General features: G+C 65.2%; 45 protein-coding genes and 3 pseudogenes (2 of these 48 running past the window's edge). 19 read left to right on the top strand and 29 right to left on the bottom strand.

Annotated features, from left to right (window positions below; all coding sequences use genetic code 11):
* The 3 genes in view from Y958_RS27895 to Y958_RS27905 are tightly spaced (at most 33 nt apart) and all read right to left on the bottom strand, a layout consistent with a single transcriptional unit that may run on beyond the window.
* A protein-coding gene (locus tag Y958_RS27895) for an alanine racemase (RefSeq protein WP_088875085.1) crosses the window boundary here: on the bottom strand, window positions 1–785 show its 5' portion. Its footprint begins 517 nt before the window's first position; only the first 785 of its 1,302 coding nucleotides appear in the window; the start codon lies at window positions 783–785; its stop codon lies off the left edge, out of view.
* Window positions 778–2,178 (bottom strand): D-arabinono-1,4-lactone oxidase, encoded by a 1,401-nt coding sequence (locus Y958_RS27900; protein WP_088875086.1) that lies wholly within the window; start codon window positions 2,176–2,178, stop codon window positions 778–780. The genes Y958_RS27895 and Y958_RS27900 overlap by 8 nt, the downstream gene beginning before the upstream one ends.
* Before the next feature lie 33 nt (window positions 2,179–2,211).
* Window positions 2,212–2,577 carry a c-type cytochrome gene (locus Y958_RS27905; RefSeq protein ID WP_088875087.1) on the bottom strand — a complete coding sequence of 122 codons (366 nt, stop codon included), beginning with the start codon at window positions 2,575–2,577 and terminating at the stop codon, window positions 2,212–2,214.
* Window positions 2,578–2,964: 387 nt separating this feature from the next.
* On the opposite strand from Y958_RS27905, the gene Y958_RS27910 reads away from it, so the two are divergent.
* On the top strand, window positions 2,965–4,518 hold the full coding sequence (locus Y958_RS27910; RefSeq protein WP_145727719.1) for a sensor histidine kinase: 1,554 nt from the start codon (window positions 2,965–2,967) through the stop codon (window positions 4,516–4,518).
* 81 nt (window positions 4,519–4,599) lie between these two features.
* On the opposite strand, the gene Y958_RS27915 is transcribed toward Y958_RS27910, so the two are convergent.
* Both Y958_RS27915 and Y958_RS27920 read right to left on the bottom strand, forming a co-directional pair.
* On the bottom strand, window positions 4,600–5,163 hold the full coding sequence (locus tag Y958_RS27915) for a 3'-5' exonuclease (RefSeq protein ID WP_186291541.1): 564 nt from the start codon (window positions 5,161–5,163) through the stop codon (window positions 4,600–4,602).
* Between the two features lie 154 nt (window positions 5,164–5,317).
* The gene (locus Y958_RS27920; RefSeq protein ID WP_244909635.1) at window positions 5,318–6,229 is read right to left on the bottom strand and encodes a LysR family transcriptional regulator; all 912 of its coding nucleotides are present in this window, start codon (window positions 6,227–6,229) and stop codon (window positions 5,318–5,320) included.
* Between the two features lie 105 nt (window positions 6,230–6,334).
* Between Y958_RS27920 and Y958_RS27925 the strand changes: the two genes are divergently transcribed.
* On the top strand, window positions 6,335–7,189 hold the full coding sequence (locus Y958_RS27925) for an SDR family oxidoreductase (RefSeq protein WP_088875091.1): 855 nt from the start codon (window positions 6,335–6,337) through the stop codon (window positions 7,187–7,189).
* Window positions 7,190–7,223: 34 nt separating this feature from the next.
* Here Y958_RS27925 and Y958_RS27930 read toward each other — a convergent pair whose 3' ends face one another.
* Window positions 7,224–7,868 carry a TetR/AcrR family transcriptional regulator gene (locus Y958_RS27930; protein ID WP_145727717.1) on the bottom strand — a complete coding sequence of 215 codons (645 nt, stop codon included), beginning with the start codon at window positions 7,866–7,868 and terminating at the stop codon, window positions 7,224–7,226.
* Window positions 7,869–8,081: 213 nt separating this feature from the next.
* Between Y958_RS27930 and Y958_RS27935 the strand changes: the two genes are divergently transcribed.
* Window positions 8,082–8,354, top strand: a complete 273-nt coding sequence (locus Y958_RS27935; RefSeq protein ID WP_088875093.1) for a hypothetical protein — start codon at window positions 8,082–8,084, stop codon at window positions 8,352–8,354.
* Between the two features lie 20 nt (window positions 8,355–8,374).
* On the opposite strand, the gene Y958_RS27940 is transcribed toward Y958_RS27935, so the two are convergent.
* Entirely contained in the window at window positions 8,375–9,079 is a 705-nt protein-coding gene (locus Y958_RS27940; RefSeq protein WP_088875094.1) for a TetR/AcrR family transcriptional regulator, read from the bottom strand.
* A 233-nt stretch (window positions 9,080–9,312) separates the two neighbouring features.
* On the opposite strand from Y958_RS27940, the gene Y958_RS27945 reads away from it, so the two are divergent.
* The 3 genes from Y958_RS27945 to Y958_RS27955 are packed head-to-tail and all read left to right on the top strand — an operon-like array spanning window position 9,313 to window position 15,170.
* Window positions 9,313–10,494: an efflux RND transporter periplasmic adaptor subunit gene (locus tag Y958_RS27945; RefSeq protein ID WP_145727716.1), complete on the top strand. Its 1,182-nt coding sequence runs from the start codon at window positions 9,313–9,315 to the stop codon at window positions 10,492–10,494.
* 15 nt (window positions 10,495–10,509) lie between these two features.
* Window positions 10,510–13,686, top strand: a complete 3,177-nt coding sequence (locus tag Y958_RS27950) for an efflux RND transporter permease subunit (protein WP_088875096.1) — start codon at window positions 10,510–10,512, stop codon at window positions 13,684–13,686.
* Window positions 13,686–15,170, top strand: a complete 1,485-nt coding sequence (locus tag Y958_RS27955) for an efflux transporter outer membrane subunit (RefSeq protein WP_145727715.1) — start codon at window positions 13,686–13,688, stop codon at window positions 15,168–15,170. Before Y958_RS27950 ends, Y958_RS27955 begins: the two co-directional genes overlap by 1 nt.
* A gap of 63 nt (window positions 15,171–15,233) precedes the next feature.
* On the opposite strand, the gene Y958_RS27960 is transcribed toward Y958_RS27955, so the two are convergent.
* Window positions 15,234–17,063 carry a DUF885 domain-containing protein gene (locus Y958_RS27960; protein ID WP_088875098.1) on the bottom strand — a complete coding sequence of 610 codons (1,830 nt, stop codon included), beginning with the start codon at window positions 17,061–17,063 and terminating at the stop codon, window positions 15,234–15,236.
* 303 nt (window positions 17,064–17,366) lie between these two features.
* Between Y958_RS27960 and Y958_RS27965 the strand changes: the two genes are divergently transcribed.
* The 4 genes and pseudogenes from Y958_RS27965 to Y958_RS33160 all read left to right on the top strand — a co-directional run.
* On the top strand, window positions 17,367–18,482 hold the full coding sequence (locus Y958_RS27965) for a phosphatidylinositol-specific phospholipase C1-like protein (RefSeq protein ID WP_088875099.1): 1,116 nt from the start codon (window positions 17,367–17,369) through the stop codon (window positions 18,480–18,482).
* A 77-nt stretch (window positions 18,483–18,559) separates the two neighbouring features.
* Entirely contained in the window at window positions 18,560–20,011 is a 1,452-nt protein-coding gene (locus tag Y958_RS27970; RefSeq protein ID WP_088875100.1) for a M20/M25/M40 family metallo-hydrolase, read from the top strand.
* A gap of 301 nt (window positions 20,012–20,312) precedes the next feature.
* On the top strand, window positions 20,313–21,794 hold the full coding sequence (locus tag Y958_RS27975; RefSeq protein ID WP_088875290.1) for a mannose-1-phosphate guanylyltransferase/mannose-6-phosphate isomerase: 1,482 nt from the start codon (window positions 20,313–20,315) through the stop codon (window positions 21,792–21,794).
* Window positions 21,795–21,831: 37 nt separating this feature from the next.
* Window positions 21,832–21,936, top strand: a pseudogene (locus Y958_RS33160) (transposase); the annotation flags it as partial.
* 54 nt (window positions 21,937–21,990) lie between these two features.
* On the opposite strand, the gene Y958_RS27980 reads toward Y958_RS33160, so the two are convergent.
* The 4 genes and pseudogenes from Y958_RS27980 to tnpA all read right to left on the bottom strand — a co-directional run bounded on the left by Y958_RS27980 (window position 21,991) and on the right by tnpA (window position 25,054).
* A complete protein-coding gene (locus Y958_RS27980; protein WP_186291542.1) occupies window positions 21,991–22,677 on the bottom strand; it encodes a UPF0149 family protein in 687 nt (228 codons plus the stop codon).
* A pseudogene (gene tnpC / locus Y958_RS27985) lies at window positions 22,674–24,256 on the bottom strand (IS66 family transposase). Before tnpC ends, Y958_RS27980 begins: the two are co-directional and overlap by 4 nt.
* Before the next feature lie 61 nt (window positions 24,257–24,317).
* Complete coding sequence (gene tnpB / locus Y958_RS27990) at window positions 24,318–24,671, bottom strand: IS66 family insertion sequence element accessory protein TnpB (RefSeq protein WP_088875101.1); 354 nt, start codon at window positions 24,669–24,671, stop codon at window positions 24,318–24,320.
* Window positions 24,668–25,054: an IS66-like element accessory protein TnpA gene (tnpA, locus tag Y958_RS33125; protein ID WP_186291543.1), complete on the bottom strand. Its 387-nt coding sequence runs from the start codon at window positions 25,052–25,054 to the stop codon at window positions 24,668–24,670. Before tnpA ends, tnpB begins: the two co-directional genes overlap by 4 nt.
* A gap of 75 nt (window positions 25,055–25,129) precedes the next feature.
* Here tnpA and Y958_RS33130 point away from each other — a divergent pair.
* Window positions 25,130–25,234: pseudogene (locus Y958_RS33130) on the top strand (IS110 family transposase); the annotation flags it as partial.
* Window positions 25,235–25,505: 271 nt separating this feature from the next.
* On the opposite strand, the gene Y958_RS28000 reads toward Y958_RS33130, so the two are convergent.
* From Y958_RS28000 to Y958_RS28015, 4 genes are all read right to left on the bottom strand, one after another.
* Entirely contained in the window at window positions 25,506–25,961 is a 456-nt protein-coding gene (locus tag Y958_RS28000; protein ID WP_088875292.1) for a GtrA family protein, read from the bottom strand.
* Window positions 25,962–26,286: 325 nt separating this feature from the next.
* Window positions 26,287–27,645, bottom strand: coding sequence for an ABC transporter ATP-binding protein (locus tag Y958_RS28005; protein ID WP_088875103.1), 1,359 nt, complete (start codon window positions 27,643–27,645; stop codon window positions 26,287–26,289).
* On the bottom strand, window positions 27,635–28,450 hold the full coding sequence (locus tag Y958_RS28010; protein ID WP_088875104.1) for an ABC transporter permease: 816 nt from the start codon (window positions 28,448–28,450) through the stop codon (window positions 27,635–27,637). Before Y958_RS28010 ends, Y958_RS28005 begins: the two co-directional genes overlap by 11 nt.
* Before the next feature lie 253 nt (window positions 28,451–28,703).
* Window positions 28,704–29,816: an ISAs1 family transposase gene (locus Y958_RS28015; protein WP_088870575.1), complete on the bottom strand. Its 1,113-nt coding sequence runs from the start codon at window positions 29,814–29,816 to the stop codon at window positions 28,704–28,706.
* Between Y958_RS28015 and Y958_RS28020 the strand changes: the two genes are divergently transcribed.
* The 6 genes from Y958_RS28020 (at window position 29,793) to Y958_RS28050 (ending at window position 38,115) form a co-directional block, all read left to right on the top strand.
* Window positions 29,793–30,962, top strand: coding sequence for an SDR family NAD(P)-dependent oxidoreductase (locus tag Y958_RS28020; protein ID WP_211098744.1), 1,170 nt, complete (start codon window positions 29,793–29,795; stop codon window positions 30,960–30,962). The two genes, Y958_RS28015 and Y958_RS28020, sit on opposite strands and share 24 nt — an antisense overlap.
* Window positions 30,959–32,857: an HAD-IIIA family hydrolase gene (locus Y958_RS28025; protein ID WP_145727556.1), complete on the top strand. Its 1,899-nt coding sequence runs from the start codon at window positions 30,959–30,961 to the stop codon at window positions 32,855–32,857. Before Y958_RS28020 ends, Y958_RS28025 begins: the two co-directional genes overlap by 4 nt.
* Window positions 32,854–33,837: a GHMP family kinase ATP-binding protein gene (locus Y958_RS28030; RefSeq protein ID WP_088875107.1), complete on the top strand. Its 984-nt coding sequence runs from the start codon at window positions 32,854–32,856 to the stop codon at window positions 33,835–33,837. Before Y958_RS28025 ends, Y958_RS28030 begins: the two co-directional genes overlap by 4 nt.
* Before the next feature lie 97 nt (window positions 33,838–33,934).
* Window positions 33,935–35,173, top strand: a complete 1,239-nt coding sequence (locus Y958_RS28035; protein ID WP_088875108.1) for a glycosyltransferase family 2 protein — start codon at window positions 33,935–33,937, stop codon at window positions 35,171–35,173.
* Between the two features lie 481 nt (window positions 35,174–35,654).
* Window positions 35,655–37,391 carry a hypothetical protein gene (locus Y958_RS28045; protein WP_145727555.1) on the top strand — a complete coding sequence of 579 codons (1,737 nt, stop codon included), beginning with the start codon at window positions 35,655–35,657 and terminating at the stop codon, window positions 37,389–37,391.
* Window positions 37,392–37,488: 97 nt separating this feature from the next.
* The gene (locus Y958_RS28050; protein WP_088875111.1) at window positions 37,489–38,115 is read left to right on the top strand and encodes a D-sedoheptulose-7-phosphate isomerase; all 627 of its coding nucleotides are present in this window, start codon (window positions 37,489–37,491) and stop codon (window positions 38,113–38,115) included.
* 241 nt (window positions 38,116–38,356) lie between these two features.
* Here the strand turns inward: Y958_RS28050 and Y958_RS28055 are convergent, their stop codons facing one another.
* The 4 genes from Y958_RS28055 to Y958_RS28070 form a co-directional block, all read right to left on the bottom strand.
* Window positions 38,357–39,331, bottom strand: a complete 975-nt coding sequence (locus Y958_RS28055) for an NAD-dependent epimerase/dehydratase family protein (protein ID WP_088875112.1) — start codon at window positions 39,329–39,331, stop codon at window positions 38,357–38,359.
* Entirely contained in the window at window positions 39,328–40,599 is a 1,272-nt protein-coding gene (locus tag Y958_RS28060; RefSeq protein WP_088875113.1) for a glycosyltransferase family 4 protein, read from the bottom strand. The genes Y958_RS28055 and Y958_RS28060 overlap by 4 nt, the downstream gene beginning before the upstream one ends.
* A complete protein-coding gene (locus tag Y958_RS28065; RefSeq protein WP_186291544.1) occupies window positions 40,596–41,519 on the bottom strand; it encodes a glycosyltransferase family 2 protein in 924 nt (307 codons plus the stop codon). The genes Y958_RS28060 and Y958_RS28065 overlap by 4 nt, the downstream gene beginning before the upstream one ends.
* Before the next feature lie 91 nt (window positions 41,520–41,610).
* Window positions 41,611–45,534: a methyltransferase domain-containing protein gene (locus tag Y958_RS28070; RefSeq protein WP_088875115.1), complete on the bottom strand. Its 3,924-nt coding sequence runs from the start codon at window positions 45,532–45,534 to the stop codon at window positions 41,611–41,613.
* Window positions 45,535–45,833: 299 nt separating this feature from the next.
* Here Y958_RS28070 and Y958_RS31670 point away from each other — a divergent pair, with 299 nt between their 5' ends.
* A complete protein-coding gene (locus Y958_RS31670; protein ID WP_145727552.1) occupies window positions 45,834–46,610 on the top strand; it encodes a sulfotransferase family protein in 777 nt (258 codons plus the stop codon).
* Window positions 46,611–46,680: 70 nt separating this feature from the next.
* Here the strand turns inward: Y958_RS31670 and mmsB are convergent, their stop codons facing one another.
* From mmsB to Y958_RS28095, 4 genes are all read right to left on the bottom strand, one after another.
* The gene (gene mmsB, locus Y958_RS28080) at window positions 46,681–47,568 is read right to left on the bottom strand and encodes a 3-hydroxyisobutyrate dehydrogenase (protein WP_088875117.1); all 888 of its coding nucleotides are present in this window, start codon (window positions 47,566–47,568) and stop codon (window positions 46,681–46,683) included.
* 26 nt (window positions 47,569–47,594) lie between these two features.
* Complete coding sequence (locus Y958_RS28085; RefSeq protein ID WP_088875118.1) at window positions 47,595–48,737, bottom strand: isobutyryl-CoA dehydrogenase; 1,143 nt, start codon at window positions 48,735–48,737, stop codon at window positions 47,595–47,597.
* Between the two features lie 42 nt (window positions 48,738–48,779).
* Window positions 48,780–50,285, bottom strand: coding sequence for an aldehyde dehydrogenase family protein (locus Y958_RS28090; RefSeq protein ID WP_088875119.1), 1,506 nt, complete (start codon window positions 50,283–50,285; stop codon window positions 48,780–48,782).
* A gap of 199 nt (window positions 50,286–50,484) precedes the next feature.
* Complete coding sequence (locus tag Y958_RS28095) at window positions 50,485–51,027, bottom strand: hypothetical protein (RefSeq protein WP_088875120.1); 543 nt, start codon at window positions 51,025–51,027, stop codon at window positions 50,485–50,487.
* Between the two features lie 569 nt (window positions 51,028–51,596).
* Between Y958_RS28095 and Y958_RS28100 the strand changes: the two genes are divergently transcribed.
* Window positions 51,597–52,538 (top strand): alpha/beta hydrolase family protein, encoded by a 942-nt coding sequence (locus Y958_RS28100; RefSeq protein ID WP_211098745.1) that lies wholly within the window; start codon window positions 51,597–51,599, stop codon window positions 52,536–52,538.
* 13 nt (window positions 52,539–52,551) lie between these two features.
* Here Y958_RS28100 and rfaD read toward each other — a convergent pair whose 3' ends face one another.
* The 5 genes from rfaD to Y958_RS28125 all read right to left on the bottom strand — a co-directional run.
* Complete coding sequence (rfaD, locus tag Y958_RS28105) at window positions 52,552–53,538, bottom strand: ADP-glyceromanno-heptose 6-epimerase (RefSeq protein WP_088875121.1); 987 nt, start codon at window positions 53,536–53,538, stop codon at window positions 52,552–52,554.
* 120 nt (window positions 53,539–53,658) lie between these two features.
* Window positions 53,659–55,128, bottom strand: a complete 1,470-nt coding sequence (gene rfaE1 / locus Y958_RS28110) for a D-glycero-beta-D-manno-heptose-7-phosphate kinase (protein WP_088875122.1) — start codon at window positions 55,126–55,128, stop codon at window positions 53,659–53,661.
* A 90-nt stretch (window positions 55,129–55,218) separates the two neighbouring features.
* Window positions 55,219–56,130, bottom strand: a complete 912-nt coding sequence (locus tag Y958_RS28115; protein ID WP_211098746.1) for a DMT family transporter — start codon at window positions 56,128–56,130, stop codon at window positions 55,219–55,221.
* A complete protein-coding gene (locus Y958_RS28120; RefSeq protein ID WP_088875123.1) occupies window positions 56,127–57,020 on the bottom strand; it encodes a homocysteine S-methyltransferase family protein in 894 nt (297 codons plus the stop codon). Before Y958_RS28120 ends, Y958_RS28115 begins: the two co-directional genes overlap by 4 nt.
* A 30-nt stretch (window positions 57,021–57,050) precedes the next feature.
* Window positions 57,051–57,671: the 3' portion of a DUF2891 domain-containing protein gene (locus tag Y958_RS28125; RefSeq protein ID WP_088875124.1), read on the bottom strand. Its footprint extends 408 nt past the window's final position; only the last 621 of its 1,029 coding nucleotides appear in the window; its start codon lies beyond the right edge, outside the window; its stop codon occupies window positions 57,051–57,053.

Raw genomic sequence — 57,671 nt, forward strand, 5'->3', positions numbered from 1 at the left:
AGCGGCGCCTTCTCTTTCAACACCCCGGCCATGCGGGCGTAGATGTCCTTGGCCCGGGCCAGCGCCTTGCCACGCATGTCGAACACGCCGGGCATCTTGGCGACATGGGGGTCGTAGCCCATGAGGCCGCGGGCGGTGACGGCCGGGTCCAGGCCCGCCAGCATGGCGGCCAGCGCCGCGGGATCCGTCAGGCCACCCCGGTGCAGGCCCACGTCGATCTCGAAATTCACCGACAGCGCCACGCCGCGCGCCTTGGCCATGCCTGTGTACTGGGCCAAACGCTCCGGCGTGTCGATCAGCCATTGCGGGCCGGGGGCCTGCGCCCCCAGCGCGTCGTAATAGGCGGCAGCGGCGGCCACCGGCAGGGGCTTGCCCATCAGCAGGTCGGCATCGGGAACGTGGGTGCCCATCTCCACCAGCATGGGCTGGTTGAAGACCATGTAGCGCTTGGTCTTCAGGCCCGCCGCCACCCGGTCCATCAGCTCGTGGCAGGGCAGCGACTTGACGACGATGCGCAGGCCCTTGGCCTGGCTGCCCGCCTTCCCAAGCGTATCACCCACCGCCTTGATGTTGGCATCCAGCCGCGTGGTGTCGACCACCAGCACCGGCTGGGCCACGCCCGCCTTGGTCAGGGCGGCCGACAGCCCGGTGAAATAGGCGTCGTGCCCGCCGCCGTGGTCGCCCTCCGGCCAGGCCAGGGCGGCGGCCCCTACGACGGCGGCGCCGGCGATGCCGCCCGCCAGCACGCCGCGACGGCTGGGCCGCCTTCCATAGTCATCACGCATCGGTGAACACCCCCCGCATATAGTCGTTGAGGAAGCGCCCCTCCGGGTCGACCTGGCGGCGCATGTCCATGGCGTCGCGGAAGCGGGGATAGAGGGCGATGAAATCGGCGGTCTTCAGCGTGTTCAGCTTGCCCCAGTGCGGCCGGCCGCCATGGCGCCGCAGGATGGGTTCCACCACGTCGAACAGGAACTGGTAGTCGTCCTTGTAATAGGCGTGCACGGCGATGGAGCCGGACGGCCGATCGTGGAAGGGCGACAGCCAAGCGTCGTCGGGCGCGATCACCCGCGCCTCGATGGGGAAGAAGACATCGTGCCGCCGGGTCTCGATGGCCTCGATCACGTCCTTCAGCGCCTGTACCTGCGCCTCGCGCGGCAGGTGGAATTCCATCTCGTTGAAGCGGATGGGGCGCTCGTTGGACAGCAGCTGCCAGCTTTCCGCCACCACCCGTTCCGGTTCCAGGCCGGACAGCACATGCTTGGCCACGCGGCGGCGGATGGCTGGGGACCAGCCCAGCCAGTCGCGCAGCGCCTTCAGGCTCATGACCGCGTCATTGTCCTGGGTGGGCGGCCGGGGCGTCGCCGGCGCGTCCGTCTCGTCATGGGTAATGACGGCGGTCATGCCGGTGAAAGGCAGGTAGTAGAACTCCACATTGCGGTGGGCCGCCTGCAGGGTGGGCCATTCCGCCAGGGTCTGCTCCACGGGCTGCAGCCACACCCGCCGTTCCACCCGTTGCGCCGGGCTGTTCTTCAGCGTCACCCGGGTGAGGATGCCGAAGGCGCCCAGCCCCACCCGGGCGGCGGCGAACAGGTCGGCGTTCTGGCTAGGGCTGCAATCCAGCACCTGGCCGTCGGCGGTGACCAGACGGAAGGCTTGGACGTTGCCGTGCAGGGCCATGAGGTTGACGCCGGTACCGTGGGTGGCGGTGGACAGGGCGCCGGCCAGCGATTGCTTGTTGATGTCCGGCAGGTTGGGCATCTCTTGGCCCACGGCGGACAGGGCCGGGCCCAGGTCGGCCAGCCGGGTGCCAGCCCGGACATGGGCAGTCAGCGCCTCCGCGTCGTGACCATCCAGCCCGGCGATGCGGTCCAGCGTCACCAGCGTGCCGGACGTGGGCACCAGGGGCATGAAGGAATGGCCGGCGCCCACGGCGCGGATGGGGCCGGGGCTCTTGCGCACCAGGTCGGCCAGTTCGCCCTCATCCGCCGGGGCCGCGCGGCTGGCGGGGTAGGAGTGCTGGATGCCGGACCAGTTGCGCCATAGCAGATGGCCGCCGGCGTCGGCGCTGGGCGGGGCCGGCGGTTCCGGCTGCACGCCCACGCGGGAAGCCGCCACGCCACCGGCGGCCAGCGCCGTGCCGCCCATCAACAGAAACAGGGTGCGCCGTGTCAGCATGGTTCGGTCCGTTCCCCCATCAAGGCTTGTCGTTCAGTTGGCTTTTGCGGCCGGCGCCTGCCCGGCCATGAAGCGGATCAGCGCCTGGTAATCGTCGGCGGTGCAGGAGAAGCATTGGCCACCCGCGGGCATGCCGTTGAAGCCTTCCAGCGTGTGTTTCAGCAAGGTGTCCGACCCCTTGGCCCAGCGCGGCTTCCACGCGGTGGCGTAGCCTGCCAAGGGGGCGCCGGAGTCCGGATTGGCGTGGCAGGCCTTGCAGCTGGCCTCATACAGGCCGGCCAGGCGGTCCCCTGCCGGGCGCCGCGCGGCCAGCGCCTCGGCCGTGGGCGGCGCCTCGGGCGCCGGGTCGCAGGCCGACAGGCCCGCCGCCAGCGCAGCCAGCAGGATCAGTGCGGGCATGCGTGCCCGTTTCGGAAAATACCCGATGCCCAAGCCCATGAAACTCCCCGTCGCCGCCCGTCTATCGCGGGCACGGCGTTAGTCATCGCTAACTAGTGTTAGTGATAACTAAAGATGGCAGGGCTGGCAAGGGGGTTTGTCGCGGTTGTCACGGCACCCATAGTTTGGCCAATTGGGGACTCCCCCGATATCGCGTGACACAGCCATCTGCTTGCCCAATACAATCACCCCCATACCATTACTGGTGTGCCGATGGGCTGGCGCTGCTGAATGGGCCGCCAGGTCACCTCGAAGGCCGAAGCGATTTATGAGGCCAGGATGCTGGACCCGCTGAACCAATAATCCTCCGCACCCGAAACCCCGATGGGACGCCGCGTGATCGCTCGCATGAAATACCGCCCCACTTCCCTTCTCTGCGCCGTGGCGATCCTATTGTCGGTGATGCCGCTGGCCGTCGTCAGCCTGATCGGCGCCATGGGCGGCTGGGACGGGCGGGGACAGGTGGCGCGAACCGTCCTGTTTTCCCTGGCCGTGGAACCGGGGCATGCGCCGCCCGGCCGTCTCCCTTTGAGCGAATTTTTTCAGCGTGACCTGCCTGCGGCCTTGGATGTCGTTTTCCTGGGATCAGGGTTCTATGCCCTGCGCGTGTGGTTCCAACGGCGGCGATCATTCGGCTATATGCTGTTTTTCAGCTTGGCGGTCATCTCCTTCACCGCGCACCTCCACTTTTACTTGAGCCCCGGCCTCGTCACCGGCTGGTTTACCTGGCTGACGATCTGCACCTTGTTCTGGCTCATCGGGATCATTCATTTTTTTCTGCTGCGTCCGGCGTTGCGTCCCCCGTTCACGATTCTGACCGGGGCCGCGACCACGGTGGCGGGCGCCGTCACCCTGCTGACAGTGCCGGCGGCGGGGCCGATACCGGTGCTATCCTGCGCACCCTTCCTCATTCCCGCACTCTACGGCATGGCGCTGGCGATGGCGGCCAGTGTCAGCATTGTGGACATGACGCAGGCCGGGCCCGGGTTCAGCGCGACGCGCATGGTGGTCAGCTGTGTCGGCGTTTGTGTCATGCTGGGCGTAGCCGACCAATGGATGCATTCCAGCGGCCTGGGCCTCGATGGCTGGTTCCTGGGGGCCTACATCAACGTCGTCGCCCTGGTGCTTGTCGGCATCCTCCTGTACCGGCGCTACAGCGCCGCCATAGCCAGGATGCAACGGGCCAACGCCGACTTGGCCGAACGCCTGCGGGTCCGCGAAGCCGAGTTGGAGGTCAGCCACCAGCGCCTGCGCGAGGTGGAACGGCGCCAGACCATCAGTGAGGAGCGCCAGCGCCTGATGCAGGACATGCACGACGGCGTGGGTGCCTCGCTGATCAGCGCCATCCGCTCCGTCGAGCGGGGCGCCGTGAACGACGCCGAGGTCTCGCAAATCCTGAAGGGCTGCCTAGACGATTTGAAGCTGGCCATCGATTCCATGGAACCGGTGGACGCCGATCTGCTGCTGCTGCTGGCCTCGCTGCGCTATCGGCTGGAACCGCGCCTGGAAGGATCGGGCATCGCCCTGGTGTGGGATGTGCAGGATCTGCCGACCCTTGTCTGGCTGGATCCCGGCAGCGCGTTGCATATCCTGCGCATCCTGCAGGAGGGCATCGCGAACGCCCTGCACCATGCCGATGCCCGACGCATCCGGCTGGGCACCGCGCCCAACGCCCAAGGAGATGTGGCCGGCGTGCGCGTCACGATCGAGGACGATGGGCGGGGCTTCGATACGGAAAAGGCCCTGGAGACATCCGCCGGCCGGGGCCTACGGAACCAGCAGCGCCGGGCCCAGGCCGTGGGCGGCACCATCACCTGGCATTCCGGTCCCATGGGCACGCGCCTTAGCCTGTGGCTGCCGCTGCACCGCGCGCCGAGCGCTGCCGCAGCTCAAGGTCGCTGATCAGATAACTCCGGCTGACATCGGGGAGACGCGGCGCGATACCGCACCGCTCGGCGGCCCAGCTGCATGCCGATTAGCCCGTCAGGCCAGCGCCCCGCCAGCGCCGCCCAGCGCCAGCCAGATGTCCGCCGTCATCTCGGCATCGGCCCGGGACTTGTGTTGGTAATCGCCGGTGACGCTGACGCTGCCGTCCTGCTGCCGCCGCCTTTTGTGACGCGTCCGGGCCGTGCCGCCCACACGCTCCGCCACCAGGGGCAGGCGGGAGCGTTCGGCCGGCCAGCGGCGGCGGGCCAATTTTTCGGTACACACCACGGGATTGGCCAGAGGCGGAAGACCGGCCACCGCCAGTTCCTGGTTCAACAGGGCGACATCACCGGCGGCACCATGGAACACCAGCGGGTCGGAACCGATGAAGGCCAGGATATCGCCCGCCACGTCCGCGAAGTCGGGACAGTCGGCGAGTTCCTCCGCCCGAACGCCGTGCACACCGATGGCGATGGGGTTGAGCGGGCAGCGCGGATTGATGCGCCAGCTGCACGCCTCCCGCACATACCCGCCAGCGCCCGACGGCGAAACCGCGACGGCCGACACCTCGATGATGCTGCGCCCCTCCACCGGCCGGAAACCGGTCATCTCGATGTCCATGGCCACCCAGCGCCCGGCTGCCGGGCCAACTGACCCGGCTGGCAAGCGAACTGAAATAATCTGCGCTTTACCCATGACCTGTTCCACATCCAAGGGGCGCCTCCGGGATAGGCGCCGACACCGGCTATATAGGCCGGTAACCGTTTAAAAAGAATCACGCATACCCCCGGCCCGCCGAACGCCAGGCCTTGGCATGGTCGATGAAGGCCTTGAGCCCGGCCGACGGCAGGCGCTGGCGGGGATAGTACAGCGCAAGGCCTGGCGAGGGCGGCGTCCAGTCGGCCAGCGCGCGGGCCAGGCGGCCCTCGGCCAGGTCGGCCGCCACGTCGCGCAGGCTGACATAGGCGATGCCGGCGCCGGCGCGGGCGGCGTTCAGACACAAGGTATGGCTGCCAAGGGTCAGGCGGCCGGGCACGTCGATGCGGATCTCTTCACCACCGCGCGGGGCGAATTCCCAGCGGTAGATGGTGCCGCTGGGCAGGCGGGCGCGGATGCAGTCGTGGCGCAGCAGGTCGGCCGGCACGCGGGGCAGCCCGTGCGTCTGGAAATAGGCGGGCGTGGCCACGACGGCCCAGCCCTCCTCCTCCCCCAACGGGATGGCCACCATATCCTCCGGCACCGTATCGGCGGCGCGGAAGCCGGCGTCGAAGCCGGAGGCGACGATGTCGATCATGCGCCCCTCGGCCACCAGATCGACCCGCATGTCCGGATAGCGGGTCATGAAATCCAGGATCAGGGGCAGCATGCGCGCGGCGGCCTCCTCCGAGGTATTGAGGCGCAGCAGGCCGGCGGGGGTGTCGCGGAAACGGTTCACCGTTTCCACCGCGTCGGCGATCTCGCGCGTGGCCGGCATCACCCGCGCCAGGAAATGCTCCCCCGCCTCGGTCAGGGCCACGCTGCGGGTGGTGCGATTGAACAGGCGCACGCCCAGTTGCCGCTCCATGGCCGCGACCCGATGGCTGAGCGACGAGGGGGAGGCGCCGATGGCCGCCGCCGCCGCGCGGAAGCTGCGGTGTTCCGCCACCGCCGCCAGGGCCGCCAACTCCCGCAGCGTCAGATCCGTCACTGTACAATGTCCTTCATCGGCACATGCAAGATTGCGCCGATTATTGCACCAATGGCGGCGCATTACATCAGCGGTCTCAACCCTGCTTCACGGAGAAAAGAGACCATGAGCCCCTCCAACCCCAGCACCCCGGCCAAGACCGTCCTGATCACCGGCTGTTCCTCCGGCTTCGGGGAGACCGCCGCCCGTCTGTTCGCCGCGCGCGGCTGGAACGTCATCGCCACCATGCGCGACCCGGCGCGCGATCCCGGCCTGGTCGCCCTGGACACCGTGCAGGTCGTCCGCCTGGACGTGCAGGACCGCGACAGCATCGCCGCCGCCGTCGAGGCTGGGCTGCGCCGCTTCGGCCGCATCGACACGCTGGTGAACAATGCCGGCTTCGGCCTGTTCGGCGTGTTCGAGGCCACGCCCGTGGCCAAGATAACCGAACAGTTCGAGGTCAACGTCTTCGGCGTGATGGACGTGACCCGGGCCATCCTGCCCCATTTCCGCGCGAACGGCGCCGGCACCATCATCAACATCAGTTCCGGCGCGGGCGCCTTTGGCCTGCCCCTGATGTCGCTGTACTGCGCCAGCAAGTTCGCGCTGGAGGGCTACTCCGAGGCCCTGTCCTTCGAGCTGGCCAGCGTGGGCGTGACGGTGAAGCTGGTTGAGCCGGGCGGCGTCACCAGCACCAACTTCGGCCCGCGTAGCGGCACGGAGGCGGGGGGCCAGGCCGATCTCGCCGACTACCGCCCCTTCGTCGCCAAGCTGGACGCCTTTTTCGAGGGCTGGCGCAATTCGCTGGCCGGCACCACGCCGGACGGCGTGGCGGAGGTGATCTACACCGCCGCCACCGACGGCACCAACCAGCTGCGTTACGTGGCGACCGACGACATCAAGCCGCTGATCGCCGCCCGCCGCGAGACGTCGGAAGAAGCCTATATGAACCTGATGCGTGAGCGCTTCATGCCGAAATAAAGGGCCGAAATAAAAGATTGAGTGCCGGGCGGCCTCACACTCCGTGGCGCAGGCCGCCCAACCACATCTGGGTCAGGGCGCGGCAAACGCTTTCGGGTGACATGCTGGGGTCGTCCAGCGCCATCTCCACGGCGGCGTAGCCCGCGTCCACGGCGATGCGGGTGCGCAGGCGCAATTCGGCCGGGTCCATGTCGGGCAACAGCGGGCCCATGGCGCGGCAGATGCGGTCGGTGACCATCTCGTGCGAGGCCAGGCGGACGGCGGTCAGCGAGGGCACGGCGCGCAGTGCCCGCATGATCCACACCGCCCCCGGCATCTCGGCCGTGGCCTGGATGGTGGACAGCAGGAACTGGTAGTGGGCCCCCATCAGCTCTTCAAAACCGGCGGGCGCGCTGCGCTCCAGCCACTCATAGAGGATGTCGTTCTGGGCCTCCATCAGGGTGCTGCCCAGGGCCGCCAGCAGGTCGTACTTGTCCTTGAAATGGCGGTAGAAAACGGGCGGCGTCACCCCGGCGCGGCTGGCCACCTGGTTGGTGGAGATGCGCTCGATCCCCACCTCGCCCAACAGTTCGGCCCCCGCCTGCATCAGCCGCATGCGCATGGCCGCCGCCCGGCCGGTCAGGGCGGGACCCGAGGTCGGACCGGGGGCGAGAGGGACGTCGGAAGCTGTGTCAGACACGGGTCACGAGGGATCGGCAAGGGGGTTGAAGAACGGCGCGGAGCCTACTGCGCCCCATGACTACCGCGTCCGGTACCGGAACGCCAAGGCCGATCGCGCCCCACCCTTCCCCGGATACCTACATCCATACGCAGGTATAGCCCGGCAGCCCCTGGATTCTACGCAGGGGAGTGATAAACTTCATAGACGGGAGACAAAACGACTGGATGCGATATGAGCAGCGCCAGTGACAGTCCGACCGACGACGGGGAAATCGTCAGCGTCGACACCAGCGACCCCACGGTGGCTTGCCTGTCCATCGTAAGCTGGTCCATGGCCATCGCGGCCCTGGGCGCCATCGTGCTCCTGGCCCTGGTCCTGATGCTGCTGAACGTCTCGCAGTACGTCTTCCTGATGGTGTGGATCATCGGCGCGCCCTTCGCCGCCGCCGTCGCCGCCCTGGGGGTCCTGTTCATCCAGCTGAACCAGCGCAGCCAGCACGGCTGACGCCCGCCACCGACGGAACGTCAGCGCGGGCACAGGCCGTGCAGGAACAGGTGCACCACCTGCTGGACGTAGGTGTGGCGATAGGCGGCGTCGCCCAGGCGGGCCGGATTGATCTGGCCCTCGAACGAATACCCGGCCGTGACCATGCCGAAGAAGATGCGGGCGGCGGTGATGGGGTCATCCACCACGATCAGTCCCTGGTCCGCCGCCCGGCGCAGGTAGTTGGCCACCTTCTCGCGCGACTGGTCGGGGCCGGTGCGGAAGAAGCCCTCCAACTGGTCGGGGAACAGCCGCCCCTCCGCCACCAGGATGCGGTTCATGGCCATGACGTCCGGCTGCACCAATGCCTCCAGCAGCGAGGTGCCGAACTGAAGCAGCACCTCTTCCGGCGGTCCGCAGCTTTCGGCGATGTCGTTCATCAGCTGGCTGATGTGCCCGGTCACCACCTCCAGCACCGCCAGGAACAGCCCCTCCTTGCCGCCGAACAGCTCATAGAGGGTGGCGCGGGATCCGCCAGACAGGGCCACGATGTCACCCAGGGTCGCACGCTCGAACCCCTTTTCCATGAAGACCTTCAGCGCGGCGTCCATCATGGCGATGCGCCGCGCCTCCGCCCGGCGGCCCAGCTTGGGGGCGGGCGCCGCATCAGCGGCCGGGGACGCCTGGGTCGGCGCATCGGACATATCGGTCAAGGTGGGCAAGGAGGCGCGGGCGGGGGTGGTCATCGTTTTTTCATAGCTTAATCAAAGGCCCCGGTGACGCCCGTCACAGGACTGTACTGTATGATACAGTACGTAATTGTCATCAGGCAAGGGCGGGGCTTCCGTTCCTTGCACTCTTGCCTATCTTTTTCCCCGTTCCCTTACCACCCCCAGGTTGTCCCGGCTGAAACGCGTTTTGGCCGCCATCTGGACGGGTTGACGGGACCGGGGCTGGCTTTCGGTGGAAGAGGCATTTGATGACGCTCACTATTCCTAGGGTGGCCTTGGTGGCGACGCTGTCGGTGGCGGCGGTGGCGCTGGCCGGTTGCGGCGAGAAAAAGCAGGCTCCACCCCCGCAGGGGCCCGTCTCGGTGGGCGTCGTCACCGTGACGCCACAGCCCGTGACCCTGTCGACCGAGCTGACCGGCCGCACCTCGGCCTTCCGCGTGGCGGAGGTGCGCCCGCAGGTCAGCGGCGTCATCCTGAAGCGGCTGTTCACCGAGGGCGGCGAGGTCAAGGCCGGCCAGCAGCTGTATCAGATCGACCCCACCCCCTATGAGGCAGCGCTGGCCAGCGCCAAGGCCAGCCTGGCCCAGGCGGAGGCCACCGTGAAGTCGGTCAAGGCCAAGGCGGAGCGCTACAGCGACCTGGTGACGGTCAACGCCGTGTCCAAGCAGGACTACGACGACATCACGGCCAACCTGGCCACCGACCAGGCGGCGGTGGACGCCGCCCGGGCCCAGGTCAAGACGGCCCAGATCAACCTGGACTACACCCGCGTCTACTCCCCCATCAGCGGCCGCGTCGGCCGCTCCACCGTGACGGAGGGCGCCCTGGTCACCGCCGACCAGACCACCGCGCTGGCCACCGTGCAGCAGCTGGACCCGATGTATGTCGACGTCACCCAGTCCAGCGTCGACCTGATGCGCTTGCGGCAGGAGATCGCCGCCGGCCATGTGAAGGGCGCCACGGCGGGCGACGCGCCCATCAGCCTGCTGATCGACGGCCTGGGCGACAAGCCTTATGGCGAGCCCGGCCGCCTGCAGTTCGCCGACGTGACCGTGGACCAGACCACCGGCATGGTCACCCTGCGCGCCACCGTGCCCAACCCCAAGGCGGAACTGCTGCCGGGCCTGTTCGTGCGGGCGCGGGTGGAGGAGGGCGTGCGCGACCAGGCCATGCTGGTGCCCCAGCAGGCCGTGGTGCGCGGCGGCGACGGCAGCACCACCGTCTGGGTGGTGGGCCAGGACAACAAGGCCGCCATCCGTCCCGTCACCACCACCCAGGCCCAGGGCGACAAGTGGGTGGTGACCGGCGGGCTGAACGCCGGCGACCGCGTGGTGGTGGAAGGCCTGCAGCGCCTGCGCCCCGGCGCGGACGTCAAGGCGGACGAGGCCCAGCCCAAGGCGGCCGCCCCCGCCACCCCGCAGCCGCTGTAAGGCAGGGCCATCCCCATGTCCAAGTTCTTCATCGACAGGCCCGTGTTCGCCTGGGTCATCGCCATCGTCATCATGATGGCGGGCGCGCTGGCCATCAACACACTGCCCATCGAGCAGTTCCCCCGCATCGCCCCGCCGTCGGTGGCGATCACCACCACCTATCCGGGCGCCTCGGCCAAGACGCTGGAAGACACGGTCACCCAGGTGATCGAGCAGAAGATGAACGGCATCGATCATCTGCGCTACATGTCCTCCACCAGCGACAGCTCGGGCAACGTCACCATCACCCTGACCTTCAACCCCGAGGCCGATCCCGACATCGCCCAGGTGCAGGTGCAGAACAAGCTGCAGTTGGCCACACCGCTGCTGCCCACCGAGGTGCAGCAGCAGGGCGTGCAGGTCAGCAAGGCCACCAAGAACTTCCTGATGGTGCTGGCCTTCTATTCCCCCAGCGGCCAGCTGGGCGAAACGGAAATCGGCGACTTCGTCGCGTCCAACCTGCAGGACCCCATCAGCCGCGTCGACGGCGTGGGCGACATCACCCTGTTCGGGCCGCAGCACGCCATGCGTATCTGGCTGGACCCGAACAAGCTGGCCGCCGTGCAGATGACGGCGGCGGACGTGACCAGCGCCATCGGCGTGCAGAACAAGGCCATTTCCGCCGGCCAGGTGGGCGGCCTGCCCGCTGTGAAGGGCCAGCAGCTGAACGCCACCATCATCGCCCAGACCCGCCTGGAGACGCCGGAGGAGTTTTCCAACATAATCCTGCGCGTGAACCAGGACGGATCGCAGGTGCGCCTGCGCGACGTGGCGCGGGTGGAGCTGGGCAGCAACAATTATGAGGTCGCGGCCCGCTTCAACGGCCACCCGGCCGCCGGCCTGGCCATCAAGCTGACCACGGGGGCCAACGCCCTGCAGGTGGAAAAGGCCATCATCGCCAAGCTGGACGAGATGAAGCCCTTCTTCCCCGAGGGCCTGGAGGTCTCCTACCCCTACGACACGACGCCGTTCGTGCGCCTGTCCATCCATGATGTGGTCGAGACGCTGGCCGAGGCCGTCGTTCTGGTCTTCATCGTCATGTTCGTCTTCCTGCAAAGCTGGCGGGCCACGCTGATCCCCACCATCGCCGTCCCGGTGGTGTTGCTGGGCACCTTCGGCGTGCTGTCGGCCTGCGGCTTCAGCATCAATACCCTGACCATGTTCGCCATGGTGCTGGCCATCGGCCTGCTGGTCGACGACGCCATCGTGGTGGTGGAGAACGTGGAGCGCGTGATGGCGGAAGAGGGGCTGTCCCCCCGCGAGGCCACGCGCAAGTCCATGGGCCAGATCACCGGCGCCCTGGTGGGCATCGCCATGGTGCTGTCGGCCGTGTTCGTGCCCATGGCGTTCTTCTCCGGCTCCACCGGCGCCATCTACCGCCAGTTCTCGCTGACCATCGTGTCGGCCATGGGCCTGTCGGTGCTGGTGGCCCTGATCCTGACCCCGGCCCTGTGTGCCACCCTGCTGAAGCCCGCCGCCCATCATGGCGGCGGCGGCGTGGAGAGCGGCCCCTTCGGCTGGTTCAACCGTGGCTTCAACCGCACCAGCGAGGCCTACGGCCGCGCCGTGGGCCATGTCAGCCGGCGCACGCTGCGCTATCTGCTGGTCTATGGCGTCATCGTCGTCGGGCTGGTCCTGCTGTTCGTGCGCCTCCCCACCGCCTTCCTGCCGGACGAGGACCAGGGCTTCCTGTTCGTCCAGGCATCCACCCCGCCCGGCGCCACCGCCGAGCGCACCCTGGCCGCCGCCAAGGCCATGGAGAAGCACTTCCTGGAGGACGAAAAGGATAACGTGAAGGGCCTGTTCACTGTGGTGGGCTTCAGCTTCGCCGGCCGCGGCCAGAACTCCGCCTTCGCCTTCGTGAACCTGCGCGACTGGTCGGAGCGGTCCAAGCCGGAGCAGCGGGCCAGCGCCATCGCCCAGCGCGCCATGATGAAGCTGGCGGCCTACCGCGACGCCTCGATCTACACCCTGACGCCGCCCGCCGTGCTGGAACTGGGCAACGCCACCGGCTTCGATTTCGAACTGGTGGACCGGGCCAGCCTGGGCCATGAGAAGCTGATGGCCGCGCGCAACCAGCTGCTGGGCATGGCGGCGCAAAACCCCATCCTGGCGCAAGTCCGTCCCAACGGGCTGGAGGACGTGCCGCAGTTGCGCGTCAAGGTCGACCAGACCAAGGCGGAGGCGCTGGGCCTGTCCATCAGCGACATCAACACCACGCTCAGCACCGCCTGGGGCTCGGCCTACGTCAACGACTTCATCGACAAGGGTCGCGTCAAAAAGGTCTACGCCCAGGCGGACGCGCCCTTCCGCATGCTGCCCGGCGACATCAACCGCTGGTACGTACGCGGGTCGGCCAACCAGATGGTGCCCTTCTCCACCTTCACCAACGCCTATTGGGAATACGGCTCGCCCCAGCTGGAGCGCTACAACGGCGTGTCGTCGCGCGACATCCAGGGCGTGCCCGCCCCCGGTCACACCACCGGCCAGGCCATGGCGGAGATGGAAAAGCTGGCGGCCAAGCTGCCGACGGGCTTCGGCTTCGAATGGACGGGCCTGTCGTACGAGGAACGGCTGGCCGGCTCGCAGGCCCCCGCCCTCTACGGCATCTCCCTGGCCATCGTCTTCCTCTGCCTGGCGGCCCTGTATGAAAGCTGGTCCATCCCCTTCGCCGTCATGCTGGTGGTGCCCCTGGGCGTCATCGGCGCGGTGTTGGCGGCCACGCTGCGGGGTCTCAGCAACGACGTCTACTTCCAGGTGGGCCTGCTGACGACCATCGGCCTGGCCGCCAAGAACGCCATCCTGATCGTGGAGTTCGCCAAGGAACAGTATGAGGCCGGGCACGAGTTGATCGACGCGGTGACCATCGCCGCCAAGCAGCGCCTGCGCCCAATCCTGATGACGTCCTTCGCCTTCATTCTAGGCGTGCTGCCGCTGGCCGTGGCCAACGGCGCCGGCTCGGGCGGGCAGAACGCCATCGGTGTGGGCGTGATGGGCGGCATGCTGTCGGCCACCTTCCTCGCCATCTTCTTCGTTCCCGTCTTCTTCGTCTCGGTCCTCCGGCGCTTCGGCAAGCGGCCCGCCCCCGGCACTCCCGCCTCGGGCACGCCCGCTCCCGCCACCCCGGGGCACGACACCGCAGGACATCCGTGATGACCGTGTTTTCGACCCCCAAGCGCATCGCGGCCATCACCGCCCTGCTGCTCACCACAGCCTGCTCCCTGGCGCCGGACTATAGCCGGCCGCAAAGCCCGGTTCCCAACGCCTGGCCCACCGGCCAGGCCTATGAACCCGCGGACGCGCCCGGCAAGCCCTCGCCCCTTCAGGGACCCGATAGCTGGAAGGCCGTGTTCCGCGGCCCCCGGCTGCAGGCCCTGATCGCCAAGTCGCTGGACAACAACCGCGACCTGCGCGTGGCCCTGCTGAACATCGAGGTGGCGCGGGCGACATACCGCGTCCAGGACGCAGCCACCCTGCCCCAACTGAACGTGAGCGGCAGCACCACCCGCGCCCGCACGCCCATCTCGGCCCTGGGGGCGCAAGGGGCATCCGCCGGCGCGTCCGGGTCCAGCACCAAGGGCGTCACCTACAATTCCAGCCAGGTCCAGGTGGGCGTCACCTCATACGAGCTGGATCTGTTCGGCCGGGTGCACAGCCTGTCGCAGCAGGCGCTGGAACAGTATCTGGCGACGACGGAAGCCACAGCGGGCACCCGCCTGGCCCTGATTGCGGAGGTGGCCAACGCCTATCTGACCTTGGTGTCGGATCGCCAGCTGCTGACCCTGACGCAGGACACGCTGAAGGCCCAGCAGGCGACGTACGACCGCAACAAGCGCATGTTCGACCGGGGCAGCAGCTCGGCCCTGGACCTGGCGCAGTCGCAGACGGCCGTGGACACCGCCCGCGCCAATCTGGAGCAGTACACCCGCCTGGTGGCCCAGGACCGCAACGCCCTGGAACTGCTGGTGGGCGCGCCGCTGAGCGAGGCGGAGATCGAGGGCGCCAGCCTGGACGACCAGGACGTGCTGAGTGACCTGCCCGCGGGCTTGCCGGCCGACCTGATGCTGCGCCGCCCGGACATCCGCCAGGCGGAACACACGCTGAAGGCGGCCAACGCCAACATCGGCGCCGCCCGCGCCGCCTTCTTCCCCCAGATCACGCTGACCGGCAGCTACGGCACCGCCAGCGCCGGCCTGACCGACCTGTTCGCGCCGGGCAGCAGCGCCTGGAGCTTCGGCCCCAGCATCAGCCTGCCCATCTTCGACAACGGGAAGAACCAGGCCAACCTGGATATCGCCAAGGCCAATCGCGACATCGACGTGGCCAGCTACGAGAAGGCGGTGCAGACCGCCTTCCGCGAGGTGTCGGACGCCCTGGCGGCGCGCGGCACCCTGGACCGCCAGCTGGCGGCCCAGACCTCGCTGGTGAAATCCAGCCAGCTGACCTACGACCTGTCGACCAAGCGCTACGACCGCGGCATCGACAGCTTCCTGACCGTGCTGGACGCGCAGCGCAGCCTGTACAACGCCCAGCAGACCCGCATCGCCGTGCAGCTGTCGCTGCTGGAAAACCGGGTCAGCCTGTTCAAGGTGCTGGGCGGATCGGAGACGGTGCCGGCTGAGACGTCCGCCGACTGAACCAGCCGGAAGGGCCGCCCGGCGCAAGCCGGGCGCCCTTCCTTGGCTCACGCCGCCTGGGGCTCACGCCGCCTGGCGCGCCTTGATGTAGTCCTGGATGACCAGGGACAGCACGTCCAGCGGCATGCTGCCGGAGGACAGACCGGCATGATGGAACTCGCGGATGTCGAACTTCGGCCCCAGTTCCTTTTTAGCCTGGTCGCGCAGGCGCACCCACATGGTATGACCGATCTTGTAGCTGCAGGCCTGGCCCGGCCAGGCGCAGTAGCGGTCCGTCTCCCGCGTCATGGCGCTTTCGGTATCGCCCGTGAGCTCGACCATGTATTTGACCGCCTGCTCCCGCGTCCACCGCTTGTGGTGCATGCCGGTGTCGATGACGCAGCGGCCGGCGCGGAACAGCAGGAACTTCAGGTGGCCGATGCGGCCCATGGGTTCCTTCTCATACATGCCCATCTCATCAGCCAGCTGCTCGGCATACAGGGCCCAGCCCTCGCCGTAGCCGGAGAAGAACATGTTGGAGCGGTAGCGGGGAATGCCCGCCGTCTCCTGCGCCAGGGCCACCTGCAGGTGATGGCCGGGGATGCCCTCATGGTAAAGGGTGGAGGGCAGCGCCCATTTGGGCCATTCGCCGGTGTCGTGCAGATTGAAGTAGATAGTGGCCGGCCGCTTGCCGTCCAGCGAGGGCGACTGGTAATAGGCCAGCGGCGCGCCGGCGTCGATCTGTGCCGGCACCGGCTTCACCTCCGCCTTGGCCTTGGGCAGGGTGGAGAAGTATTGGGGCAGGTGGCTGACCACGTCGGCCAAGCGCACGCCCAGGTCGGCGATCAGCTGGGCCTTGCCTTCCTCCGTCTTCGGGTAGAAGGAGGCGGGGTCCTGGTACAGCGCCTTGATGCGCTGGCCCACCGTACCCTTTGTCAGGCCCTGCGCCTTCAGCACGGCGTCCAGGCGGGCGGTGATCTCCCGGCCCTGGTCCAGGCCGATCTTGTGCACCTCGTCCGGCGACAGGGTGGTGGTGGTGTTGGCGCGCAGGCCGTCGACATACCAGGCGTCGCCGTCCTTGACGTGCCAGACGCCGGCGTCGTGCGTCGCCTGCCTGCGCGCAGCCTCTACCGCCGCGATCTGACGGTCCAGGGCGGGCAGCACCTTGGATGTGTAGATGCCGGCGGCACGGGCGGCCCAGTCGCCCTCGATGCCCTTGGCCTTGGCGCGCTTGGCAACGGATGATACCAGGTCCGACTTGTCCGCATCGACGCGCAGGGCGCGCATCTGCGTCAGGGTCGTGTCCAGCAGGAAATCCGGCGCCACCACGCCGACGCCCCGGTCATGGTCCAGACGCTCCGTATCCTGGTCCAGCGCGGTGGCGAAGGCCTCCAGCCGCGAAAGATAGGCCTCGGCATCGTCCTGGGTGGCAATGGGGTGCTTGGTGTCCAGGAAGGTGGGGGTGGACTGGTAGCAGCCGGTCAGCTGGCTGATGGCATAGGGGGAGCGTTCGCCCGGCCGGCCGAAGTCGAAGCGCTTGTAGGTTTCCAGCCGATTGGACAGGACGTAAGCGACGCAATCGTAATTCACGGCGTCGATGCCGCTCAGGCTGCGGCGGTCGATGCCCGCCAGGCGGCGCATCTGGCTGGCGGCGGCCTCACGCTCGGCCGCCAGGCCGGCGGCCGAGCGGTCGCCCAGACGGCTGCGCAGTCCCGCGAGATCTCCGGTGTCCAGGCCCAGGTTGGTCGCCGCCTCGGGCCGGCGCCGCAAATCCTCCTGGAAGAAGGTTTCCAGCAGGGCCGTCAGCGAGGCGCCGGCGCCGGACGGGTCGGAGTTCTGCGCCCATGCGGGCAACGCGGCGGACAAGGCGACGGCGGCGGAACTGCCGGCCAGGAACTGGCGACGATTGACCATGGAACTCTCCCAACTCGTATGCCCCTGTTTTGGGGAGAGTATGCGTAAATTTTTGATGGATGAAAGCCGGGCCCCGCCATCAAACAGGCTGCCCGTCCGTTCCGCGGCGATCCGGCCGGCTGCATCTATTGTAAATTGTTTGCCCGCCGGCCCACCACCACCGCTGGCGTCAGCCGCCGTCCGGCATGGTGTCGAATCGGCCCGGCGGCCGCCCCTCCAAGGCCCGCGCCGGGCGTCAGCCGTCATAGCCTTGAAACCATTCGCGGTTAAGCCTGGGCCCGAACTTTCAAGGACGCCATTCCCATGCCTTTGCCCCGTCTGCTGCCCCTGACCATCGCCGTCCTGGGCCTCACTGCCTGCGCCACCAAGGCGCCGGAGAGCGCCGTCGCCATGAACCAGATCCAGGTCATTGGCACCCACAACAGCTATCACGCCGGGATCGCGCCCAACGAGGCGGTGTTGTGGAAGGAAACCCATCCTGAGCAGTACGCCGCCCTGGATTACCGCCACCAGCCCCTGGCGGCGCAGCTGTCGGCCGGGGTGCGCCAGGTGGAACTGGACATCTTCGCCGACAGCAAGGGCGGGCTTTACGCCCACCCCGCCGGGCCCGGCCTGGTGGCGAAGGCCGGCCTGCCGGCCGATCCGCCGTTCGCCCCCCACCACGTCATGGACAAGCCGGGCTTCAAGGTCCTGCACATGGAGGACGTGGACTACCGCAGCACCTGCCAGCCCTTCACCGCGTGCCTGGCCGACATCCGCGCCTGGTCGCAGGCCCATCCCGGCCATGTTCCCATCTTCATCCTGATCGAGACCAAGGAGGAGGCGCTGACCCTGCCCTTCCCCACCGTGACGCCGGAAGCGCTGACGCCGGGCAGCCTGGACGCCCTGGACCGGGAGATCCTATCGGTGTTCAAGGCGGATGAGATCGTCACCCCCGACGCGGTGCGGGGCGATGCCGTGACCCTGAACGCCGCCATCCGGATGCGCGGCTGGCCCAGCCTGGAGGTGGCGCGGGGCAAGGTCGTCTTCCTGCTGGACCAGAAGAGGGTCACCGCCCGCTACCTGGAGGGTCACCCCGGCCTGAAGGGCCGCGTCGCCTTCACCAACGCCCAGCCCGGTGACGCCGACGCCGCCTTCATCGAGATGAACGATGGCCCGGGCGACGCCATCACCGCCCTGGTGCGCCAGGGATACTTGGTCCGCACCCGGTCCGATGCCGACACCAAGGAGGCGCGGGCCAACGATACCCGCCGCCGCGACATGGCTCTGGGCAGCGGGGCGCAGATCATCAGCACGGACTATCCGGCCTCGGAACCGGCCGGCAGCGGTTTCGCCGTCAGCCTGCCGGGTGGGGTCGCCGCACGCTGCAACCCGGTGACGGCGGGTGATGGCTGCGGGATGGGGCCGCTGGACCGGTAGGGGCTGGAGGCCGCTTGCCAGGGGCTGAAACCCTTCTCTATTCTTCCACGCACAATAAACGTTGGAAGCGGCAGGCGATGAAGAAGACGAGCAGATGGGCGGCGTTGGCATTGGGCACGGCGCTGAGCCTTCCCCTGGGAGGTGCGGCCGGCGCGGCGGAGGCCGCGAAGTCGGACGGTGTTCAGGTTGACCTGACCCGGCCCGACTGGGTGGCCTTCCGCAACCTGTACCAGCAGCTGGTGCAGACCAACACCACGCTGTCGGCCGGCAGCTGCACGGCGGCGGCGCAGAACATCGCGAACCGGCTGATCGCCATCGGCTTGAAGAAAAGTGATGTGCGCGTGCTGGTGCCGGATGGCCGGCCCAAGGACGGCGCGCTGGCGGCGGTGCTTCCCGGCACAGACAAGGCGGCCAAGCCGCTTTTGCTGCTGGCCCATATCGACGTGGTGGAGGCCAAGCGCGAGGATTGGCAGCGCGACCCCTTCACCCTGGTGGAGGAAAACGGCTATTTCTATGGGCGCGGCAGCAGCGACGACAAGGCCATGGCCGCCGTCTTCGCCGACCTGCTGATCCGCCTGCGCCAGGAAGGCTTCCGACCCAAGCGCGACATCAAGCTGGCGCTGACCTGCGGCGAGGAGACCAGCGACACCTTCGACGGCGTGGCCTACCTGCTGGCCCACAACCGCGACGCGCTGGACGCCGAGTTCGCCCTGAACGAGGGGGCGGGCGGCAGGCTGGACAAGGACGGCAAGTACCTGGCCCTGGAAATCCAGGCGGGGGAGAAGGTCTATCAGGACTTCACGCTGGAGACGACCAACCCCGGCGGGCACAGCTCCCGGCCCAGCAAGGACAACGCCATCTATCACCTGGCGGCGGGCCTGAACCGGCTGGCAGCGTTTGATTTCCCGGTGGCACTCAACCCGGTGACCAAGGCCTATTTCACCGCCCTGTCACCGGTCATCGGCGGCGCCACCGGTGCCGACTTGCTGGCCATCACCAAGGACAATCCCGATCCGGCGGCCATCACCCGCGTCAGCCAGGACGCGGGCTGGAACAGCACGCTGCGCACCACCTGCGTCGCCACCATGGTGAACGCCGGCCACGCGCCCAACGCCCTGCCGCAGCACGCCCAGGCCAACGTCAACTGCCGCATCCTGCCGGGCCAGCCGCTGGAGGACGTACGCCAGACCCTGGTCAAGGTGCTGGACGATCCCGCCATCAAGGTGACGGCGGTGGGCGAGCCCAGCCCCGTCTCCCCCCCGCCGGCCCTGACACCCACGGTGCTGGAGCCGGTGAAGGAGGTGGCGGCCAAGATGTGGCCCGGCGTGCCGGTGGTGCCCACCCAGTCCACCGGCGCCACCGACGGCCGCTTCCTGAACGCCGCCGGCATCGCCACCTACGGCCTCAGCGGCATGTTCCGCGACCCGGACGGCAGTGGGGTGCACGGCCTGAACGAACGCATCCGCGTCCGGTCCCTCTATGAGGGGCGGGAGTTCCTGTACGCGGTGGTGAAGAAGTACGCGGGGTGAGGAGGCGGTAGCCGGCGGCGCAATTCGCCGGCGAGCCCAACCGCTACGGTCCCCAGTCGCCGGGGGTAAGCATTCACACTGGCCATTTTCGGTTAGACAAGCACCGTCGCGTTTATCCGCAAGGTTGCCCATTTGCTCTTCCGTTACTGATCGCCTATATCGCCCGCTTGGGCACGCATTTTAGAGTCTTCCCGATCGAGGGTGAATCTTCAGAAAGACTCTAAGCTTCTGGTTCGTCGTGTGATTGACGATACAGATGATACTGGTTGATCCAATCACACCGATAATAAGGCTTCGCATTATGAGTATTGTGGCAACCGATGATCGCGCGTTTCCGGAGCTGGAGAGCGCCTCCCACCGGTTGGGGCTCATCCAACCCGTTCTGCTGTCCGGTGGCGTCGGCTCCCGGCTCTGGCCGGTGTCACGCGAACGGTACCCAAAGCAGCTGCAAACCATCCATGGCAAGCGGTCTCTAATCCAGGACACGGCATTACGCGTGGCGGAGACGACCCGCTTTGCACCGCCAATGATTGTTTGCAATGAAGATCATCGTTTCATTATCGCAGAGCAGTTTCGGGACATCGCCGTCCAACCATTCGCCATCATTCTTGAGCCTGTCGGCCGAAACACCGCGCCCGCTGCTGCAGTGGCCGCCCTGGTGGCCTGTAACGCCGACCCCGACGCCATTCTTCTCCTGCTTCCCGCCGACCATGCCGTTCTTGATCAGCAGGCTTTTCAAGCGGCCGTGACCAGGGCCCACAGCTTGGCGGCACAGGGCCATCTGGTGACCTTCGGCATCCAGCCGCAATATCCGGAAACGGGATACGGCTATATCCAGCGAGGTGCGTCCATTCCCAAGGCCACCAACGCCTTCCATGTCGCCGCCTTCATCGAAAAGCCAGACTTGGCTAGGGCGGAAACCTTCGTCGCCAACGGGAACCATTATTGGAACAGCGGCATGTTTATGATGCCGGCCCGCATTTTGATCGAGGAACTGCGTCGGCACAGCCCGGAGACCTTGACCGCAGTGCGTGATGCACTGGACCTGGCCAAACAGGACACGGACTTCCTACGCCTGGACGCCACCGCCTTCGCCCGGGCGCCCAATCTGTCCATCGACTACGCCGTCATGGAAAAAACGGACAGAGCGGCTATGGTTTCCGCCGACATCGGCTGGACCGACGTCGGCACATGGTCGGCGCTTTGGGACATCAGCGCCAAGGATCAGAATGGCAATGCCACCGTCGGCACGGTGATACACGTCGACGCCAACAACACCTATGTACGTTGCGATGACGGGCGCGTCGCCGCCGTGGTCGGCGTGGACAATGTCGTTCTCGTCACCACCGACGATGCCGTTCTGCTTGTGCATCGAGATCGGGCCCAGGACGTGAAGCATGTCGTTGATACTCTGAAGCGGGACAAGCGGACCGAGTATCTGCAGCACCGCAAGGTTCATCGCCCCTGGGGATCCAGCCAGAGCCTGCTCTCCGGCCATCGCTACGAGGTGAAGCGCCTTTCAGTGAAGCCCGGCGGCAAGCTGTCGCTTCAGAAACATCATCATCGGGCGGAACATTGGGTAGTGGTGAGCGGGGTGGCTTTGGTGACACGGGACAAGGAGCAGATGCTGGTCCGGGAGAATGAATCTATTTATCTGCCATCCGGCTGCATCCACCGGTTAGAGAATCCAGGCAAGCTGCCACTGGAATTGATCGAAGTGCAGTCTGGTGCCTATCTGGGCGACGATGACATTGTTCGAATGGAGGAGGGTGACCATCCCTGACACGTCGCACAGGCGTGCAGTCAAAGGGCGCCGCCGGGATGCCTTTCCCGGGCGTGGGTGCCGAACACCGGAACGGGGGGAGATCGACCGGCTCCGTCGGGAGGTTGTCCGTCTGAAGGCCGAACGGAACATCCTCACGAGGATGGTGTCCGCGCGTAAGCGGTGCGTGCGCCCCACCGGCGTAACGGTTGACGGCTCAGTTCGCGCCGCAGCAGCGCTTGTATTTCTTACCTGATCCGCAGGGGCATGGGTCGTTGCGGCTGACCTTGGCCTGACGGATGGGCGCTGGCTTTGCGGGTGGGCGTGCGGCCCTGATCTTGGCGATCGTGTGCAGGACGAGGATGGCGCGGGGGATTTGTCCGGCGGCCTCATTGAGGCGCTCATCGATGTCCTCGGCGGGGACGAAGCCGCCGTCGTCGAGGTCAATGAAGCCGATGAAGGGGGTGATGACGGGCTCCAGCCGTTCGTCCCCGGCAAAGGCGGTCCAGCCTTCGGGCGCCAGGGTCATGGCCCGCCAGAAGCCGGAGACCCATTCCTGGACGGCCTGGCGGGAGGGCTTTTCTCCGGCGTCCAGGAAGGCGGGCCGGTAATCGCAGACCTGCTCCGTTTCCAGCCGTTCAAGGCCGGCGTCGATCTCGGCCAAGAGGCTGTTGTAGCGGGTCATGAGCGTGCCGAGCACCGCGTGGAGGTCGGCGTCGTTGTCGAAGGTGGGTTCCTCGTCGCCCCAGAGGGCGGCGATCCAGCGGCTGGGCGGGATCAGGTCGGGGGCCACCACGATGCCGGTCAGATAGCCCTCCAGCGCCAGCGGCGACAGCGCGCCTTTCGGTGCCGCCGGTGAGGCGAGGAAGCCCAGCCAGGCGGTGGATGAGGAGGCGATGGTCATGCCGCGGCCCTCACCGCAGTGGCCTGCGCCTCGGCCCAGGCCCACGGCGTGAGTTCGGCCAGCCGCGCGTTGGACCATCCGTCAACCAGCCGGGTCAGCACGTCGGCCAGATAGGCTTCCGGATTCACGCCCTGCAGCTTGCAGGTTTCGATCAGCGAGGCGATCACCGCCCAGTTCTCCGCTCCGCGGTCGTGACCGGCGAAGAGCGCGTTCTTGCGATTGAGGACCAAGGGCCGGATGCTCCGTTCCACCGTGTTGGAATCAATCTCTATCCGCCCGTCGTCCAGGAAGCGGACAAGGCCGGTCCACTGGTTGAGCGCATAGCGGATCGCCTCGGCCGTCGTCGATTTGGCGGACACACGGCCGAGCTGCCGCTCCAGCCATCGTTTGAGGTCCTCGACCAGCGGCCGGCTCCGGGCCTGGCGGGCGGACCGCCGTTCTGTTGCCGTGCGGCCCCGTATCTCCGCCTCGATGGCATAAAGCCGGGCGATCCGCCGCAACGCCTCCTCGGCGATGGGTGCCGGTCCCGTCTTGGTGACGTCGAAGAACTCCCGCCGCAGATGCGCCCAGCAATGGGCGATGCCGATGCCCGCGCGGCCCGCCGCCGTCTTGTAGACGGTATAGCCGTCGGTCTGGATGATGCCGCGGTGAACCCATCGAGCACGCCAGCGGCATGCTTGGCGCTCCGGCCGGGCGCGTAGTGATAGACCACCGCCGGCGGATCGCCGCCCCGCCAGGGCCGGTCATCCCGCGCCAGCGCCCAGAAGTAGCCGCTCTTGGTCCGGCCCCGGCCCGGATCGAGCACCGGCGCCTTGGTCTCGTCAACGAACAGCTTGCCGGAGCGCAACAGGTCGGCGCGCATCAGCCGCCAGATCGGCGTCAACTCGGCGGCGGCGTAGCCCACCCAGAAGGCCAGCGTCGAGCGGTCGATCACGATGCCCTGCCGGGCGAAGCCCTGGGCCTGCCGGTACAGGGGAACGTGATCGGCGTATTTGGTGACCAGCACGGCCGCCACCAGGCGCTCGGTCGGCAGGCCGCCCTCGATCAGGCGGGCCGGCGCCGGGGCCTGGACCACGGCGCCCGAACAGGTGCGACAGCCATAGCGGGGCCGGCGGGTCACGATCACCTGGTAGCGGGCCGGCACCACGTCCAGCCGCTCCGACCGGTCCTCGCCGATCACGTGCATGGCCCCCTGGCAGCAAGGGCAGGCCGTGCTCTCCGGCGCCACCACCACCTCGACGCGCGGCAGGTGTGGCGGCAGCGCCCCCCTTGCCTGGCGGCGCTCACCGGTTCGCCGCCGCTTCAGCGCGGGATCATCCATCTCCGCCACCGCCTCGGTCTCAGCCCGGGCCTGCTCGACGTCCTCCAGCGCCAGGTTGAGCTGGTCGGCATCAAGCCGTTCCGACCGCGGGCCGAACTGCATGCGCTGCAGTTGGCGGATGAGGTGGCGCAACCGGTCGTTCAGGCCCTCGACCCGCCGGCGCTCCGTCCGCTCGGCCTCCAACGTCTCCGCCAGCGCCAGAACCTGGGCGCGCAAGGCCTCGACATCGGCCGGAAGGGTGTCGGGATCGATCCGCATGACAAGAGCATTTATAGCACGGAATCAGCCACTTGGGCCATAGACCCCGGCGGTTCCGGCGCTACCGCGCGGCTTTCGGACGACCCTGCCGTGGAACGTGCAACCGGCTCCAGTCCAGCCCGGCCAACAGTGCCTCCACTTGAGCGCCCGACAGCCGCATCACCCTGTCGGTGATCGGCGGCCAGCGGAAGGTGCCGGTCTCAAGGCGCTTCCACACCAGCACCAACCCGGTGCCATCCCAGACCAGCAGCTTCAGCCTGTCCGCGCGCTTGGAGCGGAACACGAAGACCGTGCCGGAGTAGGCATCCTGCGCCAGCACCTCCTGCACCAGCGCCGCCAAGCCGTTGGCACCGCGCCGGAAGTCCACCGGCCGCGTCGCCACCAGAACCCGGATGCCGGACGGGGGAAGTATCATCCCAGCCGTTTCAGCGTGCGCAGCACCCGCGCCAACAGGGCCGGGTCGGTATCGCGGCCGACACGGATCACCGCGCCCGCATAGGTGATCTCGATGCCCGGAGTCATTGGCGCCGCCACCCCTTCCGCGACAACGGGGGCGAACGTGACGCCAGCCGCCTTCTCGCCGCCGCGAAGCTCCCGGCGCCACGCATACAACTGGTTCCGGTGCATCCCATGGCGCCGCGCCACGACGCTCGCCACCGCCTCCGGCTCCAAACTCTCCGCCACGATCCGCGCCTTCTCCTCCGCACTCCATCGGCGCCGACGCTCAGACCCCTCCAACACCTCCGCCGGAAACGGCGTGGGCTCATTGATTGGCAAATTAATGGGCAAACGATCCAACCGGGCCTCCTTCGACAGGCCCGATCATCGCACATCATGGGATATCGGACGACGTGGGGGCAAAATAGCGCTTACGTCCGCGCGGGGTTGCGCGAGAGTGGGATAAAGCTGGGCACGCCAGGACGCCAACGGTTTGCTGATCGTGTCGGTGAATCGGCTGGTGAGGACCGGTTGCTGAGCGGGAACGATCGGTGAGGTGATCTCGTTGAGAGTCCGGAGCCTGGAGGTGCTTCGATGAACATCCCCGAAGGTCCTGGCCAGATTGAGACGCACCACCCCTGAGCCCATGCTGCAGCGACCACCGCGCTGATCGAGAAGAGAAGCGAGTGGACCACGGTACACGGCGCGCGCCACTCCGTCACAGTGGACAGGAGCAGCTTGGCCTCCAACAGAGGAGACCCTCAAAGTCACAGGATGCTCGTCCGAGTAAATGCCTCATACGTTAAGATATTCAAGTCGCCCTCGAACACAACCATGACTGAACGCGGGAGCGTATTCCCACGTTGAAGCTAAAGTACGTATGGGCAGCGTATGAGTAAATGGTCACAATCGCTATAGATATAATGTGGGCGACAAATTTATTTGTAATTCCCTTTATGCGCAGCAATGACGAGAAGTCAATATTTATCCATTCAAGAATTATCAGAGCAATTTCCGCAAGAATGGCCGAAAGGCCCATGCCAATTAATGACATCCAAGCAAATGTTAAGAATTGACCCCAAATGGAACGCCCATTAAATTTATAATTGAAGGCATAATTCATTGCGAAGCTGACAAACATGCCGGCCACGGCCGCCAGAAAGATGGCCAGCTGATAAGGCAGTTTCACCAGCTGCTGATAGTCATACAGCAACTTTCCGGTCACTAGACTGACCAGCGCCGCCGAGCCGCCAAAAAGCAGGAACATCAAGAACTGCCTGGAGATACATATTTTCACGAGGCTACCGAGCACCACATATCCTCCAAGCAATATTGCCCATCGGCCGGTTGCCTGCCGATGGTTGCGATCCGCTCGACATCCGTAACCAGCGTGACGCAGCTAGATTGGGTTTACCTAGCCAGTCTGTCAATTCGACATGCGGTGCCACGAAGTACCTTGAACCCGCCCATACAGGTCTATGCCGTCCTAATTCCACCTAGAGTAGATCGTTCAAAGGCAGAATGACTTTGAACGATCTACTCGTGGACGGACTCAGCGAGAGCCGGCTGCGTCTGGTTTTATGCAGCCGGCTCTAGTCACCCATGGCGGCATTCATAGCCGGAAGCGCCGCCGCCTCGCTGATCTCAACCGGGTGCAGATCGACGCCTAGCATCGGGATGCCAACCAGACCCCGGACAATATGGCTGGACGCCACGTCGAAAATCAGCGCCTCGTCATACCAATGATGTTGCACATGATCCTGCTGGGTGCCGTTGGCGATGGCGCAGCAGACCGAATACTGCCCGGTGGGTAGGTAAGGCATCTCGAAGCGGAATTCAGCATGCAACTCCTGACCCTGCCGCACAGCGACGGGATCGTTCACGTAATGCAGGTACGTGTTGTCGCCGAAGAGGTTCTGCCCCAACCGGTCACGGATATAGAAACCGACGATGGGGGAGGACAGCTCATCCGCGATGCTGCACCGGATCTGAAGGATGACCTCCTCCCCGCCATGCATGATCTGCAAGGGCAGCCGATCAGCGTCGAGAAACCGGACACCTTCAATGGTGGCGCCACGGCGGCCATACCAACTGGCTTCAGGGTCGAACGAGAACACCTGGATGGGGTTCACCGCCTTGGGGAGATTGACCGCCGAGGCCGGCCGTTCCACGGTGGACCGACGGCGGCCGCCGATCTTGAAGGATGCGCCGTTGTCCCGTTCCCGATCCAATGACGCCAGGTAATTGTCGCAGACCACCTTGGCATCACCAATCTCCTGCACCTCGCCCCCATCGATCCAGATGGCGCGATCGCACAAAGATACGACCGAACTCGGGGAATGGGACACAAAGATCAGGGTGCCATTCTCACGGAACTTTCGGATGAAGCGCATGCACTTCTGTGTAAAGGCCGCGTCACCCACCGCCAGGATTTCGTCCACGATCAGGATACTGGCATCTACATGTGCGGCGACCGCGAAGGCCAGGCGGGCATACATCCCGCTGGAATAGAGCTTCACCGGCAGATTGATGAAGTCACCGATGGCGGCGAATTCCGCAATTGACTGGAAGCGATCTTCAATCTCTTCACTGCTGAGACCCAAGATCGCGGCCGACAGGCGCACGTTTTCCGCCCCGGTGAATTCCGGGTTGAAGCCTGCCCCCAACTCTAGCAACGCAGCGATGCGTCCATGTGCGGTAACGCTGCCGGTCGTAGGCTGGATTATGCCGGCGGCCAGCTGCAGGAAGGTGGATTTGCCGGCGCCGTTGCGCCCAACCAGGCCTACAGACTCGCCTTTCCGAATCTCGAGACTCACCCCCCGTAGGGCCCAGTACTCCTCATAGAAGCGGCGCCAGCGAAACAGCATCTGCTTCAGGCGGTCCTCGGGCCGCTTGTAGATGAGATAGGCCTTGCCGAGGTCTTCGGCTTTAAGGGCGATTTCAGAGGACATCAGCGAAAGCCTTCCGGCTGCGGGCAAACCAAGCGTATCCTAGGGACGCGATGAACAGCGCATAGGCCCATAGCCCCAGGTAATCCAGTAGGTCTGGGAATTGCCCGAGAAAGATGGCAGCGCGCATCTGCTCCAGGGTCAGTGCGATGGGGTTTAGCTTCATCACCAACTTGAACGAGTCCGGCACGGTTTCCGGCGCGTAGAAGATCGGCGTCAGGAACATCAGCAACGACGTGGCAACACCGACGATGTGACGCATGTCGCGGATGAAGACCCCCAGGGACGCGAGAAACCAGGCGACGCCCAGTGTCGCCACGCCCAAGGGGAGGATGATGAAGGGAACGTAGATTAAGCCGAAAGACAGCGATCCCGTCGTCACCAACTGCACAATCAACAGGATAGCCAGGCCGAAACCGGCGTTCACGATGTTGACTAGGATGCTGACGATCGGAAGGATCTCCAACGGGAATATCACCTTCTTGACGTAAGAGGCGTTCTCCAGGATCAGCGTGGGCGCGGCGTTGACCGTCTCGCTGAAGATGGAGAAGGTCACCAGCCCAGAGAAGATCAGCAGGGGATAGCTGGCGGCTGATAGGGATCCCGTCCAGCGTGAGTGAAAAATCTGCGTGAAGACAAAGCCATAGACCGCGAAGGTCAACAGCGGCGTCAAAAGGGACCAGACCATACCCAGCATCGTGCCTTGCCATTTGGCGCTGAGCTGTCGGACGGCAAGGCGCAGGATCAAACGCCGGTTGGCGTAAAGGCGGCTGGTGATTGACGGCGACATCACTGCGGCAGTGGACATCAAAAAGCCTCGGACGAAACGCGACTCGGATTGACAGAGCCACCTGGGCACGAGGACGTCAATGCACCCCGGCGCCCGATGGCGTGGAAACTTTAGAGGCCGGGTATACGACGTCGCCCGGCGAGACTCAAGTCAACCTGCCCTTCGCCGCAGCATCTCCATAATCCGCCGGCGCGGCGCCCATGGCATCGCCCCCGTTAACCAAGTTCCCCGCCGCCATGGCCCGGATAGCAGGGGAATCGCTTGAAGGGGGTTATGCGGACTGTGTGATGACGGCGTGAAGGTATTGGGTATCCCATGCGGCGGATTTTCTTCGGACTTTGAGGCTGTGCTTATCCTTTGCGCCGCGCAGGAGGTTCAAGGCCATGTGTCGGATGGTTGCCATGTTGTGGGGGCCGTTGCCGGATCTGAGACGGCTCAAGTCTTCATGGAAGACGACATCGAGGACCCAGTGGAGCCGGTTTTCGATATGCCAGTGGGCTCGGACGGCATGAGCGAAGAGGCGCGTGTCGAGTTTTTGAGATGACAGGTAGTATCGGCGTTCCCGGCTGGTTTTGCCGTCACGCTCGATCTCGGCTTCGACCATGGCGATGGCCTTGAGGCCGGGGAAGCGGGGCTCGCCGGGGAAGCGGCGGTCTGTGGTAAGCCAGTCAACTTCGTGGCTGACGACATGGCGGCGCACCTCGATGCGGCCGTGCTCGCCATCGGTCGTGTCGAACGTGTCGGCGGCAGGCAGATCGTCGAAGTGGCGGATGACCTCGCTGTGCAGGTTGGGCCAGTTCTCTTTGATGGCCAGCAGGTAATCGGCGCCTTTATCGAGAATCTTCTGGGCGATCTTGGTCTGGCAGCCCATCGCATCGATGGTGACGAGCGCCCCGGTCAACGCCAAGCGGTCGAGCAGCAACGGAATGGCCGTAATCTCATTCGACTTGGCCTCGCAAGCTTGCTGGCCCAGCACCAAGCGCTGCCGGCTGGCCCAGGCTGAAACGAGATGCAGCGGATTGCGATCCTTCGCCCGGTCATGCGTCCGCCGCGAGGTCTTACCGTCGATCGCGACGATGTCGGGCTCGGCCTCGCGCAGCCCCTCGACCCAGTCGCCGAAGCATCGCGCAAAAAGATCGCCGTCGAGCGCGTTGAGGATGTCGTTCAGCGTATCGTGGCTCGGAATCCCGCCCGCATAGGGCAAAAACCGCCGCAGGAAATCCCGGTTCATCGTGCCCCAGCGCCGAATCTCGACGAAATCCTCAGCCCCCGCGATCGTTGCGCAGAGCACCACAAGCAGAATCTCCGGCAGTGGATAAATGACCTTCCAGGATTGCCGCGGATCGCTGAGCGCCGCAAAATGGTCGAGAAGCGAACCGGCCATCGAGAACTCCAGATCAATGGAGCCTCCTACGAATCACAGATCGCCACCGCTCCGAAAGCCCCGTCTTGTCAAGACCCGCTTCAAGCGATTGCCGTGGCCCGGATAGCCGGGGTGATTGCGCTGGCGGGGACAGCCCAGTATGGTGGCGGCCCGCAGTATCAACCGAAGACAACGCCAATGGTAATGTTCGTAACGGGAGCCGCAGGGTTCATCGGCAGCCATCTTGTCGACCGCCTGCTAGCCCAAGGTCATCGCGTCATCGGCGTGGACAACATGATTCGCGGCACCCGAGCCAATATCGCCACCGCCCTGGCCAATCCCTCCTTCCGGTTTCTGGAAGTGGACATGGCCAACCCCCAGTCCATCCGGACCGTCCTTTATCCTGTGTTCGAGAGCCTGGCGGAGCCTGTGCACACGGTCTGGCATCTGGCCGCCAATTCCGACGTGGCGGCCGGCGTGGCGGATCCCGGCATTGACCTGAAGGACACGTTCCAGACCACGTACGAAACCGTGGCGCTGATGCGTGCCTTCGACATGAAGGAGCTGGCGTTCGCGTCCACCTCGGCGGTATATGGCAACCATCCCGAGCAGTTGGTGGAAACCCTGGGGCCGCTGCTGCCCATCTCCTCCTATGGCGCCATGAAGCTGGCAAGCGAGGCGCATATCAGCGCGGCGGCGGAATCCCACATATCTCAGACCTGGCTCTTCCGCTTCCCCAACGTGGTCGGCAGCCGAGGCACCCACGGGATCATCTATGATCTGCTGGGTAAGTTGCTGAAGAACCGGGAAGAGCTGGAAGTGCTGGGCGACGGTTCTCAAAAAAAGCCTTACCTACATGTCAGCGATCTGATCGACGCCATGCTATTCATCCGCGGCAACGCCACGGAAAAGCGCGCCCTTTACAATATCGGGCCAGAAGACGACGGCGTCACCGTCGCGTCCATCGCGCAGGCGGTGCTCGACGCTTCCAAGACCGGCGCCCGCCTGCGCTATACCGGCGGCAACCGCGGCTGGGTGGGCGACGTTCCTCGCTTCTATTATTCCGTCGAAAAGCTGGCCAAGTTGGGTTGGCGGCCCAGCGGTTCCTCCGCGCAAGCGGTGAGCCGCGCGGTGGCGGAACTGGTGGTCGAAAGGGGATTGATTTGATCCAGGCGGTCATTCTTGCCGGTGGCGGCGGCACACGGCTGAAGTCCGTCACGGGCGACCTACCCAAACCGCTGGTGGATGTGTGCGGCACGCCGCTTCTGGGCCGGCAGCTGGAAATGATTGCGCAATCGAGTATCCGCGACGTGCTGGTGTTGACCGGCTATGGCGCTGGCGCCATAGCCGACTATTGCCAGGACGGCGCCAAGTGGGGGCTGAACCTGCGTACCGTGGCGGAGCCCCAGGCCCGCGGCACCGCCGGTGCGGTGCTGGACGCGCGTAACTTACTGGCGCCGACCTTCGTGGTCTTTTATGGTGACACCGTGCTGGACGTGGACGTGGACCGGCTGCTGGCCCATCACCGCCAGCATGGCGCCGACGCCACTCTATTCCTGCATCCCAACGATCACCCTTATGATTCCGACCTCGTTGATCTGGATGCGGACGGTAGGGTGCGCCGCTTCCTTCCCTACCCCCATCCCGAGGGGATGGACTATCACAATATCGTCAACGCCGGCCTCTACGTGCTGGAGCGGGACGCGGTGCTCGCGACCGGCGGGTTGCCGGACAAGCCGGATTTCGGCAAGCACGTGTTCAGTCGCATGCTGGCCGAAGGTCGCACCTTGCAGGGCTATGTCAGCCCCGAATACATCAAGGACGCGGGTACGCCGGACCGCATCGCCAAGGTCAGGACGGATATCGAGAAGGGCCGGGTGGCCCGCATGTCCCTGCGCCATCCCGTGCCGGCCGTGTTCCTGGACCGGGACGGCGTCCTCAACGTGGAGAAGGGCCGCATCGCCCGGCCTGAGGATCTGGAATTGACGCCCGGCGCGGCCCCCGCCTTGGCGCGCCTCAACCGCGCGGACTATCGCACGGTAGTAGTCACCAACCAGGCCATCGTCGCGCGCGGCGACTGCACGCTGGAGGAACTGGACGCCATTCATGCCCGGCTGGAAACGCTGCTGGGCGCGGAGCGGGCCTTTTTCGACCGGCTGTATTTCTGTCCGCATCATCCGGACAAGGGCTTCCCCAAAGAGGTCGCGGCGCTGAAGATCGTATGTGATTGCAGGAAGCCCGCCCCGGGCATGGTCCATTCAGCCGCGCGCGACCTGAACATTGACGTCGCCCGTTCCTGGATGATCGGCGACAGTTCCAGCGACATGGGGCTGGCCCGGGCGTGCGGCATGGGCGGCATCCTGGTCCGCAGCGGCCACGGCGGCAACGACGGCAAGAGCACAGCCCTGCCCCACCTGGTGGTCGACGACTTGGCGGCGGCCGTCCGCTTCATCCTAGACGCATGGCCGAAGCTGGAAGCGCGGCTGGATGGCCTGGCCGCGGACCTGCGGTCCGGCGACGTGGCGCTGATCGGCGGCAGCGCCCGGTCGGGCAAGAGCGTGCTGGCCCAGTGCCTGGCCCTCCACCTGGCTCGGCAGGGACGGCGCGCCGTGGTACTCGGCCTGGACAGCTGGCTGAAATCCCACGACCAGCGGGATGATGGCGTGCTGGGCCGGTACGACCTGCCGGCGGCGGATCGGGCCCTGACGACCCTGCTGGCCCGCGGCCCGGCCGTGACGCCGCCGCGCTATGACACCGCGACGCGTCTCAGCCATGACGGCACGGAGGCCATCAGCCTGGTGGCGGACGATATTCTCATCATCGAAGGCGTGCCGGCCCTGACTCAGGCCGCCTGGCTAGCCAAGGCCCGGAAGCGCTGGTTCGTTGCCGCGGACGAAGATGGGCGCAAGCGTCGCTTCTTCCAGGAGTACCGGCGCCGGGGTTGGTCCGATGACCTGATCGAGGCAACATATCAATCGCGTATGCAGGATGAGCTTCCCGTGATCCTGGCTAGCAAGGACCAGGCCGAACAAATTATTAGCCTTGACGGAATTTTAGAATGATCATTACCAAGACCCCGTTGCGCCTGAGCTTTGTTGGTGGGGGCAGTGACATTCGGGAATACTATAAGGAAAATGGCGGCGCGGTGCTGAGCACCAGCATCGACAAATTCATCTATATCACCGTCAACAAGCGCTTCGATCACACGCTGCGCATCAGCTACGCCAAGACCGAAGAAGTTGACCATGTCGACCAGATTGAGCACCGCATCGTCCGGACGGTGCTGCAGAAGCTGGATGTGGATGGCGGCCTGGAAATTACCTCCATCGCCGACGTGCCCTCCAGGGGCAGCGGACTTGGATCGTCCAGCAGCTTCACGGTTGGCCTGTTGCACGCCGTGCACGCCTTCAAAGGCGAATACCGTTCCAAGAACGACTTGGCGGCCGAGGCGTGCGAGGTCGAGATCGAAATCCTTGGCGAACCCATCGGCAAGCAGGATCAGTACGGCGGCGCCATGGGCGGATTGAACATCATTCGCTTCAACCCCGATGAGACGGTGGATGTGGAGCCCGTCATCATGCCGCCGGGCTCGCTGCAGCGGACGGAAGAGTCCATGCTGATGTTTTACACCGGCATCACGCGGTCGGCGTCGGCTCTGCTGGAAAAGCAGACTGCCACGATGCGCTCCGACCAGGACAAGCGCCGCACCATGGACCGCATGGTGGGCTACGTCGATGTGCTGGCACGGGAGCTCAACAGTGGCAATGTCGACGCCCTGGGCGAAATCCTTCACGAGAACTGGCTGCTGAAGAAAAGCCTGAGCGAAGGCATTTCCAACCCGCTGATCGACGACAGCTATGAGGCGGCACGCAAGGCCGGTGCCCTGGGTGGCAAGCTTCTAGGGGCCGGCGGCGGTGGCTTCATGGTCTTCTATGCCCCCCGTGAACGCCACTCCGAAGTCATCAAGGCGTTGTCCCACCTGCGCCCCATTGATCTCGCCTTTGATCGGCGTGGCAGCAGTGTAATCTTCTATCACAACTGATATAGACAACGTGTGCGGCCTCGGCCTACCTGGCACCTGAAACTGCCAGCCCTTTTTGATGGGCCGCCGAGGTTAGCGATAGGAAGGGTTATTAACCATGTGTCCCGATGTGTTCGACCGGTCGAAGCCTATTACTGAGACCCAGTTGCTCGTCCCTGAGAACGACGCTACCGACCCTATCCTGTCCATCGTCATTCCGGCCTTAAACGAGGAAATATCGATCAGCCAGTTCATCGACTGGTGCCATGAGGGGATCCAGGCGGCGGGCATCGCCGCCGAGATCATCATCATCGACAGTTCCAACGACCGGACACCGGACATCGCCCTGGCCAAGGGCGCCCGCGTCATCCGCACGCCGAAGCGGGGGCTGGGGCAGGCTTACATCGATTCCCTTCCTTTCATTCGTGGCAAGTGGCTGCTGCTGGGTGATGCGGACTGCACTTACGATTTCCGTAAGATCACGCCCTTCATCGAAAAGTTCCAGGAAGGGTACGAGTACATCATGGGTTCCCGCGTGAAAGGTTCGGTTGAACCCGGATCGCGCCCGCCCCTGCATCAGTATTTCGGCGCGCCGGTCACCAACTGGGCGCTGAACATGATCCACGGCACCCATTTCAGCGACATCCACTGTGGTATGCGTGGCATCACGCTGGACGCCTTCCGGCGCATGCACCTGCAGTCTAAGGGCTGGAGCTATGCGCCCGAAATGGTGTTGAAGTCCGTGCTGCTGGAACTGAAGACCACTGAAGTCCCCATCCATTTCCTGAAGGAACCTGAGGGCCGCATCAGTCACCTGGCGCAGCGCGGTGGCTGGGTTGAGCCGTGGAAGGCCGGCTGGGCCAGTTTGCAGGTGACCTTCACCTATGGCGCATCAGCTTTTCTGCTGTGGCCGGGCATTTTGCTCGCCTTGCCTGGCTTGTTGCTGATGCTGTTGACGGCCCTTGGCTCGCGTCAGGTGGGTAATGTGCAGCTTGATCTGCACTTCCTTTTCCTGGGCGTATCGACCTTCCTTATCGGATCGGCTTCGATGTACATGGGTATCTTGGCGAAGATGGTGAACGATCTGCACGGACGGCACATCGCCCGCTGGGCATCCGTGTTCACCTTCAATCGATCAGTGAAGGCAAGCGCCTTCACGATCATGGTCGGTCTGGTGCTGGATGTGCTGCTTGTCCACCGCTATGTGCAGAACGGCTATGTCCTGAGTTCGCAAGATGAACAGGTAAGCCATCTAGCCATCTTTGGGTTGGGAATGATCGCCATCGGCTGCCTGACGTTCGGCTTCACCCTCCTGGTCAACGCCCTAATCAAGCGGCTGCAATACCGCCCCATATGACCCCGCCACCAGATCCGCGCTGTCCACAAGAACCGATTGGTGGACAGCGTGGAGGCAAGAAACATGGCATGATCGCCGGCCCCTGGAGTCGGGGCATGGTCAATATCGGCGGGTGATGGCGGCGAGCCAAGCTGCCCGGATGGGCGTCTCGGAAGGATATCCCCACCAATACCGACACGTTGACGGACACGCTGGATTTCGGGCTGTCGCTTGGTCGGCGCCGATCCGTCAGTGGAGACGGCCGGGCCATTCATCGATCCGCTGTCCCGACGACAGGTAAGCTTGGGCGGGGGCCATTTTCCGCAGCGCCGCCCGTCCGAAGCGCTCAACCGCCTTGATCTTGCGCCACAAAACGATATCCTCCCGCCGCGCATACCTTAAGCTATCCAACGCATCACAGGGATTATCGAAGCGCTTTTCCAGGCACAGGCTTCGTGAAATCTTCGAGAGAGGGATATTTACAGTGATTGTCGGGATACTTATGCCACCTGCCAGCTCCAAGAATTTTCTTAAGAGCATACTTAAGCCAATTTATTTCATTATACTTTTATATTTTGCAAAAATTGCCCTTATCGCCCCTTTTGAAATCACGACCGAATACACCGACGCCGTGGTCTATGCCCAAGGAGGACTCAAGTTCTTTTGGTCATTTGATCATTTTGATCGTTATTTAGCCTGCCGACAGCCTGTTTATTATCTGTTTGTATATTTTAATTCGTTCACCGGCATACCATTGCGGCTGAGCGTGGAATTCCTATTCCTGCTCGGCTGTTACGCGATGTACGTCGGCATGGGCCGACTGGGCGTTAAGCCCTTTTTCGCCGTTCTGGCGTTCGCGCTTGGCGCCTTTTTCCCGGGTACTTTTGGCGGCTTTGATCGGCTTATGTCCGACACGCTCTATACCCTGCTCATGACCCTCGGGTGTGGCCTCGGTCTTATCCTCGTAGCCACCGTCCGGCATTTGGAGCAGACCGGAACCCTCACGCTCAAGCGGATCCTGGCATCCCCTGTCAGCTGGGGTTTTGGCGTGGTCATGGCCCTAGCCTATAATACCCGGCCCGAACATGTTTACGTAGCTGTGGCGGTGCTGGGCATCGGCCTCATTGCGGCCTGGCAAATGGCCCAGACCAAACTGCGCTTCGCCGCGATTCTGGGCCTCACGGTAATGGCACCGCTCATCAGCATCTTCACGGTGACCTCGGCCATCAAACTGGCCAACTATACGGTCTACGGCTACTATTTGACATTCGATCTGGAATCGCCGGGATATGAAGCGATCCAGCGGTCGATCCTGCGGATCCGCAGTGAACAGGCCATCCCCTATGCCCCCTTCATGAAGGACGCTCGGGAAAAGGCCTACGCCGCCAGTCCTTGCTTCAAGCAATTCGAGCCGGGTCTGGAGGGTAGGGCCCTGCGCGATCTGGAACCCTCCGCTTATGCCGATACGCAGGTGAAGGGGCATTTTGGCACATGGTTGAACTGGGCTATCATGTCCGCCATCGGCTCCGTCCGGGAGGAACAAGCCCGTGCCGCTGGCAAGACGGGCCCGGTGCTGGACGACTACGCGGATATGGAGCAAATCTATCTCCAGTGCAGTGCGGAAATCGACAAGGCGCTGGAGGACGGCCGGCTGCCCTCGCGCCCCAGCTTTTACCCTTTCTACCGTGGCTTTTGGGCCGGCATCCCACAAGATGCCTGGAAGTTCTTCAAGGTCTATGTCGGTGACATGGCCCGCCCCACGGCTGTCCACCGCCACATCATCACCGATGAGACGGTTGCCGCCCAGGCCAAGCGGCCGGAAATTGAGGAGCTATTCAATCAGGCGGCCCTGCGTCGGACCTGGCTGCTAACGCCAAAGGGTGGTGGCCCCGATGCCCATCCGATCAATGATGGCATCGCTGCGATCTATACCGGCGTCGCGGCTCGGCTGACGACCTGGGGTACGCTGATTGGCATCGCCACCCTGATCCTGTTGCTCGGCCACCTGATCCGTAATCGGCGCCCCGCCGCTATATCTTATGCGCCGTTCCACATTGTTTTATTCTTGGGCGGAATGGTTCTCGCGCGGCTGATCCTGATGACGGCCGTCGCCGTCTTGGTTTTCGGCCACAACGACCACCGCTATGTGGAATCGGTGGGCCCTCTCTATCAGTTCTGTTTGCCTGTCTGGCTGCAGTTGTTCCACAGCGCCATCATGGCTTGGCGGAAGCGCACCTAGACCGTTCCGCCATGGACAGAGCAAGCATACGGAACTGATCTTCCTCGAGCATCCAATAGATGGCATCATTGACCCGCAAAATATGTTCAGGTGAAGAATGTTGAAATTCCCAAGCAAGTCTTATGAAGACTGTGGCAAATACGGCGAAGATTATTTCGATCAACTGGCTAAGGCTTCCGCGACGGTGGACCGGGGGGCCCTGCAGTGCGCCGCCGATCTGCTGACTGGCGCGATCGCCGGCGGCGCCACGCTGTACGCCTGTGGCAACGGCGGGTCCGCGGCTATCGCCAATCACTTGGTCTGCGACTGCGTCAAAGGCGTGCGCACCGACACGACAGTGAAGCCCCGCGTGCACAGCCTGTCGGCCAATACCGAGATCATCACAGCGATCGCGAACGACATTGCCTATGAGGATATCTTTTCGTTCCAATTGGAGTCATACGGCAGGCCCGGCGACGTCCTGATCGCCATCAGTTCTTCCGGTGGATCGCCTAACATCATCAAAGCCATTGAAAAGGCGCGCGAACTGGGCATGAAGTCCATCGCCATGACCGGCTTCACCGGCGGCGCGTCGGCTAAAGCTGCGGATGTCAGCCTGCATGTCGATGCTCATAACTACGGCGTCGTGGAAGACCTGCATCAGTCCTTCATGCATTTGCTGGCCCAGTTTCTGCGCCAGCGCCACATGCCTGATGAACGGTTGATCACCGAGAAGAAGTTCTGACCGGGAATTGCCGAGTGACTGGCATCATGGGGGATTGGACGGAATGTCGGACGGGGAAGAGGCTTCCCATCCCCCAGTAGCGGATGGCGCTGCGCTCAAATGGACTACTTCGTCGCCTGTGAAGAATGGCCCTGATCGGCTCAATTGGAGGTGATCAGGGCGGGTCTTCTTCTTGATTGCCGCAGCGCGATAATTCCGCGTCAACCGCGCTCACACCAAGAAATTTATGCGACTATAATACTTAGGGCGCACTTTTCCTGATCCATTCAATCGTAGCACGCAGCCCATCCGACCAACTGGTCAGCGGGCGCCACCCCATTTCCCGGTAAATCAGACCGATATCCAGCACGTTGACCGGCACGTCGGTGGCTCGCCCAGGCTTATAGATGACATCCAGCGTCCTGTCGGACAAGATCGCCCTCAGGTCGGCAATGATCTGGTTGATGCTGCGGCCCTCGCCCTGGCCAACGTTGAAGACCTTGTGCGATCCGTCGTGGGTGGCTGACGCGACGAGCGCGGACACCACGTCATCGACATAAATGAAGTCGCGCACCACCTCGCCCGTGCCCCAGATCTCCAGCGGCAACCCATCCAACGCCCGACGAGCCAGTGCGGCGATGACACCCTGCTTACGACGCCCAGTCTGGTAAGGCCCGAAGGGGTTCGCCACCCGCAGCACGGCATAGTCCAAGCCATAGAGATGGCGATACAGCCCCAGATACTTCTCTATGGCCAGCTTGCCAATGCCATAGGCCGCGATGGGGTTGGTGGGGGCGCTCTCGGGAATGGGGACTTGCTGGGGAATGCCGTAGACGGTTCCCCCGGAAGAGGCGAAGACGACCTTGCGCACGCCAGAGGCACGGGCGATATCCAGCAAATGCAGCGTCTGCACAACGCTGCCGGACAGATCTGCGATCGGATCCTTGTTGGAGCTTTCCGGCAAACTGCCACTGATGAGGTGGAAGATCACCTCATTGCCTTCCACCGCCCGGGCCACCGCGGCGTGGTCGGTGAAGTCCCCCGTCATCCAATCCCCCCCCCCCAAGGCCCCGGGAAGTGGCTGGGAGCGGCCGAAAGCTTGGACCACAGCACCATTCGCCTGCAAGCGGCGGCAAAGGTTGGTGCCGATAAAGCCGCCCGCACCCAGAACCAGGCATCGGCGACCCTTCAGCGGGGACGCGCCGCCCACATCATCTCGACTGCCAACAGGCGTCATATCAGGTAGCGCTCCATCTCGGTGACCATGCGCTCGAACGTGAAACCGCGGGCGAACGTCCGCGCCCGCGCCGACACACGGTGGCGCAGTTCAGGATCGCCCACCAGAGCCATGATCCCGGCCCCCATGTCCTGCGCGTCGCCCTTGCGGAAGAGTATGCCGCTCTCGCGATCGGTGACGATCTCGACATTGCCGCCCACGGCCGAGGCCACCGTGGGGATGCCACAGGCCAAAGCATGGATTAGGGTGAGGGAAAACGGCTCGTACAGCGACGGGAAGAGATAGATGTCATGCTCGTTGAACAACCGGAACAGCGTGTCTTCCCGCACCGGTTCCTGGAACGTGATCGCGGGTGCGACGTCCAGATCCGCGATCAGGCTCTTCAGCCTTTCCGAATAGGCACGGTCCTGGCCGTCGCCCACAATGGTCAGATGGAACTGCCGATCCGGTTCGGTCCGGCGCAGATGGGCCAGGGCTTCCAGCGCAGTATGCACACCCTTCAAGTCGACAAGCCGGCCCGCGAACAGGAGGCGCACCGTGCCCGGGTCACAAAACTGGCGGCGATCACGGAAAGCCGAGGACGGCATGTCCGCGATGCGCACGCCATTGTGGATTACTTTGTGCGAACGGAACGAGATGCCGGCGTCGGCATACAGGTCGCGCATAAACGCCGCACCGAAGATTGCGTCTTCCGCCAAGGGGAAGCGGGGCGTGACCACAGGGGCGGCCGGGGCGCGTATCCAGGACGGCAGCAGGCGGCGCCAGCCTGTCACGGCCGCGGGCTGAGCCGGCGGCATGAAGGGCTTATCCCCAAAAACATGCTCGGTGAAGAAACGGCCGATGTAATCGCCATCCAGGGCGGCGATAAGCCAGTTGTCCGTGAGCATGAGAACGACCCGGCATCCCACACCTTCCAACGCCCGCAGCAGCGACAGGTCGAAGAAGAACAGGTTCCAGGCGAAAATGACGTCGGGCTTTTCCGCTGCCACGGTGGCGTGCAGGATGGCGACGTTGGCCGCGTTGATGCGGGCGCGTTCCGCTTCGTCGGCGGAGAACGGGCTGTAGATGTCGTCGGCGTTGGCCAGCAGCGTCAGGCTGCGATGCACCGTTTGGCCGGCATAGTCCTGGACCTTGCCGCCATAAGTGCTGGTCAGGACAGCAACCTCGTGCTCCCGCTGGACGAAAGCGCCAGCAACATCGGCGCAGAGCCGTTCATACCCGCCGACAACGTTGGGAGGATAGAGATTGCTCAGAAAAAGGATTTTCATGCGACGACACTATTCATGAACTGGCGGAAGGCGACGTCCGTGAAGAAAGGATGGTTCTCCAACGTCCGGCTGGGATGACGGTCGAAGTAATTGAGGAAAAGCAGCACCGGCCGGGTCAGGGTGTGGCGATCGAGCAGATCGAGCATGGGCAGGGTCCGCTGCCAATCCACGGCCGCCGCATCCGGCGCCCGCCACAGGCGGTGCAGGTAGTGCGCCACCACCGCCGCCCATTCCACCTTCACCTTCAAGTGGCCTTCGCTGATGGTATTGGTGTCATGTTGCCGATAGCTCAGCAAGGGGGCATCGACGCGATGGATGGTCCGGCCTGAGCCGACCACGCGTAAGAAGAAATCCAGGTCGTGGGCATAGCGCAACGCGCTGAAATACCCCAGTTCGTCGAACGCCCGCCGCCGAATGAGAAGGTTTGACGTCGTCATGAAGATGTTGCCGTTGACCAGGGTCAGCCCCAAGTCGCCGGAGGTGCGATGGAAGGCCACCGCCTCCTCGTACCAGGTGTTCGCCAGCGCTCCGCCCCGCCCGTCAATGAAATCCAGACCGGTCATCACCACATCCAACGCCGGGTCCGCCTGAAGGGGCGCTAGCATTCGCTGGAACCGATCCGGGTGATAGATATCGTCGGAGTTCAAGATGGCGATCAGGTCGCCCGTCGCCCGATGGATGCCGTCGTTGATGGCGGCGTGCGCGCCGCCATTCGGCTTGGACCAAAACACAATCCGCGCGTCACCGGCGGCGTAGTCGCGGGCCACCTGGGCCGACTGGTCACGTGAACCATCATCCACAATGACGATCTCGTGCACGGGAACGGTCTGCCCAAGAACGCCCTCCAACGCCGCCCCGATGTAATGCTGATGATTATAGAGCGGGATTACGACGGATATGCGCGATTGATTAGAGTTCATGGTTTCCATCCAGACGCCGGGCGGCCCCCGCGCGAAGGGCAAGGCTACGGCACTACCCCATTACCGCCAGCATTGTCAAAGATCGCCTGCGTCACCTCGGGACCGGCAAGTTCAGGAAGCGTAGCATCTCCTTCAATTGCGCGGTAATCGCCGGGATGGAGAAGCGCTCGGTGGCAAATGCGATGCCGCCATCGGACAGGCGCTGCCACAGCTCCCGCTCTTGATAGAGGGCCGCGATGGCCGCCGCATAGTCGTCAGGCGTCTCGGCGGTCAGTATGTTCAAGCCCGTCTTCAACCCCATGCCCTCCACCGCGACTTTGGACGCGACGCACGGCACGCCATAGGACAAGCTGGTCACGACCTTTCCCTTGATGCCGGCACCGAAGCGAAGCGGCGCCACAGTGATTCGGCAATTCGCGAAGGTTTCCGTTAGGTCTGCGACATAGCCGACGACGACCACACCTTGGTCCGGGGCGTGCAGCGCCAACACCTCGGCCGTCGGGTTGCTGCCAACGATCCTCAAGATCACGTCAGGCAACAAGTGCCGGACCTTGGGCCAAATCTCGGCCACGAAGGTCAGGATGGCATCAACGTTCGGCTGGTGGGCGAAGCCTCCGATGAACACGATGTCCCGCCGCGTCTCGAACGGCGCGGACCGGCCGGGAATGTCGCGAACGATGGGGATCAGCCGCTTGGGCGCCTGCGGCAGGATCTCATCCAGCAGGCGGTATTCCTGCTCGCTCAACACGATAGTGCAGTCCGCGCGGGACGCCACATCCAGTTCCACCGCGCGGGTATAATTCGCCTGCTCTAGCATCTGGGGCGAGCGCATCATGACCGCTTGCCGCTCCTCCCGTACGAAGTGCAGGTCAACGGTGTCAAAGACGATGCGAGCGTTGATCGCGTGACGCAGCAACGGGTCGATTAGGTGGCAGGCGACCGTGACGCGATACAGCATCACCAGATCAAACTCGGCCCCGTGGGCTTCCACAAAGCCGGCGGCGCTATCGACATAGGGTGCGCAAACGCAGGTTACGCCCAACCGCCGTAAATCGTCGGTATAGCGGCTCGCATGTGCAAGGGAATGGGCCGGAACAAAGGTTACGTCGTAGCCCAGTTCCAGGAAAATGCGCATGAACCAGAAGATGTCAGCAGACCCGGAGTCCTTGTCCACCTCAGGCGTCAGATGATCAATGAACAGGACTCGCGGCCGACGCATCGCCCGATAAGACAGCTGCCGATCCAAGACCAGACCGGTGCCGCCAAGCGCGCGCGCCCATTCCTGCCGGAACCGCCAACGGTCGTGGGACAGGGTCCAGGGCTCTGGCGCCCCCAGAGGCGGCGCCCCAACTACGGGCGCGAAGGGTTGGCACACGGTCGCGCGGTTAAGATCGCGCAATCGCATCGAGAAATCGGCCAGCGCATAACCCAAGCCCAGATAGTCTTCCGACAGCCCTCCGACCTCCTGCCACAGCGACCGGGCGACGAACAGGGCGCCGGAACCAGCCCCATCGACATCCTGCACCGAAGCGACGGCGTAGTGGTCAGCAGGGAGGCCGGCCGCGTTGGGCGATATGGTGCCATCCGCATGGATGCATAGGCCTGCGGCGGCCACGCGACCATCCTCCGTCAGGTGGCAGGCGGTCACGAGGCCAGCCTGCGGAAAAAGCGCCTGAGCCTGCGTCAAGGCGTCCCGCCAGCCCGGCGCCAACTGGGTACCGGCTGTCAGCAACAAGAGTTGCGGGCTGCCTGACGTCAGAATGGAACGGTTGATCACTGCGGGTAAGGATTGCTCCCCGGTGTCGGCGACTTCAATGCCCGCCGAATCGCACTGCTGCTTCCACGCCGGATCTGCAGCCCATTCGGCCACGGCAACGACCTTGATTGACTCGTCACCCAGCGAAACCAGCGAAGCACGGGCGCCTTCGGGGTCGCCGCCTAAAAGCAGAACGGTAACCTCCGGATGGTCCGCAGGCGCGAAACGCGGCCAGGACGCGTTGGACACGAGGGAGGTGGCCGGCCCGTCCTCAATGACGGTCCCGTCAGCCGGCGCCGAACCAGCGTCCACGATCGGCAGCCCTTGCCGCCGGCGATCGCCGATCCATCGCACGAGGGGATTGTCGCCCTTCGCCACGTAGCCTGTCCTATGGAACCACGCATTGGGCTGACGGCCCTCCGCCGCCCCCCAGGCGACATAGTGCAGAACCGGCACTACCCCCGAGGCCGCCACGTCTGGATATTGGGACAGATAGAAGTCGGTATCGAACACGCCGCTCGCGTTGATAAATCTGACCAGCCGGCGTTCCTTCAAGCGGGCCTGCAACTGGCCGGTGACCAGCCAGCCCATGAACAGCCTCAACCGGACAGAAGCACCGGACCGCAGGACCCGGCGGCTGACTTTCCCCGCCAGGCGCAAAGGCGCCGTGAACCGCCAAGACGCCGACCCGTATAGGGCCGCGAGAACTGCGTCCCGGGCAACAAGCTGGGCGCCAATGTCGGCGGCTTCCTGCGCCAGCCGGCTCATTTCATGGTCCCGGTTCAGCAACTCACCGTCACGGGCATTAATGGTCGCCAAATGGCGGTTGATTTCACGGCTCATAAACACTTGGCGCTTATCCCGTTCAAAGGCATTGGCCTTCAAGCGGGCGAGCTCAACATCCCGGCTGGAAAGATCATCGTTCAGCCCCGCGACTTCCGCCTTACGCAGCGCGAGCTCACCGTTGATGCGGCTGATCTCACCATCGCGATGGGAAATCTCGCCATTCAGCCGCGCGATCTCCGCCTCACGCAACGCGAACTCGCCATTGACGCGGCTCATCTCGCCGTTCAGCCGCGCGATCTCCGCCTCACGCAGCGCGAACTCGCCATTGATGCGGCTGATCTCGCCGTTCAGGCGTTCGACCTCCGCCTCGCGCAGAGCGAATTCGCCATTGATGCGGCTGATCTCGCCGTTCAGGCGTTCGACCTCCGCCTCACGCAGAGCGAATTCGCCATTGACGCGGCTGATCTCGCCGTTCAGGCGTTCGACCTCCGCCTCGCGCAGAGCGAATTCGCCATTGACGCGGCTGATCTCGCCGTTCAGGCGTTCGACCTCCGCCTCGCGCAGAGCGAATTCGCCATTGACGCGGCTGATCTCGCCGTTCAGGCGTTCGACCTCCGCCTCGCGCAGAGCGAATTCGCCATTGACGCGCGAAATCTCATCATACAGCTCCCCCATCTTACCTTGTGCGGATGCCAGCGCTGTCTCCAGCGCCTTTTCGTGCACCGGCGACTGCATCACACTGTTCAAGACGGTGGGCAGCACGTGGCGCGTGGCTATGGCGATATAATAAGGCGGGCTGGGGACGCCGGACGACTTTTTGAAATGGGTGCCGTCCTCCGTTTCGTATCCGTCGATTGCAGGCTCCGCGACGCCGTCCGCCCCCAAAATAACCGAGCCCGTCAAGGCGCGCTGCTCGAAGATACGAACATTCGGGAAGTGAGTAGCCAACAGGCCTTCAAATTCCTGCCGGTTCAGTTCACGACAATGAAAGGGATTATGGTAGTCTGCCGCCTCAGTATAAACGTCACGGTTCGGAGAAGAGATAATCAGCAATCCATCATGCCGCAGAATACGGGCGACATTCTCAATAAATCGCTCTTGTTCTTGAAAATGCTCAAGCGTCTCGAAGCTGACAACAACATCAATGGACGCATCGGGCAGATCCAGATGCGCAGCATCGCCGTGGCGATAACGCACGTTGTCCGAACCATAGTGGGCGTTGGCGAAATCCACCGCCGGCTGATCGATATCGATACCAGTTACGGATCGCGCGACCTGGCCCAGCAGAAAGCTGCCGTAGCCCTCGCCACTCGCTACGTCGATTACGTCCTTGCCCCGGCACAGGGATGCCGCGAATAAATAGCGGTGGTAATGCTCATGCTGTATTCCGCCGAGCACACCTGAAACATAACGCTCTCCCGTGAATTCCAACTGATTATCAGGACGGGGAAAATAAAAAGAAACGTCAGTCACCGCTTACACCCGGAATAACATAGACAACCATTCCCGGGCGATCCAGGAATGGTCGCTGACAGATAATATACTTTTGGCGTCAGTGCCAGTTTTTAAACACGCACCTCTCTTGCCCACGAGAGGCAGCCGCCACCGGCACCAACTCATGGCGCGGCATCCTTTCAGGAAAGCCATACGGATAATTGGAAAGCATCCGGCAGGCGCGCCGCCACCAAAAAGGCATAGCCCCATGGTCTATGTATAAACGCCCATCCGGAGTGTTATTATATAGATAAAATTGCAAATATGCGCAGGAAATCATGGGCAAGACCCTTATTCACTACCATTTGTTCAAGAATGCGGGAAGTAGCATTGATAAGATACTGCGGAAGTATTTTGAAGATCAGTGGGCTTCATTCGACGGGAATGATCCTTATGGCTTAATAGATGACCAGCAGATCCGAGAGTATTTTGAATGTCATGAATATGTAATTGCTCTGTCAAGCCATTTGGCCAGGCCGCCCATTCCCTATGCCGACACCATTCCTATTGTTTTCTTGCGACATCCAGTTGATCGAGCCTTGTCCGTCTACCGCTTCTGGCAGGCGAATCCGCATCTACCAGGACATCAGTTCGTGGTGAATCGCACATTCAGGGACTTCATCGATTGGTCAATAAAATCCAATGATGTCGGCTCTATCATCAAGAACTACCATGTCATCCACCTGACTGGAGCTGCTTTCCGGTATCGGATGGATGGTTATTACGCGCCAAATACTCAGGATTTGAATGATCTGAAGGCATTACTGGAGAATTGGTCCACATTCGGCATCGTACGCCGCTTCGACGAATCCATGGCTCTTTTCAATGCCGCCTATGGTAGTCTTTTCCCGGGTCTATTCGAAGGCTCCTGCCACGAGAATATAACTAACGCCGCCTTTATCTCTGACGAGATGGAGGTCGAACGGGCTCGAGACCTCGCGGGTGCCGACATCATCGCAGACTTCATTGACAGCAACTATTTGGACATGGAGCTATACAGCTGGGCGCAGCAGATATTTGACAGAAAACTCCACGTCGCCGTGGCGGCCGCATAGTCCATCTACTGTATCCACTATAATGTAGACCGCGCGCCTGGAATTCCGAGTATTCGGAGGCGCCGATCCCTCAACTCCCCCCCAGCATCTTCACAATGGCCGAGAAGTCCAAATGCCCGTTGCCGGCAGCGGCGAACAAGGCGTACAGCGCCGCCGCGCTGGCGCCTAAGGGCGTGGCGGCGCCGCTGGAGGCGGCGGCGGCCTGGGCCAGCTTCAGGTCCTTCAGCATCATGTCGACGGCGAAGCCGGGGGCGTAGTCGCGGTTGGCGGGGGAGGTGGGTACGGGGCCGGGCACGGGGCAGTAGGTGGTCAAGGACCAGCACTGGCCGGAAGAGGTGGAGCTGACGTCGAACAGTTTTTGCCGGTCCAGGCCCAGCTTGTCGGCCAGGGCGAAGGCCTCCGACACGGCGATCATGGAAATGCCCAGGATCATGTTGTTGCAGATCTTGGCCGCCTGGCCGGTGCCGGGCCCGCCGGTGTGCACCACCGTCTTGCCCATCTGCGAGAGATAGGGCCGCGCCCGCTCCATCGCCTCGTCACTGCCGCCCACCATGAAGGTCAGGGTGCCCGCCGCAGCCCCGCCGGTGCCACCGGAGACGGGGGCATCCACCATGGCGAAGCCGCGGGCGGCGGCGGCGGCTGCCACGGCGCGGGCGCTGTCGACATCGATGGTGGAGCTGTCGATCAGCAGGGCGGCCGGGGCCGCGGTGTCGAACACGTTACCGGCGTCCTCGTACACGCCGCGCACATGGCGGCCGGCGGGCAGCATGGTCACCACCACCTCGGCACCCGAGGCGGCGTCGCCGACGGACCCGGCGATGACACCGCCGGCCTCGGCCAAGGCGGCCAGCGACTGGGGCGCCAGGTCGAAGCCCACGACGGTATGTCCGGCCTTCAATAGGTTGCGGGCCATGGGCAGGCCCATGTTGCCCAGGCCGATAAATGCGATGCGGCTCATGATCGTTCCTCTCCCGTAATTATTCTTCACCCCTTCGCCAACAGGCGGCGGGCGATGATCAGACGCATGATCTCATTGGTGCCTTCCAGGATCTGGTGCACCCGGACGTCGCGGACGTAGCGTTCCAGCGGGTATTCCCGGATGTAGCCGTAGCCGCCGTGCAGTTGCAGCGCCTCGTTGCAAACCTGGAATCCCACGTCGGTGGCGAAGCGTTTGGCCATGGCGCACCAGGTGGTGGCCTCCGGATCGCCGGCGTCCAGGGCGGCCGCCGCGCGGTGCACCATCAGGCGCGCGGCCTCCAGCTCCGTCGCCATGTCGGCCAGGCGGAACTGCAGGGCCTGGAAATCCGCCAGCTTGCGGCCGAAGGCTTCGCGTTCACCCATGTAGCGGGTGGCGAGGTCCAGGCAGGCCCGCGCCCCGCCCAGGGAGCAGGAGGCGATGTTGATGCGGCCGCCGTCCAGGCCCTTCATGGCGATGCCGAAGCCCGCACCCTCCTCCCCCAGCCGGTTTTCCACTGGCACGCGGCACTCCTCGAAAATCACCTGGGCGGTGGGCTGGCAGTTCCAGCCCATCTTCTTCTCCTTCTTGCCGAAGCTGAGGCCCGGCGTGCCCTTCTCCACCACCAGGGCAGAGATGCCCTTGGGACCGGGACCGCCGGTGCGCACCATGACGACATAAAGGTCGGACACGCCGGCGCCGGAGATGAAGGCCTTGGACCCGTTCAGCACATAGTGGTCGCCGTCGCGCACCGCCTTGGTGCGCAAGGCGGCCGCGTCGGAGCCGGAGCCGGGTTCGGTCAGGCAATAGCTGGCCACCCGGTCCATCGTCATGAGGCCAGGCAGATACCTGCCTCTGATCGTATCGCTACCGAAACGATCGATCATCCACGCCGCCATGTTGTGGATGGACAGGAAGGCCGAGGTGGCGACGCAGCCGGCCGACAGCTCCTCGAATAACAGGGCCGCGTCCAGGCGGGTGAGGCCGGAGCCGCCATGTTCCTCCCCGCAATAAAGCCCACCCATGCCCAGGGCCGCCGCGGCACGCAGGGCGTCGAGCGGGAAGATCTCCTTCTCATCCCACTCGGCGGCATGCGGCGCCAGATGCTCGGCGGCGAAGTCCCGCGCCATGTCGCGGAACGCCGCCTGCTCCTCGGTCAGGTTGAAGTCCATGGGCCCTATCCTCCCTGTTCTTGGTTTTAAGGCGGCCCGGCCTCAGGCCATGTTCAGCATGATGGTCTTCTTGTGGGTGAAGTGTTCCAGCATGGCCTCCAGGGTCGCCTCCTTGCCCAGGCCGGAGGATTTCACGCCGCCGTAGGACAGGTTGGGCTGCACCACCAGGTTCTGGTTCACCTGCACCAGGCCGGCCTGCAGGCGCTGGGTGGCGTCCAGCGCCGTCTTCAGGTCGCGGGTCCAGATGGTGGCGGCCAGGCCGAAGTCGCTGTCGTTGGCCTGGGCGATCACGTCCTCGTACTCCGTGAAGCGGATGACGCAGGTGACGGGCCCGAAGATCTCCTCCCGCGCCAAGCGGCTGTCGTTGGTCATGCCGGTGAAGATGACGGGGCGGACGTACAGGCCCTTGGCCAGGGCGGCGTCCGTGGGGAGGGCGGAGCATTCGTGCGCGGCGGCGCCGGGGGTGCGCTTGCCCTCGGCGATGTAGCCCTGGACGCGGTCGAACTGCTGCGGCGAGACGATGGTGCCGATGTCCGTCCTTTCATCCAGCGGGTCGCCCATGACCATGGCGTCCACCTTGGCCTTCAGCGCCGTGACGAAGGCATCGTGCAGGCTGTCGTGCACGAAGATGCGGCTGGCGGCGGTGCAGCTCTGCCCCTGGCGGGTGAAGCGCATGCCGGTGACGGCGCCGGCCACTGCCGCCGCCAAGTCGGCGTCGCCCATGACGATCATGGGGCTCTTGCCGCCCAGCTCCAGCGTCACGGGGATCAGCTTGTCCGCCGCCGTCCGGCTGACGATGCGGCCGGTTTCGACCGAGCCGGTGAAGGTGACCTTGGCCACCCTGGGATGGGCCACCAGCGGCGCGCCGCATTCGGGCCCAAAACCGGACAGGATGTTCAGCACGCCGGCCGGCAGCACCTGGGCCATGATCTGGCAGGCGCGCAACACGGCGAACGGCGCCTCTTCCGCCGACTTCACCACCACGGTGTTACCCGCCACCAGCGCCGGCGCGATCTTCAGCGCCATCAGCATCATGGGCACGTTCCACGGGATGATGGCGCCCACCACGCCCAGTGGCTCACGCACCGTCAAGGTCAGCATCTTGGGATTGAAGGGCACCGTCTCGCCCTTCAGCTCACCGCCCAGACCGCCGAAGAAGGTGAAGGCGTCGGCCAGCACGCCGGCCTCGACCCGGCTTTCCGTGCGCAGGGCCTTGCCCGTCTCCAGCGCCACCAGGCGGGCCAGTTCTTCGGTGTGGGCGGTCAGCAGGCGGCCGCATTCCGCCACCAGCCGGCCCCGCTCGCGCGCCGGCAGGGCCTTCCACGTAACGCCGGCCTCGACAGCGGCGGCCACGGCGGCATCCACGTCGGCGGCCTCGCCATAGCCGGCGCGGCCCATGACCTCACCCTTGGCCGGGTTGACCACGTCGAAGGTCTTGCCCGAGGCCGAGGCCACCAGGCGTCCGCCGATCAGGTGCTTGCCTGACAGCTCGGCCGCCAGGGCATAGGGATCCAGCTGCGGGGCCAGCGGGGCGGCGGTGGTGCTCATGGGGGTTCACTCCTGTTTATTCTGTGTGCGCTCCCGGCTGGGCCTCAGGACGCGCGTTCCGCTGGAGACATGGCATGGCCCCGCGCGGATCGCCATTATCCGGGCGGGGAGCTTGGCGACATAGGTAGCAAGTACGCGAAACGGCTGTGCAAGAATGCGCAGACGCAACACCCCGGCCCTGGGAAAACGGCACATGCACTCAGTCTATCACCAGGCTGACGCCACCGACGCTGGGGTCGGAGCCGGGTTTGGGTGGCCGCCGGGAGATCAAGGTGACGGTATCGGCCAGGGGTGATCCGCCCACCGCGGTCGCCAGCGCGGGCAGGCGGCCGGTAATGTCCAGCACCACGTCGCGGTGGCCGCCGTCATCCTCCGCCGGCTGGCTGGCCATGAAGGTGTAAAGGCCCAGGCGGCGGGGCTCATCCGCCGCATCCACCGGTGCGGTTTCCAACGTGCCGGCGAACACCATCACCGGCGTGCCCGTCGGCGCGCGCCGGCGCACGTCATGGATGACCAGCTGCACCCTGTGCCCCTGGGCCGCGGCCGCCACAGCATCGGCCCACCGCGCCGGGCCGCTTAAAGGCAGCGATTGGGGGGCCGCGGCCAGGACCCAAGCCTGGCCGACCGTCCGGCGCCCCTCGCCCTTCTCCACCAGCCAGGTGCCGAGGACCAAGGCGATACCCAGCATTATCAATCCCGCGACCGGCACCCGCGCCATGACCCGTTCCTCGATGCTACCCATCCTTAAACATCCGGTTGGTCTCATGAATACGCCTATTTGGCGCGAAACCAGCGCCTTTGCTGAACATGGCCGGTCAGCAGGGCCGGGCGTCCTACGCTGGTAGCGGCAAGGGCGCGTCCATGTAACGCCATTAAAATTTGTTACCGCTAACAAAAGTCGCTTGACGACAGGACGGGATATAAATATTATTTATCCCAAGCGAACGATCCCATGGATCGATCGACCAAGATGGGGACGAAACACCCGAAGACGCAGCATCGCCCAATGGGCGTGCGGCGGGTTGGCCCGACGGCCACCGCTTCCCGTTTCCCCATCGCCCGAGTTTCGCCGGCCCTGTCGGCACATCGCATCTGGCAAGTCCTGCAGAGGCCCGCTCATGGTCCGGCAGGGGTTACCCGATGGCCCTGTGAGAACCCTCCCGTTCCCAGGGTCTTATCTCCCCAAGCCGGGGCGCGCGTCGCCCCGGCTTCTTTTTTATCCTCCCCAGATCGGCGCGAAGTTCCTGATTCCCTAGACGCATTTCATGCGCCAGGATGCGAACCGGGAAAACCTGAGGGACTTCGACAATCATGCGTTGGCATCCGCTTGCCATAGCCGCCCTGGCCGTGGCCTTTTGCACGCTGTCCGTCGCGACGGGAACCGTTGCGAGCGCCAAGGTACGGGCCGGCGACATCGACCTGGCGGCCCAGACCACCCCCCCCACCATCGGCACCGATCCCGCCCCTGACTCCCAGCACCCCGCCCGCATGGCGGTGCTGCACATCCCCACCGGCGGCCGCACCGGCCACCCGGTGGAGATCAACGGCGTCGCCTATCTGGCGTCGGGCGCCGGGCCCCACCCCACCCTGCTGTTGCTGCATGGCTTGCCGGGCAACGAGAAGAACCTCGACCTGGCCCAGGCGGTGCGCCGGGCCGGCTGGAACGTGGTGACTATGAACTATCGCGGATCCTGGGGCAGCCCCGGCAGCTTCCGCTTCGCCAACAATCCGGAGGACACGGCGGCGGCCCTGGCCTATCTGCGCGACCCGGCCCACGCCCAGGAACTGGGCGTCGACACCGGGCGCCTGGTCATCGCCGGGCACAGCATGGGTGCCTGGGCGGCTGCCCATGCCGCGGCCAAGGACGGCACGTTGGCCGGCCTGATCCTGATTTCCATGGGTGACATCGGCGTCATCGCCCACCTTCCCCATGACAAGCTGGTGGCGCTGGCCGCCGACAATCGCGAGTCGCTGGCCGGCGTCACGCCGGAAAGCATGGCCAAGGACATCGAGAGCCATGCCGACGCCTTCGCCACCGCCCCGCTGGCCGCCCGCCTGACGGCCACGCCCCTTCTGGCCCTGACCTCCGACGACGGCCTGGCCAGCCACACCGACGCCCTGGTGGCCGGCATCCGCGCCCACGGCGGCACCCGGATCAGCACCGCCCACGCCGCCACCGACCACGGCTGGTCCGACCACCGAATCGCGCTGGAGGCGGCGGTGATCAACTGGCTGCAGAAGCTGGGCGTTTAGGGGCTATCCGCCCTCACACATACGGATCCGCCGTCCCCATATGGTCCTGGACGTAGCGGCGGATGCCCTCCTCCAGCTCGGTGAAGGGGCGGTCGTAGCCGGCGGCGCGCAGGCGGGCCATGTCCGCCTGGGTGTAGTACTGGTACTTGCCCTTCAGGTGGTTGGGCATGGGGATGTAGTCGATGCGCGGCGGCAAGCCCGCGGCGGCGAACAGGGCGTGCGCCAGGTCGTTCCAGCTGCGCGCCTTGCCGGTGCCCAGGTTGAACAGGCCGTTGACGCCCGGGTTGTCGTACAGCCACAGCATGACGTCGACCGTATCGCCCACCCAGACGAAGTCGCGCACCTGGCCGCCATCGGCGTAGTCCGCTCGGTCGCTGGCGAACAGGCGCGCCGGCTCCCCACCCATGATCTGGGGATAAAGCTTGGCGGGGACGGAGCGCATGCCGCCCTTATGGTACTCGTTGGGACCATAGACGTTGAAGAACTTCAGGCCCACATGCTGCGGCGGCCTGGGCGCCCCCTGGTCCAGGGCGGCGCGCACCCGGCGATCCAGCAGGTGCTTGGACCAGCCATAGGGATTCAGCGGCCGCAGGCGCGCCAGCGCCGCGGCCGAGGACTCATCGTCAAAGCCCTGGGCACCGTCGCCGTATGTCGCGGCGGAGGAAGCGTAGATGAGCCGCACGCCCGCGACGGCGCACCACGACCACAGGTCCAGCGTCAGCCGGAAGTTATTCTCCACCACCAGGTCGGCATCCGTCTCGGTGGTGGCCGAGATGGCGCCCATGTGGAAGATGACCTTCACCGCGTCGCCGTGGCGGTCCAGGAACTCCGGCAGCTGTTCCGGCGTCACCAGGTCATGCAGGTTGCGCTTGGCGATGTTGCGCCACTTGTCCCCCTGGCGCAGCCGATCGACCACGACGAGGGGACCCAGGCCCCGCTGTTCCAGGCCGGCCACCAGATTGGACCCGATGAAGCCGGCGCCGCCGGTCACGATGATCATGGACTGCTGTTTCCCGTAAAATCCGCGCCGGCCCCTGGGGTCGAGACCGACACGGCCTTGATAGGGGACCCCGTCCCCCGGGGCAAGCCGCCCCCAACGCACGCCAGAGGGGCGGCCGGGTCAGCCCGTCACGCGGATGCGCTTGGCGATGCCGGTGGTGCTTTGGTTCGGCACCAGCTCCACCAGGGCCACGCGGCCGCCGTTGGCCTGGACCACGTCCGCGCCCACCACCTGGTCGATGGTGTAATCGGCACCCTTGATCAGCACGTCGGGCATCACCTCGGTGATCAGCGCCAGGGGCGTGTCATCCTCGAACAGGGCGACGGCGTCGACCGAGCCGAAAGCCGCCAGCACGATGGCCCGCGACCGCTCGTCCTGGATGGGCCGCTCGGGCCCCTTCAGGCGGCGCACCGACGCGTCGGAGTTGAGGCCGACGATCAGGCGGTCGCAGGTGGCGCGCGCGGCGGCCAACAGCTGGACATGGCCGGGATGGATCAGGTCGAAGCAGCCGTTGGTGAAACCCACCTTCAGGCCCCGGCGGCGCCAGCGGCCGATCTGCTCCCGCAGTTCCGCCCCGCCCAGCACCTTGGACAGGTTCTGGCGGTCGTCCTGTTCGGCCAGGGCGTGCAACAGTTCCGCCGGGCTGACCACGGCCGTGCCCACCTTGGCCACCACCAGGCCGGCGGCGACGTTGGCCAGTTCCACCGCCTCTGCGATGTCCGCCCCTGTCGCCAGCGCGGCGGCGATGACGGACACCACGGTGTCGCCGGCACCGGAAACGTCGAAGACCTCCTTGGCCTCGGCCTGCACGTTCAGGGACGTGCCATCGCCCCGGACCAGGGTCATGCCCTCCTCACTGCGGGTGACCAGCATGCCCTCGATGCCATGGTCGCGCATCAGGGTGGCGGCGGCGGCCACGATCTCTTCCGTGGTCCTGGGATTGTGCCCCACGGCCAGCGCCAGCTCCGCCCGGTTGGGCGTGACCAGGGTGGCGCCGCGATAGATCGAATAGTCGGCGCTCTTGGGATCGACGATCACCGGCTTGCCGGCCTCGCGCGCCAGGGCGATCAGCTCCTTCAGGACCGGCGGCGTGAACACGCCCTTGCCGTAGTCGGACAGGATGACGACGTCGACGCCGGACAGGTGCGCGGCCATGGCCGTCACCAGGCCGCGGTGCGTATCCTCCGCCACCGCCTCCTCACTGTCCCAGTCGGAGCGCAGCAGGTGGTGGCCATCGGCCACGAAGCGCGTCTTTTCCGAGGTGCGGCGCTGGGTATCCACCTGCAGGATGGGGGTGACCTGGGCGTCGGCCGCCACCAGCTGGCTGACGCGCACGCCGGCGGCATCGCCGCCGATGACGCCGCCGAACACCACGTGGCCGCCCAGCGCCGTGATGTTGCGCACCACGTTGCCCGCACCGCCCAGCATGACGTCCTCATGCGCGTTGCGCAGCACGGGTACCGGCGCCTCGGGCGAAATGCGCCCCACCTTGCCGCGCACGAAACGGTCTAGCATGACGTCGCCGATGACCATGACCCGGCCCCCCGCCAGGCCCTCCACCGTGGAACTCAAACCGACGAAGCGGCTCATGGCTTCCCCATCCCCCGATCAAACAACAGGCCACACATTAGTCGCGCAGCTTAGCACACCGCCCGTGGCGGAGGGCAACCGGCCGCGCCCTCACCCCCGGCGGGTCAGGCCCACGCCGCCCAGGGCCAGGGCGAAGCCGGCCAGCTGCAGCGGTGTCAGTGTTTCATGGAACAGGAAGAAGGCCTCCAGCGCCGCCAGCGGCGGGACCAGCAGCAGCAGCGCCGTGGCGCGCGTGGCCTCGCCATGGCGCACCATCCACACCAGCAGCGAGATGCCGATGACCGAAGGGCCCAGGACGGCCCAGGCCAGCGCCGTCCACAACACCGGGTGCGGATCCCAGTGCGGCGTGCCCACGGTCAGGAATAGCAGGCAGACCACACAAAGGGCGCCCAGGTTCTGCAGCGCGCCGGCCGGGCGCAAGTCATCCCCGGCCACGGAGGACTTCTGCAGCAGGGTGCCGATGGTGATGGACAGGACGCTGAGCACGGCCAGGGCCGCGCCCAGCGGCGGCAAGCCACCCGACCCCGCCCCGGCCGCCGCGTGCAGGGCCAGCTTCGGCGCCAGCACGCAGGCGACGCCGGCGAAACCGATGGCCAGGCCCAGCCAGGCCAGGCGGCTGAGCCGCTGACGGAACACCAGGGTGGTGATGAGGGCGGTGAACAGGGGCTGCAAGGCACCCATCAGCGCCATGATGCCGGCGGCCAGCCCCTGGGCGATGGCCCAGTAGGAGAAGCCGATATAGACGCCCTGCATCAGGCCACCGGCCAGCAGGTGCAGGCCCGCCGCCCGGCCACGGGGCCAGGAAACGCCGGCCGTCAGCGTGGCGCCGGTGAAGAGCAGCGCCGTCAGGCCGAAGCGCGCCACCAGGAACAGCTGCACGTCGGCATAGGGCAGCACCGCCCGCCCCACCAGAAAGCCGGTGGACCAGATGAGGATGAACAGCCAGGGGGCGGCCCATCCCAGCAGGCGGGCCCGAAGGGCGGCGGACCCGGCACCCCTCACGGCAAAGCCGCCGCCAGGGCGCGGATATGGTCGGGCCCGATGCCGCAACAGCCCCCGACGATGGCCGCGCCGGCATCCACCCAGCGCCGTGCCCAGTCCAGGTAGCTGGCGGGCGTCAGGTCGGCGCGCAGCTCATCCAGGCCGTCGTTGGCGGTGGCAGCCTTGGGCTGCGGAGGGAAGGCGTTGGCGTACACGCCCAAAGGCAGCGGTGCGCCAGCGGCGGCGGCCCGGGCGGCGACCAGCGCCGGCCCCATGACCTCGGGCTGGCTGCAATTGAACAGCAGGGCGGCGGCGCCCAGGGCCAGCGCCGCCTCGGTTGCCTGGGCCACCGCCTCGCCCCCGCGCAGGCGGGGATGAATGGCCGCGTCGGCCGCCTCATCCTCCAGTGTAAAGGACAGCCATAGCGGCTTGGCATCCTCCCCCAAAGCCGCGCGCACGGCCCGCACCTCCGCCACCGCGCTTTGGGTTTCCGCCAGCCAAAGGTCGACGTGCGGCGCCAGGCAATCTACCAACGGGGCCAGCAGATCCGCCGCACGCGCCGCATCGAACAGATCGGCGCGGTAGGAGCCGAACAGCGGCGGCAAGGATCCGGCGACGCGGGCGCCGGTCTTGGCGTCCGCCGCCTGCCGGGCCAGCCGTCCGGCAAGGGAGGCCAGGGCCTTGCCTTGCGCAGCAAACCTCTCCTCCCCGATATGGAAGGGCACCAGGGCATAGCTGTTGCTGGTGATGATGTCGGCACCGGCATCCAGGAAGGCGTCATGGGCCCGGCGCACATAATCCGGCGCCTCGATCAACGCCAGGGCCGACCATTCCGGCTGGCGGAAGGGCGCGCCCATGCGCTGCAATTCGCGTCCCATGCCACCGTCCAGCAGGATCGTGCGCCGTCCCATCCAACCCCTCCCTCATTCAACCTGTCGCCGTCACACCCCGTCGAGCGCCAGCACGGCGAAGCTGGCCAGCCAATGTTCGCCCATATAATCGGATTCCAGGTGCGGCAGGGCGTCCGCCAGGTGCAGGTCAGCCGCCGCCCGCGCCTGGATGGCAACGGGGTCCGCCGGGTCCAGCTGGGCGGCGATGGCGCGCCAGCACCAGGCGCGGCTGAGGTTCAGACCGTCCAGGTGGGCGATGGTGCCGTCGCTGCGGTCGCTGACCGTGGCCGGGGTGAACAGGGTTCGTGGTTGGCCATCCGCCACGCCGGGCAGCAGGCGGGCGAACCAGGCGCGGAACTCCGCACGCGGCAGCACGGCGGCCATGGCGACGGCGGAGGTCAGCACCGGCGACAGGAAATCGGCGCCCGACGGTTCCCACACCTGGGCATCGGCATCACCGCCGTACCAGGCCTGGGCGGCTTGGGTGATGAGGTCGGCCAGGCCGTCGTCGCCCCGGCGTCGGGCATAGGCCATGGACAGGGTCAGGGCGAAGGCGGTGTTGATGTGCAGGCCGGTGCGCACCGGGTACGTCGCCTTGGGCAGATAGGCCTTCAGCCGGCCCACGATCTCCGCCGTCAGGGGCGCCAGCGCCGTAGCCCAGGCGGCGCCGAC

The organism is Nitrospirillum viridazoti CBAmc, assembly GCF_000730165.1.
Lineage (GTDB): Bacteria > Pseudomonadota > Alphaproteobacteria > Azospirillales > Azospirillaceae > Nitrospirillum > Nitrospirillum viridazoti.

Bases quoted from the DNA above. Each gene is read 5' to 3' on its own strand.
- mmsB (WP_088875117.1), bottom strand. From the start codon at position 47,568: ATGAGCCGCATCGCATTTATCGGCCTGGGCAACATGGGCCTGCCCATG.
- Y958_RS28050 (WP_088875111.1), top strand. From the start codon at position 37,489: ATGTTGAAATTCCCAAGCAAGTCTTATGAAGACTGTGGCAAATACGGC.
- Y958_RS28085 (WP_088875118.1), bottom strand. From the start codon at position 48,737: ATGGACTTCAACCTGACCGAGGAGCAGGCGGCGTTCCGCGACATGGCG.
- Y958_RS27915 (WP_186291541.1), bottom strand. From the start codon at position 5,163: ATGGACATCGAGATGACCGGTTTCCGGCCGGTGGAGGGGCGCAGCATC.
- Y958_RS28060 (WP_088875113.1), bottom strand. From the start codon at position 40,599: ATGAAAATCCTTTTTCTGAGCAATCTCTATCCTCCCAACGTTGTCGGC.
- Y958_RS28030 (WP_088875107.1), top strand. From the start codon at position 32,854: ATGATCATTACCAAGACCCCGTTGCGCCTGAGCTTTGTTGGTGGGGGC.
- rfaE1 (WP_088875122.1), bottom strand. From the start codon at position 55,128: ATGAGCCGCTTCGTCGGTTTGAGTTCCACGGTGGAGGGCCTGGCGGGG.
- Y958_RS28045 (WP_145727555.1), top strand. From the start codon at position 35,655: ATGCCACCTGCCAGCTCCAAGAATTTTCTTAAGAGCATACTTAAGCCA.
- Y958_RS27980 (WP_186291542.1), bottom strand. From the start codon at position 22,677: ATGACCATCGCCTCCTCATCCACCGCCTGGCTGGGCTTCCTCGCCTCA.
- Y958_RS27955 (WP_145727715.1), top strand. From the start codon at position 13,686: ATGACCGTGTTTTCGACCCCCAAGCGCATCGCGGCCATCACCGCCCTG.
- rfaD (WP_088875121.1), bottom strand. From the start codon at position 53,538: ATGATCATCGTGACCGGCGGCGCCGGCTTCATCGGGTCCAATCTGGTG.
- Y958_RS27935 (WP_088875093.1), top strand. From the start codon at position 8,082: ATGAGCAGCGCCAGTGACAGTCCGACCGACGACGGGGAAATCGTCAGC.
- Y958_RS28065 (WP_186291544.1), bottom strand. From the start codon at position 41,519: ATGAACTCTAATCAATCGCGCATATCCGTCGTAATCCCGCTCTATAAT.
- Y958_RS28055 (WP_088875112.1), bottom strand. From the start codon at position 39,331: ATGACGCCTGTTGGCAGTCGAGATGATGTGGGCGGCGCGTCCCCGCTG.
- Y958_RS27900 (WP_088875086.1), bottom strand. From the start codon at position 2,178: ATGCTGACACGGCGCACCCTGTTTCTGTTGATGGGCGGCACGGCGCTG.
- Y958_RS27910 (WP_145727719.1), top strand. From the start codon at position 2,965: ATGAAATACCGCCCCACTTCCCTTCTCTGCGCCGTGGCGATCCTATTG.
- Y958_RS28035 (WP_088875108.1), top strand. From the start codon at position 33,935: ATGTGTCCCGATGTGTTCGACCGGTCGAAGCCTATTACTGAGACCCAG.
- Y958_RS28095 (WP_088875120.1), bottom strand. From the start codon at position 51,027: ATGGGTAGCATCGAGGAACGGGTCATGGCGCGGGTGCCGGTCGCGGGA.
- Y958_RS28005 (WP_088875103.1), bottom strand. From the start codon at position 27,645: ATGTCCTCTGAAATCGCCCTTAAAGCCGAAGACCTCGGCAAGGCCTAT.
- Y958_RS27925 (WP_088875091.1), top strand. From the start codon at position 6,335: ATGAGCCCCTCCAACCCCAGCACCCCGGCCAAGACCGTCCTGATCACC.
- Y958_RS27945 (WP_145727716.1), top strand. From the start codon at position 9,313: ATGACGCTCACTATTCCTAGGGTGGCCTTGGTGGCGACGCTGTCGGTG.
- Y958_RS28000 (WP_088875292.1), bottom strand. From the start codon at position 25,961: ATGTTCCTGCTTTTTGGCGGCTCGGCGGCGCTGGTCAGTCTAGTGACC.
- Y958_RS27965 (WP_088875099.1), top strand. From the start codon at position 17,367: ATGCCTTTGCCCCGTCTGCTGCCCCTGACCATCGCCGTCCTGGGCCTC.
- Y958_RS31670 (WP_145727552.1), top strand. From the start codon at position 45,834: ATGGGCAAGACCCTTATTCACTACCATTTGTTCAAGAATGCGGGAAGT.
- Y958_RS27960 (WP_088875098.1), bottom strand. From the start codon at position 17,063: ATGGTCAATCGTCGCCAGTTCCTGGCCGGCAGTTCCGCCGCCGTCGCC.
- Y958_RS28020 (WP_211098744.1), top strand. From the start codon at position 29,793: ATGGTCGAGAAGCGAACCGGCCATCGAGAACTCCAGATCAATGGAGCC.
- Y958_RS28015 (WP_088870575.1), bottom strand. From the start codon at position 29,816: ATGGCCGGTTCGCTTCTCGACCATTTTGCGGCGCTCAGCGATCCGCGG.
- Y958_RS28100 (WP_211098745.1), top strand. From the start codon at position 51,597: ATGCGTTGGCATCCGCTTGCCATAGCCGCCCTGGCCGTGGCCTTTTGC.
- Y958_RS28090 (WP_088875119.1), bottom strand. From the start codon at position 50,285: ATGAGCACCACCGCCGCCCCGCTGGCCCCGCAGCTGGATCCCTATGCC.
- Y958_RS27975 (WP_088875290.1), top strand. From the start codon at position 20,313: ATGAGTATTGTGGCAACCGATGATCGCGCGTTTCCGGAGCTGGAGAGC.
- tnpB (WP_088875101.1), bottom strand. From the start codon at position 24,671: ATGATACTTCCCCCGTCCGGCATCCGGGTTCTGGTGGCGACGCGGCCG.
- Y958_RS27940 (WP_088875094.1), bottom strand. From the start codon at position 9,079: ATGACCACCCCCGCCCGCGCCTCCTTGCCCACCTTGACCGATATGTCC.
- Y958_RS27970 (WP_088875100.1), top strand. From the start codon at position 18,560: ATGAAGAAGACGAGCAGATGGGCGGCGTTGGCATTGGGCACGGCGCTG.
- Y958_RS27905 (WP_088875087.1), bottom strand. From the start codon at position 2,577: ATGCCCGCACTGATCCTGCTGGCTGCGCTGGCGGCGGGCCTGTCGGCC.
- Y958_RS28010 (WP_088875104.1), bottom strand. From the start codon at position 28,450: ATGTCCACTGCCGCAGTGATGTCGCCGTCAATCACCAGCCGCCTTTAC.
- Y958_RS27950 (WP_088875096.1), top strand. From the start codon at position 10,510: ATGTCCAAGTTCTTCATCGACAGGCCCGTGTTCGCCTGGGTCATCGCC.
- Y958_RS28120 (WP_088875123.1), bottom strand. From the start codon at position 57,020: ATGGGACGGCGCACGATCCTGCTGGACGGTGGCATGGGACGCGAATTG.